This window comes from Dethiosulfatibacter aminovorans DSM 17477 (assembly GCF_900142005.1).
Classification (GTDB): Bacteria; Bacillota; Clostridia; order Tissierellales; family Dethiosulfatibacteraceae; genus Dethiosulfatibacter; species Dethiosulfatibacter aminovorans.
The window spans coordinates 1-57,671 of record NZ_FQZL01000018.1 but is presented as its reverse complement, the minus strand read 5'-3'; the positions used below and the strand labels follow the sequence as shown (position 1 = coordinate 57,671).

The following is a 57,671-nucleotide window of genomic DNA, read 5'->3' as shown; positions in this document are numbered from 1 at the left end:
AAATCATTATACCTTCCTATTCTCACTTCACTCATAAGATCACCTCTTCGTATTTTCTTTCTGAACACATGTTACAACCGTGTCCAAAATTCCTCAATCACAATCTTTTTATCAGCATCAATTGGCTATTGAAACGTTCATTTTGCAAGGCAAACGGTTTCCAGTTGCATACAGAAAAATCCCTATGCCGTTCACCTTCGATATTCAACCGTTCACACCTGGAATACGGACAATCAACGGTTTTATTTTGCAATCCCCATTCATTCTAGTATAATATTAATAAGGCATAATTTTAACAATCGTTGAACGATAGCAAAGTTATATTTAAACTATGGTTGAACGATGAATAAATAATAGTGAAGCAAAACAATCGTTTAGCTATCGTTAATAAAGGAATGATTAAATGAAATATCTGAAACTCAACTATGAACTTATTTTCATATATATTCTTGTTCTCCACGTTACACTCTTCGGAGGACTCTTCGCAATAGATCCAAATCACTGGAACTACTATCTGATACTTATGGTGTTTAGTTTCACGTTAAATTCACTGATACTATATTCATACAACCACCTTCACAACAAGAAGGTGGAACAAAGCATGGACGAATTCAAAACCCTTGAAGACACCATAAGGATAGCAGATAAGACCATGCCTCTTTTCAGCCAGGGGCTGAACGAGGAGACAGCATACAAGATAGCCAACACGGTGAAGATAATGACAAATGCACCTTCCGTTGCCATTACCGACAAGAAAAACGTTCTGGCCTTCATCGGCGCAGGTTGTGAGAAGCATCCTGTTGGATATCCAATAAAGACACAGGCCACCTTGGATGCACTGAAATCCGGAGAGATAAAGATAATAAGGAGCAAGGAAGAATTCAACTGCACAGTCAACAACTGCAACTGTCCCCTTGAATCAGCCATAATAGTCCCTCTTTCAAACCAGCATGAAGTCATAGGAAGCCTGAAAATATATGAAACACATAAGGGAGAAGTACAGGAAGACAAGATAAGACTTGCATCAGGCATGGGAAAACTCCTCAACATGCAGATAGAACTTGCCGAGCTTGACAGACAAAGACAGCTTGCAACATCTGCAAAGCTTGACGCCCTTCAGGCACAGGTAAATCCACACTTCCTCTTCAACGCCCTGAATGCAGTAAGCATGTATATTACGAAGGATCCAAAATATGCAAAGAAACTTATCGTGAAACTTTCTCAGCTGCTGAGGTACATGCTTAAAAATACAGGACGATTCATAACACTTAAAGAGGAAATTTCCCATATAGAAAACTATGTGGCACTGGAAAACGCAAGATTCCAGGACAAGATAGAAATACTCTATGACATCGACAAGGATCTTGGCAAGCTTAAGATTCCCGTTCTTTCCATACAACCACTGGTACAGAATTCCATTCTCCACGGACTTATACCAAAAGAAGGAAAGGGAACGGTAACAATATCCGCCCACAAGGTTGATGACAAGGTTCTAATAAGCGTCACAGACAACGGAGTCGGAATAATGGAAGGGGACGTGGAAAAGGTGTTCACCTCCGGCTACGGCAAGGGCTGCGGCGTTGGCGTACCCAATGTGAACGAAAGACTCAAGATGCTTTACGGCAAGGATTACAGCCTGGAAATAAGGAGCAAATTCGGAGCAGGTACCAAAGCCTACTTTTCGGTACCTTTCAACAAGGAGGGTTGATTTGAATGATTTTGAGAGCACTCATAGTTGACGATGAATATCCGGCAAGAGAAGAGCTGAGATACCATCTGAAGGAATATGACAACATAAAGATAGTGGGAGAAGCTGGAAGGGTATCCGAAGCGATGGAACTCATAGATGCATTACATTACGACGTTGTCTTTCTGGATGTGAACATGCCGTCGGAAAGCGGCATTGACCTTGGAAAGAAGCTCCTTGAAAGGGAAAATCCTCCCTGCATAATATATGTTACGGCATACGAGGAATACGCAATTGAAGCCATTGATGTAAATGCCGTCGGCTATGTCCTGAAGCCAATAGACGAGGACAAGCTGAAAAGGGCCATAGAAAAGGTTACAAGACTTCTTGAAAGGAAGGATTCAACCGAAACACTGCCTTCCAAAACGGAAGAGCAGCCAGCCAGGGAACTAAAACCCGTAGTCCCCATAAATTCAGGAGTTTCAGGTAAGATCTCCGCCTTTGAAAACGACAAGACCGTTCTTATCGATACGGATGAAATCTACTATGCCTATGTGGATACAAACTATGTATTCATAAAAAAATTCCACAGCAAGCTCATAACAAAATACACACTTTCAAGACTTGAAGAGAAGCTGTCGGGTGAAAACTTCATGCGCATAAGCAGAAGCCATCTTGTCAATGTAGGCAAGATAAGGGAAATCTCCCCATTCTTCAACGGAAGGTGCACCATCACACTGTCCGACAAGGAGGGGACCAAACTCCAGGTAAGCAGAAGACAGTCATCAGAGCTCAAAAAGCTCTTCGACATATAGCCTAAGGAACACACCCAGTTCTGTGGCGAGAAAAAATTTTCCTTAATGATATGTAAACAGTTGCAGAAATACAGCTGTCGGCCCAGTCGATTAGCTGTATTTTTGCGTGCAGATGTTTCCGAAAGGAATATGCTAAGCTTAAGCATGCGGTTTATGGAAACGAACGGTATTTCCCGGGAAATGATTGCTCCATTCGCATTTTCTTGCCGCTGACAAGACGCCATTCCGTACTTCAGCACCCAATAGTCCCCATACAAAAGTTATTCGTTGAGGATTTCCTTCGTGTTGCAGTAAACTTGACTCATAAAGAAAAGGGAGGAATCATAATGAATGCAATCAATACGAAAGAACAAAACGAAATGCAAAGAATCACAAGAAAATTCTGGGAGAAGAACCTGAAACTCATTACTGCATCAATGGTCATATGGTTTGCTTCGTCATACGGCATAGTGATACTGCTTGGGGATGTTCTAACAGATGTCAAATTTCTTGGATGCACCCTTCCCTTCTGGTTTGGTCAGCAGGGATCAATAATGGTATTTTTTCTGCTGGTACTGAACTATGCAGTGAGGATGGACAGGATTACAAAAAGCCTGAAGAGGGAGTATGAAAGCAGTACAATAACAGACATAAACGAGAAAGGAGCTTAATGACATGGTAGAAAGATATACACTTATACTCATAGCAATAACATTCGGAATATACATTCTCATAGGAATAAGATCCCGTGCAAAGGACACCAAAACCTTCTTCATAGCCGGAAACGAGATTCCCACCATAGTAAACGGAGCTGCGATAGCGGCTGACTGGATGTCTGCGGCATCATTCATATCCATGGCAGGACTTATATCCTTCCTTGGATACGACGGAGCGATATATCTCATGGGATGGACTGGAGGATATGTCCTTCTGACCCTAATGATAGCTCCATATCTGAGAAAATTCGGGAAATACACAGTTCCCGATTTCATAGGCGACCGCTTCAACTCTTCAACTGCGAGGCTCATAGCTGCAATCTCCACCATATTCGTATCAATAACCTACGTTGCAGGACAGATGAGAGGTGTCGGGATAGTGTTCAGCAGGTACCTGCAGATAGACATTACCTACGGAATATTCATAGGAATGGCCATAGTCGCCTTTTTTGCAGTAATAGGAGGAATGAAGGGTATCACCTGGACCCAGGCAATGCAGTATGTGGTTCTGATAACGGCCTTTCTCATACCTGCAATTGCAATAGCCATGAAGCTTACGGGAATGCCTGTTCCACAGCTTGCATTTGCTTTTTCCGACATAACGGAAAAGCTCAGCAAAATACAGGTGGACCTGGGTATGAAAGAGTACCTGCAACCCTTCCAGAACTACTCCAAGCTCAACATGTTCATGATGACCTTGGCTCTCATGGCGGGAACTGCCGGTCTTCCCCACGTAATCGTAAGATTTTATACAGTTAAGACGGTAAAGGCTGCCCGATGGTCGGGAGTATGGGCTCTTCTTTTCATCATGCTCCTCTACACCACCGCACCTGCCTTGGCGTCATTTGCAAAATACAATATAATAGACAGCATAAACGACAAGCCTGCGGAAGTAGTTGACAATATAGAATGGGTTGACAAGTGGAAGAGTACAGGTCTTCTGGCTCTTGAAGACGCTGACGGAAACGGCGAGTATGACATGGGCTCGGAAGGCGAAGTTGCCATCGATAAGGACATCATTGTGCTCTCCACTCCCGAAGTTGCAAACCTGAGCCCAATGGTAATAGCCCTTGTTGCAGCAGGGGCCCTGGCAGCGGCACTTTCCACGGCATCTGGACTGCTTCTTGCAATGTCAAGCGCTGTATCCCACGACATCTACTACCGGATCTTCAACAAGGATGCAACGGAAAAACAGCGGCTAAAGATTGCACGGATAACAATCCTACTTGCCGTATGTGTTGCAGGATGGCTTGGAGTCAATCCTCCGGGCTTCGTTGGAGAGGTTGTTGCCCTTGCCTTCGGACTTGCTGCAGCAAGTATCTTCCCAGCAATACTTCTTGGGATATTCGACAGGGAGATGAACAATTCGGGAATAATAGCAGGCATGCTGACAGGACTTTTATTCACTGTATCAATGATAGGAATGATGTGTTCCACCAAGATATTCGGCACGACCCAGCCGCTCCTGAAAGATTTCTTCGGCATCAATGCACAGGGCGTCGGAATAGTCGGTATGGTACTTAACTTCTCGGTATCACTGGTGGTTTCAAGGCTTACCGCAAGCCCCTCTGAGGACATGAAGTCAATAGTTGACAATATAAGGGTACCTGAGGGGATTTTTCAGGAAAATTAGTAAAAGCAAGTCTTTTACTACACCATAATTTACTAAATTACGATGTAGTAAATTATGATTAATTAAAAATATACACTTAATATTCAATTTCTAGTCTTATTTTATCTAAAATTAAAAATTGCTGCACGGTCTAACCGTTCAGCAATTTTCTTTACAAAGCCCTGTCTTTCCTGCATTCATCCTCAATAATATCGCAGAGATCCTCCCATTTCGAGAAAAACGGGGAGTGACCGCTGTCGATGGACCTTACGCATTCAAATTTCATCCTCTTCATGTAGTATCTTTGGAGCTTGGGAGTCAACATCCTGTCCCTCAATGTTTCAACATAGACCTTTGGTATGTTTCCTAGTCTTTTATCTGTCCACTTTATCTTGGAAAACATGGGCCTGATTGGTTCATTGGTAACGAAAGTATTTCTGAAAGCACTCTTTTTATCATCCATTTTCTCATAATTCTCGCCGTCCATTAGAACATCAATAGTAGCGTATCCCTTGATAATCAGCTTCCAGCTTTTTGAAAGCTTCCTTCCTAGGGCAAAGCTTAAAAGTCCGAATCTGCTTGTTATCATTCTGTATCTTCTTTTGGGAATAACGGCACAAACATATATGACCTTTTCAAACAGTTCCGGTCGCATTTCTCCTGCAACCGTAACAGCACATCCTCCAAGGGAATGGCCTATGAGCACAGATGGACCGTCCATCTTTTCAGCTTCCTTTATTATATCCTCACCATACTTTTTCATGGTTACATCGAAGGCATTGCCGTAGTCATCGGTATGTCCGCTAAGGGTTACTGCCACCACATTGTTTCCTCTGTCCCTCAAGCATTCCGTCACCCTTGACCAGCAATTGCCGTCGCTGTAGGCACCATGGACCAGGATTATATTCATGTCTTTCATCACTTCCTATCAGTCAATGGATTAATATATCCATTATATACCCTTGGTGTACCCTGTCAAGAACAACAATTACATCATGCCTTCCAATTCTTTTATTGTGTTTTCAAAACCATTTTATTTGCCACAGCTGCAGCCGTTTCCTCCCGTCTGTCCATAGGGGCAGCCTATGCATTTGTTGCCTTTTTTCTTTTCATGCACTATCTTAAGTACTGCACCTGCAAACATCGCTGCCAATACAATTATCAATACAGCATTTACCATTTATCTCATCCCCTCGCATTCACTGCAAACTTGAGTCTTTCTTTCTCTTTTCCTTTGTTCATCAGGTAGATAACATATCCTGTCATGGCAGCCACGGCTATCAATCCGGGTACAAATCCTGTTCCCTTAGTCCCTTCAGTTACTAGAGTACCTACATGATAAGTTACGAAGGCAACCACATATCCCATTCCAAACTGGAATCCGATAGCTCCCCAAAGCCATTTTTTCGACTCCAGCTCTGCGTTCATTGCTCCAATTGCCGCAAAGCAAGGAGGCGTAAACAGGTTGAACATCAAATATGCCAGCGCTGCCGCTGAAGTAAGTCCCATTATCTGCGCCACATCAGTACCGCCTTGAACAAGGGCAAGTTCCTCAGTATCAATGAAGTTGGTAATGCCGTAAACTACAGCAAGTGTTCCAACGACATTTTCCTTTGCAATAAAGCCGGTAATTGCCGCTGCAGCCAACTGCCATGCTCCAAACCCAAGAGGTATGAGCAGGTAGGCAAAAGGGGAAGCTATGCTGGCGAGGATACTTGTACTTTCAGCCCCTTCAGCAACAACTTCAAAGTTCCAGTTGAATGTCTGCATTATCTGTACCGCCGCATTACAGAGGAGTATGATGGTTCCCGCCTTGATGATGAATGCCTTACCCTGGGACCACATTGATATAGCAGCTCTTTTTATGCTTGGGATCCTGTACTCGGGAAGTTCCATAATGAAGAATGATTTCGCATTCTTTTCTCCTGTTATCCTTATTACTACCATGGCACCCAGAATTATAATTCCAATTCCAAGGAAATACATCGATGTTCCAACAAGGGCCGAATCATTGAAGAACACTCCTGCAAACAACGCTATTACCGGAAGCTTTGCTCCACAAGGCATAAAAGGTGTCAGCATTGCAGTAGTCCTTCTCTGTCTTTCATTTTTGATTGTTCTTGTAGCCATTACACCGGGAATTGCACAACCTGTACCTATTATCATAGGAATGATTGATTTACCGGACAATCCAACCTTTTTGAAAAATCTGTCCATAACCACGGCAACTCTTGCCATGTATCCACAATCCTCAAGTAAAGCAAGCAGGAAGAACAATACCATAATCAATGGAAGGAATCCAACAACCGCTCCAACCCCTCCGATTATTCCATCAAGAAGCAGGGCTTTAAGTACAGGAGAAGCCGCCTCTCCAAGCATGCCTTCAACTGCGGCGTACAATCCGTCAATCCAGCCAACGAACATGTCGGCAAGAACCGGCCCTAAATGCGCCTGAGATATGGAGAACACACACCACATAATCAGGGCGAATATGGGTATACCGAGCCATCTATGGGCAACCACCCTGTCAAAGGCATCCTGTCTTGTCTGCCTGGCGCTGTCAATTTTCTTTTCTTCTACCTTGTCAACGATCTTCTTTACAAATTCATATCTTTTCTTGTCCGAATCCTCTACCTGGCTTCTTGCGGACATATCCACGCCTTTAGCGTCAAATGGAGCAACCTGTTTCTTACCGCTGGCTTCAACCGCCGTTGATATCAGTTTTTCAAGACCGTTGTCTCCGCCCTTTGTTGATACCGTATTTACAACATCACAACCTAAAAAGGATGATAAAAGCTTGATATCGATTTTCGTATCCTTTTTCTCAACCAGATCGCTCTTGTTTAGGGCAACCACAACAGGTATTTCCAATTCCAGAAGCTGGGTGGTAAAAAACAAGCTTCTGCTCAAATTAGTTGAATCAACTATGTTGATAATTACGTCAGGATTCTCGTTTTTCACAAAGGTGCTTGTAATGCTTTCCTCTGATGTAAACGGCGACATGGAATAAGCTCCCGGCAAGTCAACCGCCACTATATCCATATCTTTCTTGTTCAGCGATTTCTTGATGTCGCCTTCTTTCTTTTCAATTGTAACCCCCGCCCAGTTCCCGACACGCTCTATCTTGCCTGTAATGGCATTAAATAGGGTAGTCTTTCCACTATTAGGATTACCCGTCAGTGCAATTTTCATAATATCCTCCAAATAATTTAGCATTTAATATTGCATTTTTATTTTTATTCCAACCTCATTTCTTTGACAATGCAGGTCAGTTGATAAACAAACTCATTGTTGCCCCAAGTTAACTTCGTGGTCAAAAACCAATCCGGCAAAAACCGGATTTAAAAACTATACTATAATAGCTTCCGCCAATTCTCTGTCGATACTGTACCTGGCATCCTTTATGGAAACGACATAGTTGTCCGCAAGAATCGAGATAATAGTTATACTCTCGCCTTCATAGCATCCCAATGTGAAGAGGAAGTCTTTCATCTCGTCATCATCAGTGTCAATACGCTTGACAGAATACCCCCTGTTGACTCTCGCCTTGGTCAAATTTCTGTCTCCGCCTCTGTTCCTTCTTTTATTGGCAAATCCATCATTAAATATTGATCTCATAGAACTCACACTCACTGCCATATAAACCTCCCCTGGCAATGGCCAGATTGCCATCATGCCAAATATCCATATTACAAAATATAGATGTTAATTATTAAACAAACCACAAGTTAACCTTGCCTAACAATAACATAGTATAATATTTGAGAATGGTTGTCAACAAGAAGAGTTATGGTTTATTCCCCATAACTCTTCCCGATCAACCTTTCTTTATGCATTCATTATTTTTAATCAGGTACTCCTCTATGGCTTCTATCATTTTTTCACTTACCACATGTTCAATGCGACATGCATCCTTGTCTGCATCCTCGGGTTTCATATTCAACGAGTGCTCCAGAAACCTCATAATGAGACCATGATTCCTGTAGATTCTTTCGGCTACTTCCCTTCCTTTTTCAGTAAGTACTATTGATCCATAGGGTTCCTTGTCTACATATCCTTGTTCCCTCAAATATTTAGTTGCCTTGGTGACACTTGGCTTTGAAACGTTCAGTTCCTTGGCTATATCCGTAACATGGGCATGCCCGTATCTCTTTTCAAAGATTAAAATTGTCTCAAGATACATTTCCATCGATTCGTTGTTTACCATTTTATCCTCCCGAGATCATCATTACTCTGGTCTTCCATCCTTGCCGAATCCCATATAATCGTAGTATTCCTTCTTCATATCATCAAACTTCTCCCTGTCAAGTCGCCTGCCCTTTAGAGCTCCTCCCTCAAGGGGTTGGTACAACCTTTTCGGAAGTTTTTCATGACTCTCGTCTACGCCGTGGTCATAATTTATCCTTCTCGCTATCCTTATGCCCATTTCTCCGGCTTCAAGGGCCTCCTCCACAGTGAATTCCCATCCCGTTGCAGCATTGAGTAACTCTATCAACCTGTCTATCGGCATTGACCCTCTAGGAGCCGGTATGAAGTCGCATACCCCTGCCATGTTCAGGAAACTCCACCACTTTTCAGCCTGTGCATAGTATGCGGCCTTGTCCCTTCCGTATTCCATCGGGTCAAGTGGCTTGTCCCAGCCTAGTAGCTTCACCTGGTCAAGGACGGGCCCTTCTTCCTTTATCATTGTATCGTGTGCCGCCTGCATATGGTCACTCCCTGTAGGAGACAAGGCATATGCCAGTCCAACCCCAACTTTTCCTCTGGGCTCGTGCATTGGCAGTTCCTGCCCCTTCACCTGCATGGCAAATTCTTCCGACCCCTCTCCGAATATCTTCGAAGCCCTTCTTGTTCCCTTGGAAAGGATTTTCCCGAATCCCCTCACGTGGGCAATATCCTCGATGAGCTTAAGGAGCGCCTCACTGTTTCCGAAGTTCAGCTCAATCCCTTGGGTGATTTCATCGTCTATTATTCCTCTCTCATAGCATTCCATGGCAAAGGCTATGGTAACACCTGCTGATATGGTATCCAGACCCAGATCATTGCAAAGCTCGTGGGACTTTGATATTACCTCTAGGCTTCCTATGCCGCACATGGAACCCATGGCACCGATCGTCTCATATTCAGGCCCTCCGAATTTGGGATCGACCTTCATGTCTTCCCTGTCAACCTTGACAACCCGCTTGCACCTTACTGGACATGCAAAGCATCCTTCCCTCTTTATGAGGATTGTATCAGCCATATTCTGGCCGGATATATCTTCAGCCTTCTCGAAGGACCCCTCCCTGAAATTCCTCGTAGGCAGCATTCCACCGTCACTAGTCCTTAGCGTACCTCCTGCCGTACCATACATATAGAATCCCATTGTCAATGGATTCTCCTTGAAATATGAGGAATACCACCGGCTTGTCTCAAGTATCTTTTCCTTGTCCTTGAACCTGATTTCTCCGGTGCCTTTTACCGCCACTGCCTTCAGGTTCTTGCTTCCCATGACTGCACCAATTCCGCTTCTGCCGCAGGCATGCTTAAGGTCGTTTATGACACAGGAATACTGTACCAAGTTTTCTCCGGCAGGACCTATCTGGGCAAGCCTCACCCTTTCGTCCCCTAGTTCCTTCTTTATCGCTTCGTTGACCTCGCCTATGCTGCGCCCCCAAAAACCAGCTGCATCCCTTATCTCAACCTTGTCGTCGTTTATATACAGATAGACTGGCCTTTTTGATTTTCCTTCAATAATGATGCCGTCCCAACCAGCCTTTTTCATCTCTGTAGCTATGAATCCTCCCGACTCCGCCATTCCAAAGCCTCCAGTGACAGGCGACTTGCATCCCATAATTATCCTTGAAGTACCTGCAGCAGGTATCCCCGACATTATCCCTGTAAAAAAGTAGAGTATGTTATCCTTTGAAAGAGGCTCGACCTCGGGACCTATCTCCCTTTCAAAATACAGGGACAGCAGTCCTTTACCTCCCAGATATTTCCTCATTATATCTTCAGTGATCTTTTCCGATACAAAGGTTCCCTTTTCAAGATTCACCCTCAATATCTTACCTGCATATCCGTATTTCATATATCCTCCAAAATATCCTAAACCGCATAGCTCACATTCATATTTAACCGCATCATACGTCAAGCCCATTATACCTTCACCGGGCTGCAACATCAAGGGACTTTATTGTCATTAATCATCCTCCGCCAAACATGGGAAGTATCTTAAGTTTGTCCTCATTCCCTACAATATGGTTCTTTTTTACTTCCTTCCCGTTTACAAAAAAAACGGCATATCCCATATGATCAAGGCCAATGATCTCTGTCAGCCTATCTATGGAACATGGCTCATCAATATACATTTCAACTTTTTCTTCAATGTTTTTATTGTGCAAAAACACCTTGCTGATTTCAATAACCATCCAGGCTGTACTCTCCCTTTCTGTCTATTTTGATTTCATCGGCAGAAACCTTTGAGTTGTAGACCAATATGTCAACACCAGCCTCCTCAACTGTCTTCAAGGCATCTGCAAACCTGGGATCCATTTCACTGTTCGGCGTGAATTTCTGTATGTCATTAATCTGAATGAGAAAGAACACTGCGCATTCATATCCTTTCTTCCTTGCATCAACAAGCTCAAGAAGATGTTTTCTGCCCCTTTCAGTAGGTGCATCTGGAAACATGGAAATTCCGTCCTTTTCAAGTGTAACACCCTTTACTTCCACAAATCCCCTTCTACCGTCTTCCCTTTCATAATATAGATCGAACCTTGAGTTTCCATAGGTCTTTTCCCTCTTCAGGATGACTATGTCCTCGTAGCCTTCAATCTGCTTGTTTTTAAAGGCATCATAAACAACCTTGTTGGGCACCTGTGAATCTATGTTAATAAGCATGTCTCCCTTGCAGGCGCTTATGAGGGAAAATCTTGTCTTCCTCTTGGGGTTGTCCGATTCCTGAAGATACACCTTTGTACCCTTAATGAGAATTTCCCTGCATCTGCCGGTATTTTTAACATGGACAGTGTGCTGCTTTCCCTCCACGATGACTTCGGCTATGAATCTGTTTGGTCGCCCAAGGAATATCCCCTGGACCATATCCTGGTATTTCATCTACTTGATTCTCCATTCAAATTTGTAGGACCCTTTTGCCTCCTGTCCCACTACCGATATATAATATCTGTCTCCCTTTTGCACGTCAAATACCACTATTTCCCTGGCATTTCCCGGAAAGTTGTACATAATATTGTTGTCATCGTCCTTGAGGACAGCATAAACGATGCCTTCCTTGGACACCAGTTCGAATTCTATTTCCAGAACACCATTCCTGTCCACATCTATGGTCTTCTCCTTGGTGCCGTCCCAGTATGAATACTTGCTGCTTATGACGGAACTTGTATTCTGGTCCTCTCCCCTGAATATTTCATACTTGAAGGTATCTATTACCTCCTCGATGTTCATATATCTGAATGGTGTCAACGCTATGAAGGCAAAGAAAAGCATACCAACCGCAAGAAGTATTGCAAGGACAGCAATTATGCTTTTTCTCGCTGCATTGGCCTGTGCCATTCCATCATCAAACATTTCATTGTAGACCTCGGCTCCGCAATAGGGACACTTGTAGGGATTCCCTGTCAGGGTCCTTCCGCAGGTCTGGCATCTCCGCTCTTCAGCAGATCTACTAGATACTGACACCCTGTCGTAATCCTTGCCATATCCTTTGTCGGTGTCGACTCTCCTGCTGTAGTCCGGGCTTTGTCTTCCACTTGGCTTGTTGGCCTGAATCCACTGGGATGACTGGCTCCTTACTACCAGATATATTATAAATCCAATTAAATTGGGCATGAGTATGGTTATTAGCACCCACAGCACTGGATTCATTCCCCTTTTCTTGCTGTCGTTGTACACAAATATTGCCAGGAATAATTGGAATATGAAAATCATCATGAACGGTATAAAGGCAAATCCTATCATTATATGCCACCTCTGTTTTCTCAGTATAGTTGTCAGTCAATTCATTATAACATTTTTACAAATCCAATTATATGTTTTTATCGTAAAAACCTCCCTACCCTATGGTAGAGAGGTTTTAAATCATCATTGATCATCTGTTACCTGTTCAATTCAATATTCATTAGCCTGTTGTCGGAAGCGAAGAGGACAGCCTGATAATACATGTTGAATTTCATGATGTCTCCAATCGCATATTCCCTTCCGGCTTCCTCTATATCCACTATGAGATGGTCCGAGCTTGCTCCCACAAGTTCAACACCCTCGTCTATTGGCTCCAGTGACGAATAGTCCCCTACATCTCTGTTTCCAACAGCCAGAAGGGCTCTCAGCCTTATGCCCCTGTCTTCATATTCAGGAGTCTCTCCAAAGGCATTGACGCATTTTTCCCCTATGGGATAGGATGGCTTTCTCCTTATTTCTATAATCTGGGCATCCATGGTGAACACCCCCTTTTCAAGCCCTTCAATATCTGTATCCCAGTACAAGGGGAGGTCCATGGCGCAGATTATCGATTCTCCCAGCCTGAGATGGTTTATCCCCTTTGGCAGCTTGTTCCTGTAGAAAAGAGGCAGGGTTGTAGTTGCTCCACCAGAAACATACCTTAACTTCCTGTCTATGAGCTTCTCGATTTCCTCTGCATCTTCAACCAGCATTGAGAGATTTTTTTCAGTCGGGGCTACGGAACCGTAGCAGCTGAGGTTTGTTCCTATTCCTTCAAGAACAAGACCTTTAAGGCTGTTTTCTATGAAGCAGGCCGTTTCTATGAATTCGTCCCTGTCGAATATGCCTTCCCTGAGATCGCCAAGATCCCTCATTAGGATGACCCTGTGTTTCGTATTGTTTTCAACGGCCATTCTGTCCAGTTCAACAAGGGTTTCCCTCTGGGAGTTCAGGCTTATGTCGGCATATCTTATGACTTCTTCAAGCTCGGACATCATGGGTATCCTCAGAAGAAGGGTATCCATCGCCATTCCTCTCAGTTTGACATCCTTGAGCTGGTCGATCCTTGAGCTTGCAACCTGGCTGCATCCGCACTTGGCCATTTCTTCCGCAACTTCAGGTATACCGTTATATCCCTTGATCACACAGGCTGTGTCTATTCCATTCTCATTGCATTTTTCAGTTATTATCCTCGCATTGTTCACAAGCTTTTTTATATCAATATTCAAAACAGGATATCTTTTGCCCATTTTCCACCTCTTAAATTCTTTTATTTACAACTATCGATTTTTTGCCTTATTTTACGTACCTATTGATTATATCACTTTTCTCTTTCATAGTGAACTCATTCAATATGGAAATGGGGCTTAAATCATCTCAGGCAGAAATAAATCCACCAGCTGTTCCATCGAGTATCTCACCGTCCCTTAATACCATCCTCCCGTTTACGAATACATATTCTATGCCTTCAGGAGGTTCAATGGGATTGTTGAAGTCTGCCCTGTCAATTATGCTTCCTTCACTAAACATCGTAATATCGGCATGAAAGCCTTCTCTTATCTGTCCCTTCCTGGTCAACCCCAGCCTGTCTGCAGGCATTTTTGTCATCTTGTTAAGGGCTTCCACCAGACTCATGATTTTCTCTTCTCTTACATATTTCCCCAGGACCCTCGGAAAGCTGCCTGCACCTCTTGGGTGCCCCTTGCTTCCGTTGTATATCTCGTCGCTTCCTATCATGACGCAAGGGTGCTTCATGGCATCAATTATCTCCTTCTCCTTCATGACGAAAGCAACTGCAAGCATGTCTGGATAGTTTGTTCTCGCATCATTAAAAATTTCTTTTGTGCAGTGCATATTCCTATAGGGTTCTTCCGTCATCATTATGCTGTCGTATCCCACGTCCCACTTTTCAATGCATCCATCTTCAAATACCGTGGAACCTATATAGGTGCAGAATGCATTATAGGGATAGCAATCGGCCATGACATCGATGCCGTCACCATTAGCCTTGTCTATCATCTCCAGAGATTTTTCCATGAAGCCATACCCGCTGCAGCTTCCTATATGTGAAATCTGCATTGGAACATTTGACTCCCTTGACAGTCCTATCATCTCTTCCACTGATGTCATGCTGTCAGCTCCATCCTTTCTGTAGTGGGCAGATACCATATGTCTTTCAGGGTCCAGCAATTTTGACACCTCCAGCATTTCCTCGTAACTGATGCCTGGTGAATACTCGATGCCGAATGATATTCCCTTTACTCCCGTTTCCAGAGTCCTGACAATTTCCCTTTTTATTTGTTCAAGAACTTCCGGACTCATAGGATCGAAGGGAGAATCAAGGCCTGCATTCTTCCTGAAGGTATTGTAGCCGATCTTCAGCATGTAGTTTATAGGTGATCCATGTTTTCCTACAGCTTCTATGAACTCCTCCGGAGGCTGGTAGTTGATTCCGCAGTTGCCTCCCAGCGCCGTAGTTACTCCCATTTTAAGCATCCTTTCAGCCACATAGAATCTGCTGAGATCAGGATACCTGTCAAGCTCCTCCTCGTGCATGTGGATGTCGATAAATCCGGGAGAGGTTACAAGCCCCTTACCGTCTATTTCCACCTTTGCTCCCTCAGAGGTTTTTCCTATATATTCAATTTTTCCATCCTTGATGCATATGTCGTCAACCTTTAATTCATTAGTATCGTAATCAGGGTATCTGGCATTTATTATCTTGATATCATACATTTCCTCAAATGCCTCCTAAAAAATATCTTATCTTAGCCTAAATCATAAGGCAGCCACCAGGACCGCCTTATGTTTGACTTTTCTTTAATTTGTTTATATACTCTAGTTAAGGGTCTTTATCTTTGGTTTTATTTAGCGATTTTTCCTTTGATTTTAGATCCTTGTTTTTGTTTTAATGACTGTAATTTAAAATGGTCCATAGTTGATGCTGTGTGCTATGAATACGAGTATTCCTGCCGTCAGATACTGCAAAAGTATCAATGGAAGTATCCACCTTGCCCATTTCTGCCAAGGTATCTTAGCCAGTGCAAGACCTGCCATGAAATATCCCGATGTAGGTGTGAATATGTTTGATATTCCGTCACCGAACTGGTATGCAAGCACTGCAGTCTGTCTCGTTACACCTACCAGGTCCGAAAGAGGTGCAAGTATGGGTATTGACACTGCAGCCTGTCCGCTTCCCGACGGCACTATGAAATTAAGTAGACACTGGAAAACATACATTCCCACTGCCGATACGGCCGATGGAAGTTGAAGAAGCAGATTGGATGATGAATAAAGTATTGTGTCAAGAATATGCCCTTTTGTAAGAACCACAAGTATAGCCCTTGCAAAACCTACAACCAGAGCCCCTCCTGCAAGGTTTGCAAATCCATTCAAAAGATTTTCAGCAAATCCGTTAAAGCCAAGCCTGCCTGCCAAAGCTGCAACTATTGCCATTCCCATGAAGAGAGCAGCTATTTCCTGGATATACCAGCCATAATTTATTACTCCGAAAATCAACAGACATATTGTTCCCACTACAGTCATTAAAACAAGTTTTCTGCTTGTTGTGAGTTCCTTCAGTGAATCAAGATCAAGTACGTCATCTCTGTTGATATCCACTTCATACATTGAACTCAATTGTGGATTTGCCTTTACCCTGCCTGCATATCTATACAGGAAAACAGTTACCAGCGTCACCATTGTTACATAACCTACAATCCTGTATCCCATTCCTGAAAATAGTGGAAGTTCAGCTATTCCCTGGGCAACTCCTACTGTAAATGGATTCATGAATGCTCCTGCGAATCCTGCTCCGGCTCCCGCCAGAACCATTCCTATTCCAGTAAGGGAATCAAAGCCAAGGGCGATTGCAAGTGTTACCATTATCGGAATGAAGGGAAGTGTCTCCTCCGCCATACCGAATACTGCTCCGCCAAGGGAAAATACGATGACAATTATAGGAATTATTGTTCTTTCCTTGCCTCTCATCTTCATGGTAATCTTTCCTATACCCGCTTCAATGGCTCCTGTAGCTTCAACCACCGCAAAGGCTCCTCCAACCATGAAAATGAAGAAAATGATTGATGCCGTCTCCACCATTCCGTCAGGTACTGCCTTTAGAAAATCCATTAGTCCAACTGGCGTATTCTCGATATACTGGAATGAATCCGGATTGACAACTGTCCTTCCACTGGCACTTTCCATCATTTCATACTGTCCTGCAGGTACGATATAGGTTAGAATTGCACAAATTGCCACCACCGTAAGCAAAATCACATAGACGTGTGGAACCTTAAGTCGTTTCTTCAGAGTGTCGGTACTGCTTTTTTCTTTAATGTTACTCATATTATCCTCCTATTCTATTTTAGTGAAACTAAGATATCCTCCCTTCTTTATAGTAATAAAGCGACCGTATCGCATTATCCTCTTCACTGGAACCAAAGACGTTCATATTTCTCCTAGCGTAAAAGCCTGCTGATTTCAGCCGCTCCCTTTAGCACCTCTTTGATGTATTCCGGTTTATTCTTGATGAAGGTTTCCGTACCGATTCCCGAAAGACCTATGCATCCGTGGACTTTTCCATTTGAACTGAATGTAGGTGCGCCTATACCTATGGTTCCTTCGATATATTCGCCGTAGCTTTCAGAATATCCCATTTTCCTGATCTTTCTGTACTCCTCAAGAAGTTTTGCAGGATCAGTAAATGCCTTGGGAGTTACAGGTTTCAGCTCTATTTCATAGACAAGCTTTTCAAGCTCTTCAATAGAATGTGAATAGGCCATGAGAACCTTTCCGTATACTCCGCAGTTAACGGTGTATATCTCACCGGGCATGTAGTTTATTGTCTTGTTGTAGAACTCCGACTCATAAATACTTATGACCTTCTCGCCCTCAAGCACTGTATATCCAACCTGCTGTCCCGTAGCTTTTGAAACCTCGTCGACAATTCTCCTTATGTCAGCATAGGTGTTCTGTCTCTTGGCATACTGCATGCCAATGATATAGCTCTTGTGTCCAACAGTATATTTTGTCAAATCAGCCGTTCTTTTAACGAAATCCCCCTTCTCCAGAAGATTCAGTATCCTGTGGATGGTAGGCTTGCTGATATTAAGCTTGTCGCTTAGTTCCTTTGCAGTATATTCAAAAGGCTCCTCTATGAAAGCCTCCATTATCATGAGTGTTTTCTCTATTGCATTTGGGTTGCTCGACATTTCGCCCTCCTTTCGAAGTCCATATTATGGACTCTATTATCATTATATGGACTTGCTTATATGTTACAACGTTTTCACTATTTTGTCAAGTTGCTAAATAACTGCGAAATCAACAAAAACGCCCCATAAAGGCGTTTTATGTTGAGCTATTCATCTTATCAACATCATCTATCAACAATACGACAATATTTCCTTGGAGTTTTCCACAACTAATGGACAGAACAAAACGGCACTGGAATTTCAATATTCCAATGCCGTTTTAAACATCCTGCAAGACAGGTTATTCACATTATCCATAGATTGTATACAATGTTCATAATACAGTATCTACTGAAAATCACCATGTTATCCCCAGATTTAGGGGCTTATCCCCAGAGTTGTCCACAAAATCGTGGATATCTTGTGTTGCTGCTTATTTATCAAGAACCTTTTTGATTCTTTCCATCGCCCAGTCGATTTCCTCTTTAGTGATAATCAAAGGAGGCGCAAATCTGATTACAGTCTCATGAGTTTCATGGGCAAGAACTCCAAGTTCCTTAAGCTCGTCACAGTACGGCTCAGCCTTATGGTCGAACTCGACACCTATGAAAAGACCCTTTCCTCTTATATCCACTATATGAGGATTGTTGATTTCCTTAAGTCTTTCAAGGAAATATGCGCCTAATTCGCTTGATCTTCCGCAATAGTCATCTTCCACCATTACCTTCATTGCTTCAATTGCTATGGCACATCCCAGAGGATTTCCACCGAATGTGGATCCGTGTGAACCGGGATTGAATACACCGAGGATAGACTTGTCCGCTGCAACTGCAGATACGGGGAATACTCCTCCGCCAAGGGCCTTACCCATTACATACATGTCTGGCTCTACATCTTCCCACATGCTGGCAAACATCTTTCCTGTTCTGCAGAATCCTGTTTGAACCTCGTCTGCAATAAGAAGCACGTTGTTCTCTTCACAAAGCTTCTTTGCTTCCTTCATGAATCCTAGAGCAGGTACTATTATTCCGCCTTCTCCCTGGATAGGTTCCATTATGAATGCAGCAGTGTTTGGAGTGATGGCCTCCCTGAGCTGGTCTATGTCCCCATACTCTATAACCTTGAATCCAGGAGTCAATGGACCGTATCCTCTCTGGTATGCCTTTTCGGAACTCATGGAGATTATTGATATTGTCCTTCCGTGGAAGTTGCCCTTGCATGCTATTATTTCCTGCTTGCCTTCTTCCACACCCTTAACGTCAACAGCCCATCTTCGTGCACACTTAAGTGCAGTCTCTACAGCTTCTGCTCCTGTGTTCATTGGAAGGATCATGTTCTTGTTTGTAAGCTCTGAAAGAAGCTCGTAGAAGTCACAGAGTACATCATTGTGAAAAGCTCTTGAAGTAAGAGTAACCTTTTCCATCTGCTTCTTTGCAGCCTCGATTATCCTTGGATGTCTGTGTCCGTGGCTCACTGCAGAATATGCACTCAGAAAGTCTATATACTTATTGCCCTCGGGATCAGTTACCCATACGCCTTCAGCTTCACTGAACACAACCTCTGTCGGGCAATAGTTGTTGGCACCGTATTTTTGGGTTTTTTCAATAATTTCTCTGGTACTTCTCATCACTTTACTTTTCATTCCATCCTCCTGTTTATATTTTATTTTTATAAATGTTTTTAATAAATATTTTGTTTATAATATTCACCTAATTAATATTTTATACCATACTTCAACAATAATCAAGGATTTTTAAAACGGCGTTTCAAGATTTAACTGCTGTTTTCGTGTGTTTTCTGGCCTATATTGAATTTTTATTAGCTATTTTTGTTCCAAATGTTGATATGTCAACATATTCTATACATGTTTTTTTTAAAATAATTCATCTTTTCTTCTTATTAGCACTTGACTTGCCAACGCACCTTTACTATTATGTAATAAATCTGTTACAAATACGAAACAGGCTGCATAGTGTATAATATTCATAAATAGTAATATTTAACAACAATGGTACTTTCCAATTTTTTGTTTTTCCGCCTTGATTGGTTCTACCATACAGGGGTGGGCCACCAGCAATATATGTTGATCTGCACGATTTTTTACCTTGACTGGTTCTACCCTATAAGCGAGACCGCCTTGCTGCATCATCTGCAAAACAGTCTTGTTCCCCCAGAAAGTTGCCTTATCCCCATAACACCAACATAGCAAGGTGTTATGAATATGTTGGCTTTCTTAAGATGTCAAGAAAGCTTCTTTGGAAGCTTTTTTATAGCAATAATAAAATAATAAGGATGCTTTAATCAAAGGCAGGTTTTTGCTTTTGCTGCACATTAAAAAACAAAGGATGTTTTAAGCAAAAGCAAGTTTCGTACTTATTCATTCAACAAGCCGTATCGCATTGATACATTGCGATACACTTGTTTCATGAATAAACTCAATTATGCTTTTGCTTAAAACCAGGAGGTAGTAATGAACTTACAATTAATCATCGTAACAGTGTATATTGTCGCTTTGTTTGCAATAAGCGCATATGCAAAGAAACTTACGCAGAAAGGAAATGCCGAAAGCTTTATTTTGGCTGGAAGACAGCTTACTGCACCTTTGGTTGCCGTAACTGTAACGGGGCTTGCAATAGGAGGCGCTTCAACAATCGGGGTTGCCGAAAACGCATACAAGCATGGATTGGCTGCAGGATGGTACAATGTAGCCTGGGGAATCGGAGCAATCTGCGTCGGCCTCATATCTGCGAAAAAATACAGAAGCCTTAACGTATCTACAATGCCGGAACTTTTCGAGAAATACTACGGCAGCACAGCAAGGGTACTCACAGTAATAAGCCAGATAGTTGTAATGGTTGCCATAGCTTCCCTTCAGTATCTTGCAGGAGGAGCCATACTTGCATCACTTCTTCCCGACATCTTCTCGATGAAAACGGGCATGATAATGAGTGCAGTGGTATTCGTAGGAATCACCTTCATAGGCGGAATGTGGTCTGCTGGTCTTTCAAATGTACTGAACGTTACATTGATCTATATTGGAATAATAATGGCAAGCATAGTGTCTGTAAATTCCCTTGGAGGAATCGATGCAATAACAATGAACCTTCCCACAGAAGTGCCATATATGCACATTGTAGACGGTCTCGGATGGGCGACGATAATAGCATGGATAGTGGTTATGGCTACCCAGTCCCAGTCGCTTCAGGCAGTTGTTCAAATCTCATTCAGCGCCAAGGATGAGAATCATGCGAAGAGAGGTTTCATTCTGGGCGGACTTCTTATGCTTCCCGTAGGTTTCCTGTCGGCAATCATGGGTATAGCTGCAAAGGTTGCCTACCCAGACATCAACGCAACCATGGCACTGCCTCAGATGATAATGTCCCTCAACCCGCTTCTTTCAGGCGTTACACTTGCTGCACTGTGGGCTGCAGACGTATCCACGGCATGCAACCTGCTTCTTGGAACATCGACGCTTTTCTCGCAGGACATATACAAGAAATACATCAATCCACAGGTTGATGACAACAAGTTTGCAAAAGTTACAAAGATGACAGTAATTGTAATAGGAATACTTACATTCTTCCTTTCACTTACTGTAGTGGGAATCCTTAAAACACTTACAATAGCACTCAGTCTTATGACTGCATTCACGTTGACATTCTTCTTCACCATCTACAAGCCTTCAATGTGCAGGAAGAGTTCGGCTTCAAATACGATAATTGCAGGTATTATAGTACTTGTTTTGTGGAACATCGCACCTGCAACCCATGTTGTATCACATCCTATCTATCTTGAATGGATCGTATGCCCTGTAGTATTCCTGTTGACAGCTCTAATAGACCAGCGTACTATTGATATCAGCGAAACTGTCAATGAAGGAGCTAAAAACAATGCAATACTTTAAATTCAAACTGGGGAAAGAAAAGGTGGATTTTTCCATTGAAGATAAAAACTTTATGGGAACTATAACCCGCGAAAATGAAGCTTCAAACCTTACCGAAGAGGAAATCGTAAGAAACAGCATCAACAACCCAATAGGGTCCGGAAAGCTTGATTCCATCATCAATGAAAATGACAGCATATGCATAGTACTATCCGATGTTACCAGGGCATACCAGAAACCCCAAGTATTCCTTCCCATACTTGTTGATGAAATTCTGCAGGCCGGAGGAAAGGAAGAGAACATCTTCTTTATCTCCTCTCTTGGGTCACACAGGAAGCACTCTGCCGAAGAGCACAAAAAACTTCTCGGCGAAGACCTGTACAGCAGATTTCCCATAGAAGACCATGATTGCGACGACTACGGCAACCTGGTGGAAATCGGCACAACGTCAAGAGGCACTGTCCTTGAGCTCAACAAGAAGGCTGTGGAGGCGGACAAGCTCATTATGACCGGTGCAGTGGTCTACCATGTCATGGCAGGATGGGGAGGCGGAAGGAAATCTGTCGTTCCTGGAATTGCTTCAAGAAAAACAATTATGCAGAATCATGCCATATCAATGATGAACGAAGGAGGTACGGGATCAGGGCCAAACCCCGAGTGCGACTGCGCCCTCTATGAAAACAACCCTCTGAACCTTGACATGGTAGAGGCAGCTGAGATTCTGAAACCCGACTTCATGTTCAACGTAATCCTGGGAGGCGGCAAAATCATCGAAGCAGTAAGCGGAGACATAGTGCAGGCTCACAAGAAAGGGTGCGAACTTGTATCGGAACTGAACGATGTCGAGATATACGAAAAAGCCGATATGATAATAGCATCAGCCGGTGGATATCCAAAAGATATAAACTACTATCAGTCAACCAAGGTCATCTACAATGCCATGAGGGCAATAAATGAAGACGGAGTGCTCATAGTACTTGCAAGCTGCAGCGAAGGATTCGGGAATCCCGAGGTACAGCATATAATAGAAAACTTCCCCGACAATCTTGCCAGGGAGGAAGAGCTTCACAGCAACTACACCATAGCAAAATACATCGGATTTCTTTCCTGTTGGTATGCCACAAAATACAATATCATCTATGTGGCGGACATAGACCCCGACCTTATCAAGCCCGCAAACATAACTGTTGTGAAGACAGTCCAGGAGGCACTTGAAAAAGCTGAAGATATAAAAGACACCAGGGACCTGAAAACCTATGTAATGCCGGACGGAAGTTTTTATCCTGTGTTGAACGTCAAATCATAACCTTCGTACAAAAGGGATAGCAACAATACTGAACATAGCAGGACATATACGAACACAGGTATATGTCCTTTTTCATTACTCTGATAATAAATTATCATTCCTTGTTAGCAGGAAATTGTTGTCATATAATATAAGTAGGAGCGGTTGGACCGTAAAAACAGCATCGTTTGTGATTTTTAAACCAAAAACGGCAAAGGTCGTACCATTATACCAAAGGAGGAGTTTATGAATATTATCATCCCAATTAAACAAGTTCCTGAAACGAGCAACGTAAAGATGGACCCCGAAACAGGAACTATGATTCGTGAAGGTGTAGAAAGTATAATCAACCCATTGGACCTGTATGCAATAGAAACAGGCATTCAGCTAAAAGAAGAGCACGGTGGAAAAGTTACCGTTGTTTCCATGGGGCCTCCCAAAGCGGAAAAAGCCTTGAGGGAAGCCATAGCAATGGGCTGTGACGAAGGCATTCTAATATCCGACAGGAAATTTGCAGGATCGGATACATGGTCTACTGCCTACGTCCTGGCTGAGGCCATAAAAAAACTGGGAAACTATGATCTCATACTTGCCGGAGAGAGAGCAACAGATGGTGATACCGGCCAGGTAGGTCCCAACATTGCAGCCTATCTGGATTTGACCCTGGGAACATATATCAGCAGGATAGATGAAATAACTTCAGATGGCATAATTGTGGAAAGGCTTCTGGAGGAAGGCTATGAGAAGCTTAAACTGCCACTTCCTTCCCTTCTAACGGTTGTCAAGGAAATAAGCTATCCCAGATTGCCTACCCTGAGAGGGAAGCAAAAGGCGAGGATGACAGAAATTCCTGTGCTGACAACATCCGAAATGGATTTGGACGATGAGCTTCTTGGACTGAATGGATCCCCTACGAGGGTTGTAAAGATCGAGACCCCTAAAGTTACGCGAGGAGGCACAATCATTACGGTGAAGGACGAAGACATGCTAGAAGAATCAGTGGACAAGCTTATTGAATTCTTGAAAGCCAAAGAAATGGTATAGGAGGCAGTTATGGAATATAGAAATATTTGGACGATGGCTGAAACTCACGACGGAAAACTCAAGGATGTATCATATGAACTTTTGTCCAGGGGAAGGGTGCTGGCAGACAAGCTTGAGGAGCATCTTGTTTCAGTTGTAATAGGAAATAATGTAGACAGAGACCAGATAAACGAACTTATCCAGAGAGGAGCAGACAAGGTCATCGTTGTCGAGAACGAGAACATCAACGACTTTATTGTTGAAAACTACAGCAACCTGGTTGTGAACTTGATAAAAAAGAGAAAGCCGAATATCATACTTGCAGCTGCTACAGCAAACGGAAGGACTCTCATGCCTCACGTAGCAATGAGGATCCACACGGGCTTGACCGCAGACTGCACGGAGCTTGATATTGAGAAGGAAACCAAGAATCTCCTTCAGACAAGGCCTGCAATAGGGGGAAATATCCTGGCAACCATAAAAACTCCTAACCACAGACCCCAGATGGCAACTGTAAGGCCAAAATCCTCTAAGCCCCTTGAAATAGACGAAAGCAGGACTGGCGAAGTTGAATTCATCGAATTTGACGAATCACTTATTGACGGAAGGGTTGTCAAACTGTCGTCAGAATACGGTCAGGACAGCGGACTTAACATTCAGGGAGCAGATGTTGTCGTGGCAGGCGGCAAGGGTATGAAGAGGATAGAAAACTTCAAGATGCTCAAGGAGCTTGCGGACAAACTCGGCGGAGTCGTAGGGGCTTCCAGGGATGCAGTTGACAGAGGATGGGCTGTTTATCCACAACAGGTGGGCCTCAGCGGAAAGACAGTCACTCCAAAGCTGTACATTGCCATAGGCATATCTGGAGCAATACAACATCTGGCCGGCATGAAGACTGCCGAGATAATAGTATCTATAAATATTGACCCTGAAGCCGCAATATTCAAGGTTTCAGATTTCGGTATTGTAGGAGATTTATTTGAAGTTTTACCTTTGCTGAACAAAAAGTTGCAGGAGGAGGGAAAATAGATGAATTACAATCCAATAACCAAAGAAATACTGGAAGAACTGACCGGCATCCTGGGGGCAAAGAATGTTATAGTCGACAAAGAAAAAATGGAGAATTATTCCCATGATGAAACCCCCAAGGAATATGCACATATGCCCGACGTTGTAATCACTCCCAGAACGGCTGAAGAAATATCCGAAGTTGTCAAGCTGGCAAACAGGCATCTGATACCAATAACTCCAAGAGGTGCAGGCAGCGGTCTTTCAGGCGGCGCAATACCGACTTTCGGAGGAATACTGCTCTCAATCGAGAAAATGAACAAGGTTATTGAAGTCGATTATGACAATATGATGATAGTGGTGGAGCCGGGACTCGTCACCAATGAAATAAATGCCATTGTTGATGAAAGGGGTCTCTTTTATGCGGGATACCCCATGAGCCTTCTGACCTGCTATATAGGGGGAAACATTGCTGAGAACGCAGGTGGCGGCAAGGCCATCAAATATGGTGTGACAGGACGCTATGTCATGGGACTTGAAGTTGTAACCCCCACGGGTGAAATTGTCCAGATGGGAGGAAAGAACGTAAAGGATGTTACAGGATACGATCTCAAGAGGCTTATGATAGGATCCGAGGGAACACTCGGAATAATTACCAAGGCCATACTGAAGCTTTCCCCAAAACCGAAATTCGCCACCGATCTGCTGGTGCTTTTCGAGGATGCTGATTCCGCAATAAAAATGGTCCCCAAGATCATTTCGGAATCAAGGATAATACCTACATCAGTTGAATTCATGGACAAACTTTCAGTCCACACAACGTGCGACTACCTGAACGAGCAACTCCCCTACCAGAAGGCAGGGTCCATGCTTCTGATCGAAGTGGACGGTACTGTTGAAGAGAACGTCAATCAGGATGCCGAGACTATCGGGGAGCTATGTCTGGAAAACAATGCCATAGAAGTATATGTTGCAGACAATTACACCACTCAGGAAAGGGTCTGGAGTGTAAGGCGCAATATCGCCGAGGCATTTATGGTCTACAGCCCTGAACAGAGTCTGGAAGATATAGTGGTTCCAATAGCAAACATAGCAAAACTGATGCCTGAAATCGAGAAGATATCTGAAAGATACGATATCAAGATGCCGTCATACGGTCACGCCGGAGACGGGAACCTGCACACAACACTGGTCAAAAATCCGGATACTACAATGGAAGAGTGGTTCGAGATAGAAGAGAAAGCCTTGCAGGAACTTTACACTGCAGTCTATGCCCTGGGTGGAAAACTCAGCGGCGAACACGGTATAGGAATTAAAAGAAAGAAATATATGAAGGAACACGAAGGGGAAGCGGAGCTAATGCTTATGAAAAAAATAAAAATGGCATTTGACCCCAACAACATAATGAATCCGGGTAAAATAATCGATTAGAAAGGAGATGATTTATTTGAGAATAAGCCTGCCATATGGAAAGGGTAGCAAAGATCTGGAAATATCAGAAGAGAGAATTGAGGGACTTCTCTATTCAAGAACACATGAATACAAATCACAAAAGTCGGAATCCGAGATTGTAAGAGACGCTTTGAGGAATCCCATAGGTTCTGAATCTCTTGAAATTTTGTCAAAAGGAAAGAAAAAGATAGTCATCATATCAAGTGATCATACAAGGCCTGTTCCTTCACATGTAATAATGCCGGAGGTTCTCGCCACCATAAGGAAGGCCAATAGCGATGCCGAGATTACAATACTGGTGGCGACGGGAGCTCACAGGGCATCTACAGATGAAGAATTGCGGGACAAGTATGGTGATGAAATAGTTGACAATGTGAGAATTGTAATGCACGACAGCAAGAATGAGGCCGACATGGCAGACCTTGGCACTCTTCCATCAGGGGGTTCACTGATGATCAACAGAACTGCAGTAGAAGCGGATCTGTTGATAGCCGAAGGTTTCATAGAGCCACATTTCTTTGCAGGATTTTCAGGAGGAAGAAAGTCCATCCTGCCCGGCATTGCAAGTTACAAGACAGTACTTGCCAACCACTGCGCCGAATTCATAGATTCAAGATATGCAAGAACGGGTATTCTCGAAAACAACCCTTTGCATATCGACATGCTGTATGCAGCAGAAAAGTCAAATCTCAAATTCATCATAAATGTAGTGATAGATCAGGACAAGAAAGTTATCGCAGCATTTGCAGGAGACAGGGAAAAGGCCCATTACGAAGGATGCAGGTTTTTAAAGGGCCTTGCAGGAGCTGAAGGTAAAAAAGCGGATGTAGTCGTGACCACCAACGGAGGGTATCCTCTTGACCAGAATATATATCAGTCTGTAAAGGGAATGACTGCTGCAGAGGCAAGCATAAACGACGGAGGAATCATAATAATGGCGAGCGAATGCAGCGACGGACATGGTGGAGAAGAATTTTACAAAACTTTCAAGGATGGAGCTTCACCGGAAAAGATAATGAAGGATATTCTTGAAAGAGAAAGGAACGAGACAGTGCCTGACCAGTGGGAATCCCAGGTCTTGGCCAGACTACTTATGAAGCATGAGATCGTCATGGTCACAGATGCGCCCAAACAGATGATAGAGGATATGCACATGCATTATGCAAAAAGTATGGAGGAAGCCTTTTCAATAGCCGAAGAGCTCCTGGGAAGGGATGACTACAGGGTGACTGTAATCCCCGACGGAGTTTCGGTCATAGTGGAATAATCAGCTTGGATATAAATGACATTGAATTGTTTTAAAAGAATATAAGGAGGAATAGTTTATGTATGCACTTTTGGCTTTCACCCCTATCTTGGTTACCATCATACTGATGACTGTACTTAACTGGGGAGCCAAGAAAGCACTGCCCGTATCATGGGCAACGGCTGCAGTAATCGCCCTTACAGGATGGAAAATGGAATTTGGAAGTGTAATAGGCTTTTCAGTCTACGGAGTATTAAAATCTTTTGATGTCCTGGTAATAATTTTCGGCGCGATACTCATACTCAACACACTGAAGCAGTCAGGAGCCATGTCGACAATAAACAACGGCTTCAGCGGAATAACAAAGGACAGAAGAATACAAGTATTGATAATTGCATGGATGTTCGAGGCATTCATTGAAGGTGCAGCTGGATTTGGAACACCGGCCGCCCTGGCCGGTCCTCTTCTCGTAGGACTGGGATTTCCACCTCTGGCTGCCGCCATGGTTGCCCTAATAATGAACAGCACACCGGTTGCATTTGGAGCAGTGGGGACTCCGGTATTTGGAGCCATGAGCACTCTATCATACAACCTTACTGCAATTGGTGCAGACACGGCGACATACCAGATGGCTATTACCAAATGGTCTGCCTTAGGGCATTCAGTAGCGGGGACCTTTCTGCCCCTTCTGGCACTGGGACTCATGACTAAATTTTTCGGTGAAAACAGGTCTTTTAAAGACGGTCTTAAAGCTGCACCATTTGCCATCTTCGCTGGACTTGCTTTTACGGTTCCCTACTTTTTAACAGCAACTTTCTTTGGTCCCGAGCTCCCATCACTTGTCGGCGCATTCGTGGGACTGGCTTTAGTGATACCTGCAGCTCAAAAGGGATTCCTTATTCCAAAGGAAACATGGACTTTCCCTTCCGAAGAGAACTGGGATGAAGATTGGAAATCAATGGCTGATCTAGGCAAGACGACGGAATCAAACATGTCGCTAATGAAGGCATGGACACCATACATGCTTATTGCTGTCATACTCGTAGTTACAAGAATTCCAAGTCTGGGACTCAAGGCCTTCCTGTCATCGCAGACAATCACCATATCAAATGTAATGGGAACAGGACTGGACTACAGCCTTAAATGGGCATATCTTCCAGGAACAATACCTTTCATGCTTGTTGCTGTTTTAACTCACTTCATCCATGGAATGAAGGCGGAAGAAATTAAATTTGCATGGAAGAACACCTTTAAACAGATAACGAGTGCGGCAATAGCCCTGTTTGCAGGAATAGCCATGGTTCAACTGATGCTGAACTCGGGAGTCAACGGAGCTGGACTGGAAAGCATGCTAACTGAAATGGCTGAAGCACTTGCAGGTCTCGCAGGGAGCGCATTTGTTTTTGTATCTCCTTTCATAGGAGTTCTTGGTGCTTTCATGTCAGGTTCCAACACCGTATCCAATATCCTTTTCTCATCCCTTCAGTTTGAAACTGCCACCATACTTGAAATGCCTCCGGTCCTCATCACTGCAATGCAGGTTATTGGAGGAGGAATCGGCAATATGGTATGCGTCAACAATGTAGTGGCTGTATGTGCAACCGTGGGTGTAATAGGTATGGAAGGAAAGCTCATAAAGAGAAATGCAATACCGATGTTTATCTATTCCATAGTGATAGCAGTATTTTTCGCAATACTCATATACTCTGGATTCGATCCCCTGCCTCTTTAGGCTTTCATACCCATCTAATTGATCAATAATATTTAAGGCTGCAATATCTCAAAACTGAGAAATTGCAGCCTTTTATTTTGACTTTTCCTGCAATTGATATATAATTAAAATTATTATCAATTTAGCGAGGTGAAATATTTGAGCAGACTGTCAGAAATAAGGGATGTTGTACAGAAATTTGCAGAAGTGTCGAAATCAGCCCTTAAGCTTGACGTGGAAGTAGTGGACAATGAGATGACATGGGTGGCCGGAACGGGACGCATAAAGAAACTCATCGGACAAAAAATTCTCGAGCAGGGAGTCATAAGAAAATGCATGCTTGAAAACAAAAAGGACATAATACTGGACTCGCCCGGAAACCAGCCCGAATGCATGAACTGCCCCCATTACCGTAACTGCAACTACGGAAAGGCCGTATATACGGTTATTGAACTTGAAGATGAAGTTGTGGGAATAATAGGTTTTGTAGCAATGACCACGGTACAGGAAGGTCTCCTGACTAACAACAAGGAGCCCATGCTGGAATTTTTGAAAAAAATTGCAAACCTAATAAGCACCAAAGTCATGGAGCATGAAATAATTTCCAGAATAACCATCAACTCCAAGCTTGTTAATACTGTAATAGATACACTGGATAAGGGCATAGTCATCGTCAACAAGGATGGCGTAGTTGCAGATGTGAACAACTTCATGCTTAAAAGGCTTGATATGGACAAGGATGATGTCACAGGCATGAAAATTTCGGACCTTTTGCCCGGAATCTCAACAGATCCCGAGGAGGACCATCAGGACAGGGTGAAGTACAAGGAGATAAACTTTAAATCCGAGAACAAATCAACAGACTTCATATATTCATGGAAAAATGTAACCGTTGAAGACTATATAAGCGCTGCAGTCTATATGTTTGAGGATATCAAAGATACAACCCGACTTGCATACGAACTTTCCGAAAAAAACAGCCAGATAGGTTTCAACGAAATAATCGGAGAAGATCCCTCCTTCATTGAATTCAAGAATAAAGTGTCAAGTATAGCCGTAAATGATTCCACTGTTATGCTTATAGGAGAAACAGGCACGGGAAAGGAACTCTTCGCAAGAGCTATCCATTCCCTCAGCAATAGAAAGGACAAGCCCTTTGTTGCAATAAACTGCGGCGCAATACCCGAGACACTAATAGAAAGCGAGCTTTTCGGTTACGAGAAAGGGTCCTTTACTGGAGCCAGCACCACAGGAAAGAAAGGTAAATTCTACATAGCCGACAAGGGAACCATATTCCTTGACGAAATCGAGAACATGCCCCTCTACCTTCAGATTAAGCTTCTCCGCGTACTGGAAACCAGGGAAATAGAAAGGGTGGGATCCAGCAGAAGCATCCCGGTTGACATAAGGATAATTGCAGCCACCAACATGAGGATAGACGAAATGGTCGAGACGGGACAATTCAGGGAAGACCTGTTCCACAGGCTCAATGTTGTAAGCCTCTTCATCCCTCCCTTAAGGGAAAGGGGCAACGACATACTCGTTCTGTCTGATTACTTCATTGACAAGTTCAAGAAAAAGTTCAATAAAAATATCGAAGGGCTTTCAAATGAAGTCAGGGAAACATTTATGGAGTATTCTTGGAAAGGCAATATAAGAGAACTTCAAAATGCCATAGAATACGCAGTAAATATGGAAAACTCCCTGTACATACAAAAGGAAAACCTGCCGTTTCAGATGAAAAAGGTTGAAGAATCGGGAGAATTCAAGACATTGGATGAAATGGAAAAGGAACATATAAAAAAAGCTCTCGACAGGTACGGCTGGTCGGAAAACGGACGTATAAAGGCAGCAAAAATGCTCGGAATAAGCAGGGCCACAATATACAGGCGCCTCAGCAAATACGAGTTGCAGTAATTTTATTCTGGAACTTTCATACTATTAATAAAAGACATATCAGGTTGAGATTTAACATCTCAACCTGATATGTCTTTCTTTTTAACCCTGTAAAGCCAACGAAATCGTTGTCATAAAACAACTCACCTCCATTTCTGTCTCACACTGAGATGTCCCTGTGAAAAATCCATTTCAATATATACTTCAATTCGCCTCCTCAACCGTTGAAAATACAAAATCAAATGAATTTTCTTGAAAAAATCTTGCATTTTCTTTTTTTGGCACGGTCCTTGCTCTAATTATTTGCATAAAATATTTTAAAGGAGTTAGGTTATGAATAACATGTATGAGCAAATTACCGAAAGCCTTATCAAAGGCCGATACACTGAGGTTGCGGAGCTTACCCAAAAAGCACTGGATGAAGGCTATGAGCCTAAGGAGATAATAAATGAAGCGCTTCTAACTGGCATGAACGAGGTTGGAGAACTTTTCAGCGACGGAGAAATGTTCGTTCCTGAAGTTCTTGTTGCTGCCAAAGCAATGGCTTCCGGAATGGATCTTCTCAAACCTCTATTAAAAGAAGGCGATGTAACATCAGCAGGCAAATGTATTTTCTGCACAGTCAAGGGAGACCTTCACGATATAGGAAAGAAGCTTGTTGCCATGATGCTGGAAGGAGCAGGCTACGAAATTGTAGACTTGGGTGTAGACGTAGGTCCAGAGGCTATAATAGAAGCGGTCAAAGAACACCAGCCTGACATCATAGGAATGTCTGCAATGCTTACCACAACAATGATGTCCATGAAGGAAACTGTTGAAGCGTTGAAGGAAAACGGAATGTACGACAAGCTGCAGGTCATGATCGGTGGAGCGCCGGTGTCGACAAACTATGCCGATCAGATAGGTGCATCATTCTCAGCCGATGCCGCTGCTGCAGTTGACCTGGCAAACAGACTGATGGCTTAATGGGACAAGAAATCAATATTAATAATTTTAAAGGAGAATATAATGTTTAAAGCTGCTGAAGGCGGACAGTTGCGTCTGCTAAGTGATACTGATATTAAAAAGATTCACGAAACATCAATGAAAATCCTGGAAGATACAGGTATGAAAATAAAGAATGCAGATGCCAGAAAGATTTTCGCAGAAAACGGAGCGGAAGTTGATGAAGAAACTCATATAGTGAAAATCCCCCGGGAAATGGTAATGAAAGCTGTTGAATCAGCTCCTTCAAAAGTGATTCTCTACGGCAAGGAAGAGAAGAACGACCTCCACCTGGAAAAGACTCGTACCCACCTCGGTACAGGAGGTACTGTACTTTACGCTCTTGACCTTGAAACAGGCAAAAAAAGGCCTACTGAAACAAAGGATGTAAGGGACATAGCAAGGATGGTTGACTACTGCAACAACACGTCATTCTACGTAATAAACACATATCCACAGGACGTGCCGGATTCTGCTTCCGATGTCAACAGGTTCTACTGGGGTCTAACAAACACAAACAAGCACGTAATGGGTGGAATGTATACTATGGAAGGCCTGAAAGGAGCAATCGACATTGCAGAACAGGTTGCCGGAGGAGCTGATGAGCTCAGGAAAAGACCTATAGCTTCATTCATAGTTCTAATGATCAGCCCTCTAATAATGGACGACCTATATTCCGACTTCCTTATAGAAATAGCAAAAAAGGGACTTCCTGTCGTTGTTTCATCCGAGCCTCTCGCAGGCGCGACGTCTCCCGTTACTATAGCTGGAACAATAGCCATAAACAATGCCGAAACTCTTGCCGGGATTACACTCACTCAGCTTGTGAATCCTGGAACTCCAATACTTTATGGATCAACTTCAAGCATAATGGACATGAGAGAAGGAACATACATGGCAGGAGCAGTTGAATCAGCCATGATAAATGCAGGAATTTCACAAATGACCCAGTTCTACGATCTTCCCATGTATGGTACTGCAGGAATGTCCGATTCAAAGACCATAGATACTCAGGCAGGATATGAAAGTGCAATAACCGCCATGACAGTTGCGCTGTCAGGAAGCAACTACATCCATGATTCAGTGGGACTTCTTGAAATGTGCCAGGTGTTCTCTTACGACAAGATGGTCATAGACAACGAGATATTGGGAAATGTACTTAGAGTAATGGATGGAATAACAGTTAACGACGATACCCTTGCCCTTGACGTAATCCAGAGGGTTGGGCCAGGAGGTCACTATCTCTCAGATGACCACACCGTGGCTCATGTAAGAAACGAATTCTTCATGCCGAAAATTGCAGACAGGCAGACAAGAATCAGATGGGAAGAAGGCGGTTCAAAGACAACCGAGGAAAGAGCAAGAAAGGTTGTAGACAGAATTCTCAAGAAACATGTTCCCAAGCCTGTTCATCCTGAATTAAAGGCTAAAATACGATCTCAATATCCTGGAATAATGGGAGACGAACTTTATTAATAATAGCTGGCAGTAAAAAACCTTCTAAAAAAATCAAGTGGATTTTGAAGATTCTTCAAAAACTTCCACTTGATTTTTACATTTCGAATGAACCAGCTAACCTGGCAACTTTCTATTCAAGGTTTATTCTACTACCTTTCTGTATTTATAGGAAACATGCTTCACAGAATCATCATTGGACAGGGATATAACCTTTCCTCCTTCATTGGCGAATCCAGATATTTCCTGTCCGGTTATTATGCAGTTTACAGCCGGTATGCTCATTCTTGCATCTTCTCCATCGCTTAGAGAACTCCCCAGACTGCCTCCTCCAACCTTGCTTGCAGTAATTTTAACTACCTTTCCCGGCAAGGACTTGCCATTTTCATCTTCAAAATGTATATGAACAATGAGTTCTATATTTTTCACTTCTGCAACCGGCTCTGGTTCCGGTCTGTATACCGGTTTCTCGACTTCATATTCCTCTTCAACTTCCTTTGCAGCTGCAGCTTCGGCCGCCTCTGCTGCTGCCTTCGCCTCAGCTTCACGAGCTGCCCTCTCAGCCATAACTTCCTTCATGGCTTCTATTTCTTCCTTGGTTATTATTGCATTATTTGAATCCGCTTCTGTTTCAGCTGTAATTTCAGTTCCCCTTTCTGCTTCATGTCCGGGCATACCGTTGTCTTCAGTCAAATAAATATTGTATCCCTGTTCATTCCTTGCCATCTCACTGTTTTCTTCCGCAGTTATATCAGTATCATCCTTGTCAGAAGAGACAATATCATTTGAAAACAATTCGCTCCTGGCCTCGTTCGATTCACTGCCCATATTCCTCAAGCTGAAATCCTCATATATATCCATACCTACATATATGACAACCAGCATTACAAGCAAAAAAAGCAAACTGAATCGCTTGTTGTTCCTTACATATTCAGACAGGTTCCAAAATTTCAACTTCATAGACGTCTCTCCTAATAACTACAGAATATTGTTATCCAATCCCTTGAAATCCCTGACTAGAAACATTCAACAACTAAATTAAATCCATCATCCGGAGGAAAAGGCAGATTATTTCTTTACAAAATTCAAGCTTACTATTATTATACTATCCATGGACTGAATCGTAAATTATTAATGCACAATTTGTCAACAAAACATGTAAATTCTAAGGTCACATTTGTTAAGTTATGACAAAATTGAAACAAAATCATTGACATCATATCTCATTGTGTTATAATCAGTTTAATAATATTTTGGAGAAAATCATGGATAATCAATCGAATTTAACTAACTGCACATATTATTCTTATTATTATCCTGGCTATTGGTCAGGACAATTTGTAGTGCAATTAAATAAGATGTGATTGAATAATGAGAGATGCCCAAAGTATATAATTCCGAAATCAAAGGACTCATTATGAGTCCTTTTTTTAATTTAAATGATGTTATTCAACTTTACAAAAGCGGCAAAAGGGACTCAATAATCACTTGGTCTTATGGACAGGCGGAGTACTAAAAAGAAAAATCAAAAATCGAGGAGGATACAAATGATAGTAGTTTTTAAAAAGGATGCAAAAGTAACCGAAATTGAAGAAATGAAGAAATCCCTTGAGGATAAAGGCTTTCATATTCACGAGTCACAAGGAGAAAACCACTATTTGATAGGTCTTGTAGGCGATACTACGATAATTGATCCGGATGTATTGAAAGCACACAGAATAGTAGAGAAAGTAATCTATGTTCAGGAACCATACAAAAAAGCCAACAGAAGATTCAATCCGCTTGATCTGGTAGTAGATGTAGGTGGACACAAGATAGGAGGTGGCTACTTCTCTGTAATTGCAGGTCCATGCTCCGTTGAAAGCAAAGAGCAGGTTCTTGAAATAGCGACCAAGATCAAGGCTTCAAATGCCGGATTGCTAAGAGGCGGTGCCTTCAAACCAAGAACTTCTCCATACAGCTTCCAGGGAATGGGAAAAGACGGTCTTGACATCCTTATAGAAGCAAAAAAAGAAACAGGACTGCCAATAGTAACCGAAATAATGTCAATCAAGCAACTTGAAAAATACCATGAAATAATAGATGTAGTTCAAATAGGCGCCAGAAACATGCAAAACTTCGACCTTCTCAAGGAAGCAGGAAAAATCAACAAACCTGTCCTCATCAAAAGAGGAATGTCGGCTACCATCCAGGAATTGCTGATGTCTGCCGAATACGTCCTTGCAGGCGGAAACAACAATGTTATCCTATGCGAGAGAGGAATAAGGTCCTTCCAGAAGGAAGTAAGAAATGTACTGGACCTGAGTGCAGTTCCAATCCTCAAGGCAAAGACGCATCTTCCTGTAATTGTGGACCCAAGCCACGCAACTGGAAGCTGGCAGCTTGTTGAGCCAATGGCCAAGGCTGCAGTTGCAGCAGGCGCCGACGGACTCATGATAGAGGTTCACAACGATCCCGACAATGCACTTTGTGATGGAGCTCAGTCTGTAAAGCCTGAAAAATTCGATTCAATTATGAAAAAGATTGCGGCATACATAGAGCTGGAAGATAAAATACTGAATTAGGTGAGGATATGAATTTTAATGATAAGAACATTACAATAGTTGGACTTGGAATGGAAGGAGGTTCCTTCGCCATAGCCATTAAGGAGTTTATTAAGCCTAGAAACCTTTTTGCCGTCGACATAGACGAAAACATACTGATTGCTGCTGAAAAGCTTGGCGTGATCTCAAAAGGCTTCAAAAACCCTGCTGACATTTTGGGGAAATCCGATATTGTGATAATGTGCATATATCCAAGTCTGGTAATAGAATTCATGAAGGAACATATGGAGGATTTCAAAAGCGGCTGTATTGTTACAGACGTTGCAGGAGTCAAGAGAAATATTGTAAACGAGCTCGACGGCATTGTAAGGGACGACATAGATTTCATACCGGGCCACCCAATGGCCGGAAACGAGTTCAGGGGATTTCTCTATGCGGACAAGAAGATATTCGAAGGCTGCAGCTATCTGTTGACCCCAACTGAACAGAACAAGGAAGAAAACCTTGTCGTTATCGAAACCCTTGCCAGGAAGATAGGCGCTTCAATTGTATTTAGGACCGATATAGATACCCACGATACAATGATAGCCTATGCCAGTCAACTGATACATGTCATAGCATCGTCAATAGTCAACAGCGATTATTATTCAGACGACATAACCTTGTTCTCAGGCGGATCCTTCAAGAGCGCTACAAGGGTTGCAAATATCAACCCTGACCTTTGGACGGATGCCTTCCTTGAAAACAAGGATAATCTGATAAAGCAGATCGATGCTTTCAGCAGCAATATACAAAAATTAAAAGATGCACTGATAGAAGAAGATGCAGACCTTATACACGGCTTCCTCAAGGAGAGCTTCACCAGGTCAAACAGGCATACAAACAAATTTAAGTAAAAAACATTGACATACCCCCTAGGGGTATGTTATTCTTTTATAAAGATAATCCATGGATTCGAATATATGGATTTATCGATGAATAGGTGGTGAAATAATGAAAAAAATCATTATGTTGTTGGCGCTTGCTTTCCTGCTGATATTCACGGCATCCTGCGGAAATCCCTCCGATACCGCTGTAGAGACACCTGTTGAAGGTTCCGGAAGCACCGAAGAAACACAAGAAGTCGAATCGGAAAAAATAATATATGCACCCGATTTCGAACTCATGGATCTTGACGGAAACATAGTGACTCTCTCGGATTTGAAAGGCAAAAACCTTATCATCAACTTCTGGGCAACCTGGTGTCCTTACTGTATAGAAGAGATGCCCGACCTTCAGAAGCTTCACGACAAGTACAAGGATGGCGACTTCATGGTACTGGCAGTGAATGTAAGGGAAAAAGGAAGCAAGGCAAGATCATATCTTGAAGAGAATAATATTGAAATACCTGTCCTTCTTGATATAGAAGGTACTGCAAGCTATGAGTATGGCGCAAATTCAATTCCTCTATCCGTTGCAGTCAACAAAAATGGTATAATAGTAACAGGTAAACTTGGCATGATGACTTATGACGAAATGGAGTCAATGTATAAATTTATTTTAGCAAACCAATAATGAAAGGAGACCGGCATGAAATTAAAAGTGTCACAGGAAGCTATTGAGGCTTTGAAGGATGTTCTAAAAAAGAAGAACGAAGATACGGCGAAGGCAATAAGAATAAGTATGGCAGGCTTTGGCTGAGGCGGCCCAAGAATGGGTCTTGTTCTGGATGAACAAAAAGAAAATGATGAAGTATTCGAAGAAGGCGGACTAAAATTCGTAGTAGGCGAAGATCTCGATCAATTCGAAGGATTCGACGTAGATTACGCAAATTCATTCCTTAGAAAAGGGTTCACAGTTAGCATCATGGGCTTTACTGGCGGAACCTGCTAGAAAATGAAATAGTGATTTCAAGAGGCTTGTCTCAATAGGGGCAGGTCTTTTATTGCTATAATCCAATATCTAAGTCCGTTCATGAAAATCACATGACTGTGTAGTACAAAAAACGATGTATAAATCAGTGAGGTCTCGCATTCGAAGTGCTGGAATCAACATTATCAATTGTAGATTCCAGCACTGAGTGAGTAGGGAACTGATTTGTACATCGTTTTATCATTCACATCTATTTAAGTTTCTTAAGAGCCTCTTCCATCCTGTTCATTCCCTCTTCAATGTTTTCAATTGAATTGGAATATGAGATCCTCAGATTGTCAGGTGCCTCGAAGGCAACTCCGGGAACCACCGCTATCTTCGATTCTTCAAGGAGGTAGTTTGCCATGTCAACGGAATCATTTATTACAACGTCTCCATTGCTTTTGCCGTAGAAGCTTGTAATGTTAGGCATTACATAAAATGCCCCCTTTGGCATGTTGCATTTTATTCCTTCCATGTTGTTGAGTCTTTCAACTATGTATTTTCTTCTTCTGTCAAATTCAAGTCTCATCATTTCAACCGAATCAGCCGAATTAGAAAGAGCTTCCAGGGATGCATGCTGAGCAGGTGAATTTGCACCTGAAGTGGTGTGTCCCTGATAGTCGGTCATTGCCTTTATTATTTCCTGCGGTCCCACTGCATAACCTATTCTCCATCCAGTCATAGCATAGGATTTGGATACTCCGTTTATTGTAATTGTCTTTTCCTTTATTTCAGGGGACAATGCAGCCATGCATACATTTGCTCCACCTTCATATATAAGCTTTTCATAGATTTCATCGGACAGTATCATGATATCCTTCTCTACAGCAAGCTTTCCAAGCTTCAAGAGATCTTCCCTGCTGTAAACAGCTCCAGTGGGATTGTTTGGCGAATTGATCATGATTGCCTTGGTCTTTTCCGTTATTGTTTCCGCAATCTTGTCAACATCAAGGGCAAACCCATTTTTCTCTTCCATCTGAACTATTACTGGAATACCGTCTGCAAGCTTTATCATTTCAACATAGCTTACCCAGCAAGGTGCAGGCACTATTACTTCTTCCCCGGGATCAACAATTGCCATAAGAGCATTAATCAAAGACTGTTTTGCTCCATTTGACACTATTACTTCCTTTGGATTGTAATCAAGACCATAGTCATCCTTGAATTTCCTGCAGATTTCCTTTCTAAGCTCCAATGTACCTGGCGCCGGAGTATATCTGGTCATTCCAAGGCGGTATGCTTCTTCGCCCTTCTTTATGATGTTGTCTGGAGTATTGAAATCCGGCTCTCCAACATTGAATCCAATAATTTCGATTCCCTGGCTTTTCAGGTCTGCAATCTTGCCCGATAATGCAACAGTTGCTGAAGGAGTCATTTCCTTAATTCTTTTACTAATCATTTCACACCTCAACTAATTAAGTATATTATATTCACAGTATTATTATAACATCTTTTCTGTCAATTTCAACTTATTTAGTTATTAATTCGTCCTATTTCGCCGTTTTTTATATGCTTGTTTTTCGTTTTTTGCTTACTTATGTTATGCCAAAACCTTCCGGCAAGTTCACCGGGATTATCGCATGTCATTGCCTCGTTCATAATGCACACACCAGCCGCACCTGCATTCATGATGTCTGCAACCCTTTCTACCTTCACCCCTCCTATAGCATAGACAGGAATGCTTACAGCGCGGCATACCTCTCTTAGAAACCCTGTTCCCCTGGGAGGCACTCCTTCCTTGCATCCGGTAGCATATATGTGTCCAGCCACAAGATATTCAGCCCCCAATGATTCCGCCTCAACTGCTTCCTCTACTGAATGCACCGAAGCGCCTATTCCCTTGCAGCTTTCAGTATGGGCACCCATTTCCCTTAGGGAATCAATTGAAAGGTGCAGGCTGCAATCCCTTATTTTTTCTGCAGCCTCCTTGTTGTTGTTTAAGATGAGGAATACCCCCTTGGCTCTGCACAATTTTTCCAATTCATGTGCCAGGTCCTCATAAGCATCCTGGTCCATGTCCTTTTCCCTGAGCATTACTGCATAAGGTCTTCCATTTATCAGCTTCTCCATCCTCTCAATGAAAGGTTCCCTGCACAGCTTTCTACTGGTAACAAATATAACCATGCTATACCCTGATATAGTCCCTGTAGACGGGCTGCAATCCTCTGGATACTATCATGCGGTGTACCTCATCCACACTTCTTTCATCGGATATCTCGAACTGCTCGTCGCCCTTTTCGTCCTCTCCATGTCCTCCTACTCCCGTACTCACACCGGCGGAAATCTTGGTGGCAACCAGACCCACTACATTGTCCCTGAACCTGGCATTTTCCCTTGTGGATATTGTGATTCCGGCATAAGGCATGAAAAGTCGGTATGACAGCATAACCTGCAGCAGTTCCCTCTCATATACATCGCTGGGTCTTTTTTCACTGTTATTTATGAATGGTCTTATTCTTGGAGTTGAAAATGATATCTCTCCATGTGGATATTTTTTCTGAACAAGATATGCATGGATACCGGCTGCAAACACATCCTTCCTGAAATCATCAAGTCCTAAAAGAGCGCCGAATGCAACCCCCCTCATTCCTCCCTTGAGAGCCCTCTCCTGGGAATTGAACCTGTAGGGGAACACCCTCTTGGGTCCTTTGAGGTGCACTTCTCCGTACTTGTCGGTGTTGTATGTCTCCTGATATACCGATACAAAATCTGCTCCCTGATCCTTGAGATAACCGTATTCCTCCGAATTGAGCGGATAAATTTCAATTCCAACAGTCGAAAAATGCCTGGTTGCAGTCTTTACAGCAGCTCCTATATACTCGAGATCCGACTTGATTCTGGATTCCCCTGTAAGTATAAGTATCTCCTTCAATCCCGTTTCGGCTATTGCCCTCATCTCAGAATCTATTTCATCAAGACTCAGCCTGCCCCTTTTTATCCTGTTCATGCAATTGAATCCACAATATACACAATGGTTTTCACAGTAATTTGCAATATAGAGCGGTGTAAACATGGACACGGAGTTGCCAAAATACCTTTCGGTCAGGCCCTTGGCTTTTCTTGCCATTTTTTCAAGGAAGGGAACAGCTGCCGTTGACAGCACTGCACCGAAATCATCTATTGTCATATTTTCCTTCTCAAGGGCCCTCATGACATCCTCTTTCGTATAGGAATCATAATCGTAGGATGCAGCAAGGTCAAGAACCCTTTCCATTATTTCCGAATCAGTCCTTTCCATGTTGTCCATATATTCCATATGATTTGTCAAAGTTCCAGCCATATCAATCCTCCAGGAATCCTGTCAACGGACTTGAAGCTTCTGCCTTGCCTGCAAGAACCCTTCCCATGCCAGCCAGGTACGCAGCTCTTCCAGACTCTATGGCCAGCTTGAATGCCCTGGCCATGAGGGATACATCCCTTGATGTTGCAACAGCCGTATTGCACATTATGGCGTCAACTCCCATTTCCATTGCCTCACAGGCCTGTGAAGGACGTCCTATGCCCGCATCAACTATTATGGGAAGGTCTATCTCGTCTACCAGTATCTTTATGAAATCCCTTGTTGCAAGTCCCTTGTTGCTCCCTATGGGCGCCGCAAGTGGCATTACTGCCGAAGCTCCTGCATTTACAAGATCCCTTGCCACATTGAGGTCGGGATACATGTAGGGCAGCACTACGAATCCTTCCTTTGCAAGAATCTCCGTAGCCTTCACTGTTTCGTGATTGTCGGGAAAAAGATACTTGGAATCCCTTATGACCTCAACCTTTACAAAGTCTCCGCAATTCATTTCCCTTGCAATTCTTGCAATCCTTACTGCCTCTTCAGCATTTCTTGCTCCGGAAGTATTGGGAATCAGCGATATGTTTTCCGGTATATAATCAAGTATGTTCTCCTCTCCTCCTTCGTTTGCCCGTCTAAGGGCAAGAGTTATCATTTCTGCTCCACCCATTTTAACAACTGCATTTATTATCTCCAGTGAAAACTTCCCAGACCCCAGTATGAATCTTGAATCGAATTCATGTCCTCCAATTATCAGCTTATCGTCCAAATCTATCTCCTCCAATTAATTATTTCAGGAACATTCATATTCCCATTTCTATCCTATTAATCTTATACGGTACCTGATTTCTTATACAGCCAGTGATAAATCAGCCTCCTCCTACGAAGTTCATCACTTCAATGCTGTCACTGCCGCCGGGTACAACATTGCAATAGTCGGCTTTCGGCACTATCCTGCCGTTCACTACAGCAACCGTCCTTTCCAGGTTGAACTCCCGGGAAACCAAGATCTCTTTCAGAGTCATTCCTTCCCTTGACTCAACCTCCATTCCGTTAATTCTCATCCTTTCCTCCTCATATCAAAAAACAAAAAAACACAAAACGGCTAACACCCTTTCGGTGGTGTTCCCCATTTTGTGCTTTACACTCGTATATTCTACACTGTCTTATCAGATATGTCAATAATGTTTATTTTTTCTTTCTATTCATTAATCGATATAAGCAACATTCTTCTTCATGATACAAATCATTACAGTCTGCCTATTATGCTGAATAGAAGATCCTCTATTCCGTAAACCGGCGGTCCAATTATCCTTCCTATATTTCCAGTTATAAGAAGGAGTATGAGTCCAAGGCGTATATACTGGCTGTACTGGTGGTAGAAATTGTATACCCTTCTCCCTCCGATATCCTGAAGGATGTGGTGGCCGTCCAGTGGTGGAAGAGGTATGAGGTTGAATACCATAAGTACAATATTTATCCTTACTACATAGAAAAGCATGACTCTTAATATCTGTCCTATTTCAGTGTAAAGGAATCCAGTAAAATTCTCTACATAGATCTTGTAAATAAGAATAAACACTATAGCCGTAATGAGATTCATCACAACTCCTGCAAGGGATACGATTATATCGTCCCTCTTTGGATTCTTGAAGTTTCTCGGATTAATGACAACCGGCTTTGCCCACCCGAAGTGAACAGTCAAGAGACATATGAATCCTAAGGGATCCAAATGTTTGAATGGGTTTAGTGTAAGTCTTCCCTGATATCTCGGCGTATCATCCCCTAAAGCTACAGCAGCCAGCGCATGGCCGTATTCGTGAATTGAAATGCCTATGAGAATCGCCGGAAGTGTAATCAACATAGACAGTATGCTATCTAACATTTTTTCCTCCTAGTTGTTGCTGAATTTGTTCCGGCATTTCATTTTACTGCCGAAACCCTTTGTTCTTTCATCTATATTCAACGTATTAAGATTGTTTTCAAATATTTTAAGTTCCTCAATGAACCGAATTGCATTAATACCTACTATATCATTTATCTTGATTAAATCAAGTATAATGTCAAAAACTTAATTAAAGATTAAGTTTCTATAAATACATCACTTTTTTACTGTTCTTTTTTAAACGTACATACCGTGAATTCGATTTATTTTTCTGCAAAATAAATTTTCAGGCTACTATTTGGCTGCTATTGAATTAAAAGGAACCAACTCTTTACAGTCGGTTCCTAACCATACTACCAGGCGCCATAATATCCTATAGTCAAACTGCTGCTATGTGCTCCTTTTCTCATGCACTCCAGGATAGATTCCCCTTCAAGCACTCCCATGAGAAATCCGGCTATATAGCTGTCTCCCGCACCCATGCTGTCTACTACTTCGCAATCCATTATTCCAAACTTGGTGAACTCGATGCCATCGTATGCCATACTTCCCTTTTCACCCCTGGTTACAACAACCACCCCAGGTCCTTTGGTTTTGATGCATTTCATGAATTCATGCAGTTCTTCATCGTTTTTGCTGTCATCGGAAAAAAATGCATAGTCCACATATGGCAAAGCCTCATGTGTTATCTCATGATCAGGCTTATCTGCAAAATCAAAGGCAACAGGTACGCCTCTGTCTTTAATTTTATGAAGCTCGGATTCCACCATTCCCCATATCCCTGTCACAACCAGGTCATGGCTGCATAAAAAATCAATATCTTCCTCAGTCAGCTTAAAATCAGCCATGACTCCTTCTTCATATTCACCTAGGATTCTGTCGCCATTTTTTATTTCAACATGTGTAACGGCAGTCCTGCCGTCCATCACTTTAACATGAGATACATCCACACCCTTTGCCGATATGGCTTCAACCATGAATTTGCCGTAATCATCCGTTCCCACAACGCCGGTATATGACGACTCGCCATTCATCCTTTTGACATACACTGCTACGTTTACCGGATTGCCACCTGGAAAAGCCTCTCCCGTATTGTCATAAACATCCATGCAGTTGTCACCGACGGCTGCTATTCTAATCTTTTTCTCCATAATATCCTCAACATTCCGTTAATTTTTTTAACCTGTCAATTGCCTGTTTTGCATAAATAGACGGTTCGTTTATATATGCTGTGACAAGCTCTATAGTCGCTCCACCATCATACCCGACATCATGTATCTCCTCAACAAGCTCCTTGAGGGGCATGTTCCCCTCTCCCGGAACAAGGTGGGTATCGCTTGCTCCATCACTGTCAATTATGTGCAGATGTTTGAGGTTCTTTCCCAGCTTCCTGAAATAGCTCATTATACTTTCATTTTGCACATATGGAGGAACCACATCACACATGGCTCCCAGATATGGCGAATCAATGTATTCAATTATATCACACAGGTCATTTGCACTTGTGCATACATTGGATTCATACGGAGTGAGAGCCTCAATAAGAATCATCTGATCCTTGTCCTGTGCATGATCCACCAGTTCCCTTATGCTTTTTTGCAGCCTGTCCCATATTTCCTTCCTGGTGGCATTGTATCCTGCATGACCGGCTGAAATCACAGTATACTCTGCTCCGAGGGCCTTTCCCATTTCAATTGCTGTTTTGAGATACTCAATCGATTCTTTTCTTTGATATTCATCACCGATCATATAATTGTATGGATATTCATTTTGCTCCGGTGTATATACCCTTATTGGCATTTCATACTTGTCCCATAGGGACAGCAAGCTGTCAAGCTGCCCTCTCTTAAGATCCCATGGATAGGCATGGGGCCTGCCTCCCCACAGCTCAATGTAGTCATATCCGAACCTTTTGGCATCTCTAAAGATATCCTCCACATCACTTCGCCTATATCCTGATGTAAACATTCCAATCTTCATAAAATCCCCCTTTCCGAATTCAAAAGACAGACTGCCTCAGAATCAAGAAACAGTCTGCCTTTAAAGTCAGTCGCGCTAACAGCCATCAATAATCAAGCTGTCTGTAGTATCTTCTTATCTCCATAGGATGGCAGTTCAGTTTTTCCAGGTGAACATCTATCCTTGCCGTTATAACTCTCATCAGTAGATGGGAAAGGTGCCCTCTGAATTTTTCGCTTATGCCTCTAAGCTCATAATCCTTTGTATCAATGATATTGTAGTTTGAGCATATCCTCGGCAGAAATTTTGCCACCCTTTCACTGAGTTTCCTCTGCGAATCCTCTCCGATGAATACCGTAACTGCCGTATCTCTGTCTACAATTTCAAACATGCCGTGGAAAAACTCTGCACTGTGTATGGATTTTGTCCTTATCCAATGCTGTTCTTCCCAGTAGCACATGGCGTAGGAATAGGTCGCTCCATACTGATTTCCTGCTCCAACAAAATAATGTATGCTGTCATTCATATGCTTTCTTGCGAAGTTTTCTCCAAATTCATCTGCAGCTTTTTCAACCTCTACGAGACCTCTTGCAAGATGTTCATCAAGCTCGGCATAGAGTTCAGGGTACTCTTCGAATTCTCCGGCATTGTACATGAATCTGTCAGCCACCATAAAGAATTTAAGCTGCTCATTCATTGGATATGAAATCAAATAATCCGACATCTCAGCCAGTTTCGTATCAGGATAATCGACAAAGCCTATAACTTCAGCACCCGCCTCCCTGGCCTTGGTCACTCCATCGATCATTTCCGTAGTTCTGCCTGTAACAGAAGAAATGACAACAATCGTGCCTTCTCCCACCTTCTTGTTTCCAGTACAGATGTATTCTGCTGCATTTTCCACAAAAAAGTCTATTGAAGACCTTTCCTTCATGTGTACCTCAGCCTGCAGGCATGATGCATATGTTCCGCCTATGCCAAGCCAACAGATGTTCTTATATCCTTTTTTGCATATTCCGTCTACAACAGCCTCCAATTCCCCTCTGATTGCCAAGGCTCCGTTTACGCTGTCCAACTGGTTCTGTTCGTCAAATTTCAACATTATCATGTTCTCCTAGGTATCTATTTATTCTCCAACTTTTAATTTTTGGTAGTAGTCATTGTATATTGTTATAGCTTCTCCAACATCCTTTTGGAAAAATACGTTCTGCTTGTAGTCAAAGTCTCTTGCAGGGTCATTTTTGTAAGTATCTGAAGCTGCTTCAACTGCTGCATCGTTAGGGCATGAATATGGATATTCCACAAGGTTTTCAGCCATAACCTGAGGATCAGCTATGTAATTCAGGAATTTTTCTGCAAGGTCAACATGCTTGGCTCCTTTAGGTATTACATAAAGGTCAAAACCAAGCTGTACCGGATCTTTTTCAAAATCGGCTATTACAATGCTGTTGTCCTCTCCCATCTCCGACATTGCCCACGAAGCATTTCCATCATAAGTGAATGCCACAGATGCAGTTCCGTTTGTAAGGTTTTGTTCAGCATTTCCATATGCTACAACATTTTCGTTGTATTTTACCAGCCACTCATATGCTTCTGCTATTTCACCTTCGTTTGTTGAGTTTGGATCATATCCAAGTGCGACAAGGGCTATTGGAAACAGGTTTCTTGCTCCGTCAATAGAAGCTATCTGACCTTTCAACGATGGGTCTATAAGATCGTTGTAGCTCTTGATTTCAACCGGACATGTATCCTCGTCGTAGATTATGTAGATATAATTCATGAGATATGGAACACAGTATTCCTTTGCAGTCCAGTATGATTCATTTATATTGGATGCATTTGGTATGTTTTCAAAGTTTATCTTCTCAACATAATCGCCTTCTATAAGTGATTCCATATAGGCATCACAAGTCATTATAAGGTCATAATCCTGTCCACCGCCTGCTGTAAGTTTTGTTATGGCATCTGCGTTGTCACTCATGTATGACAGATTAATCTTTGCATTGTTTGCTTCTTCAAATTCTGCAATCAAATCATCCGATATGTATTGTTGCCACATGTAGATGTTAAGTTCAGTGCTTGCAGCAGCTTCGTCGCTTTCACCGTTTGAACCGACACTGGTGCCCGAACATCCTGCGAAAATACTCATGATCAAGATCACAGTCAAAATAATAGATATTGCTTTTTTCATTCTAACTCCTCCATTTTTCTGCGCTTTAACGCATTTTTAATTTTATTATTCAAAATCATTGCAATAACAATGACTAGAATCATAATTGTGGTCAGTGCATTGATATCCGGCGTAATACCCGACTTGTTCATCGAAAGAATCAAGACAGGCAATGTTGAATTCTTTGCACCGGCAAGCATATTGCTCATTACTACATCATCTATTGAAAGGGTAAAGGACAGAAATGCCGCACTCATTACACCAGGCATGATGCTAGGGAGAGTCACATTCAAAAATGTCTGTATTCTGTCGGCTCCAAGATCCATGGATGCCTCTTCAAGACTGTATCCGTCGCCGATTATACGACCTTTTATTGTAACTACAGCATAGGGTATGCAGAAAGTGCAATGGCCTATCAATATGCTACCCATTCCAAGAGAAAATCCGATTTTCATGAATATTATAAGCAGTGCAACTGCCATGACGATTTCAGGAACTATTATAGGTATGTAAAGCATGTTGTTGATGAATTTCTTACCCTTGAATTCATATTTCTTCAGCCCGAGAGCTCCGATTGTGGCTATCGCAACCGAAATCACAGTCGCCAGCACTGCTATTATCACCGAATACCAGAGACTTCCTATCACAGCGGAATTGGTGAATAACTTCGAATACCACCGGGTCGTAAATCCGTTCCAGTAATAGTTGTATCTCTGATCATTGAATGAAAATACCATCATTACCACTACGGGAATATACAATACTGTATATATTGCAATGGAGTAGATTGTTCCAACAAGCTCTCTCAATATTTTTCTTTTTTGTGTTTTCGAAACACTCAACTACACCACCTCCATGTCTTCAATCTTGGCAAATCTGGTGTAAATGAAAATGAGCAGTCCTGTTATGACTATCAGCAGAACTGAAAGGGCCGCACCCAGAGGCCAGTTTCTTATCGCCCCAAACTGGTTTTTTATTATATTACCTATGTACAGGACTTTTCCTCCACCGAGCATATCCGTTACGGTATATATTCCAAGGGAAGGAATAAACACCAGTATTATGGAAGAAAAGATTCCCGGAAAGGTAAGGGGCAGTGTTATCCTGAAAAAGGTAGTGGTCTTTGAGGCTCCAAGATCCTCCGATGCCTCCAAAAGAGATTTGCTCAATTTTTCAATGGAGCTGTACATAGGAAGAACTGCAAAGGGAAGCATGTTTGTTATAAGCCCCAGCAGTACAAGCCCATCCGTATATACGAAGCTCACAGGCGCATCTACAATACCTGAGTATTGGAGGAACTTGTTCACAGGTCCGCTTGTCTGAAAAAGAAGCAGCCAGCTGTTGAGCCTCATTAGGGAGTTTGTCCAAAAGGGAATCATAATGAGCATGATAAGCTTTGAAGCAACTTCCTTTGGTTTTTTTGCAATATAATATGCAAAGGGATATCCAACCAAAAGGCACAGCACCGTTGTTACTGATGCAGCTTTCAAGGATTTGACTATGACCTTGAAATATGTGGTGTCCAACAAGGTTTTATAGCTGTCCGGTGAAAAATCATAAACTACTTCGCCGAAAACCCCTCTGGACATGAAGCTGATATAAACGATATAAAGCATAGGCAATGCCACAAACAGAATCATCCACAATGAAACCGGTCCTGCCATGGCCAGTGTTGGGAGTGTTGTCCTTTTAAAAGTGTTTTTCTGATTCATACTGCCCTCCGCACTAGTTCTTGACCTTAATGGCAACTGCTCTTTCAGGGTTCCAGGATATTTGTACTGAATCTCCCTCTTCAAAGTCATCATCCTTCTCAAAGCGTGAATACTTCAATTCGGAATTGTCTTTCATGTCTACGGCCGTCTTGACAACAGTTCCCATATATATGAAATCCTTGATCCTGCCCTTGAGACTGAACCCTTCGACAGGATTGATAGATACATTTATGTACTCCGGTCTTATTGACACATGTATGCTTTCCCCTATTCTGAATCCGTTTCCCTTTACCCTCAATGTACCTGCTGGTGTTTCAACATCCAGTATTTCATCATTGACAGCGGTTACTTTGCCATCTAGAATATTTGATTCTCCAATGAATCCTGCAACAAATTTAGTTACCGGTCTGTCGTAAATCTCTCTGGGAGTATCCAGTTGTTCTATTATGCCTTCATTCATTATTGCTATCCTGTCACTCATCGTGAGAGCCTCTTCCTGGTCATGAGTTACATAGATAAAAGTAATTCCAAGCTTCTTCTGAAGTCTCTTCAACTCCACCTGCATCTGCTTTCTAAGCTTGAGATCCAGGGCGCCTAGTGGTTCATCAAGAAGCAAGACCTTTGGATTGTTTATAAGAGCCCTTGCAATTGCAACTCTTTGCTTCTGGCCGCCCGATAGAGCTTCCGGCTTCCTTTTTTCATATCCCTTGAGCTGTACAAGGTTCAGCATTTCATTGACCCTTGCAGCAATTTCATCCTTTGGTCTTTTTCTTATTTTCAAGGCATAGGCTATATTGTCAAACACACTCATATGGGGGAAAAGAGCGTAATTCTGAAAGACTGTATTGACATCTCTTTCAAAAGGTTCCTTGTCCTCTATACTCTCTCCCTGAACCTTGATAATTCCTGATGAAGCTTCTTCAAATCCCGCAATCATTCTTAGGGTGGTGGTTTTTCCGCATCCCGAAGGTCCAAGCAGAGTAAGGAATTCTCCCTGTTTCACTTCAATGTTCATTTTTTTTACAACCTGGTTTTTCCCAAAACTTTTCTCAACATCAATTAAAGTTACTATTGAATCAGTCATTCTTCACCTCTTGAAATAAATGTAAATTTTTATACTCCGGAACCGGGCCATAATTCCGTATAGAAAGTGGTCCTGTCTCCAATGTTCAACGACCTTGTAGCTTCCACAACTCTATCATCCATGTCATAGGAAATTGATTCCAGCAGGAATGCAGGTGTATTCTCAGCTACATCTAGCATTTTAGCTTCATTCTCATCCAAAGTTGTTATCTTTATCCACTGCTTGGAAAATTTCAATTTATGATTGTAAATATTTTCAATTATTTCATACAGGGAATCTTTTTCGAAATCATATTGAAGCAGGTCGTCAAAGAGGCTTACCGGCAAATATGAGTATTCCAGCGCAAGGGGTATGTTGTCTCCATATCTTACACGGACTATCTCATAGGCTTTGGCACCAATTGTCGTTTCCAGCAGCGAAGCGATTTTCTTGTCCACTTCAATTATTCCTGTTTTTACAACCCTGTTGCTCGGCTTGATGCCTCTGGATATCAACATTTGCGAAAATCCACTGAGTTTTACGAAGTCTCTTTCAAAATTCGGTATCCTCACAAAGGTACCCTTGCCTTTAACCCGGTAGGCATATCCCAGATCCACAAGTTGTGTCAATGCACTCCTTGCCGTCATTCTGCTTATTTGATAAGTTTCGCTTATTTCCCTTTCAGACGGCAGCTGGCTGCCGCTCTCAAGCTCACCTGAATTTATTTTTTCAATGAGAATGTCCTTTATTTGAATATATAACGGGGGAATATATGGTTTTTTTGTCATATTATCTCATCCTTTCATATTGGTATAGTTGTATATACCAGTACTGTAATGATATCACGACTGGATGATATTGGCAAATATTTTTTCTTATCTTTTGTTTAATATTAATTCTCTCAAAATATGCTATAATTATATTGTCACAAGTTGACCAGATGAATTAGAATTCAACAAGTCTAATTCAGATGAAACCAAAAATATCAACAAGTTATTATAAAAAACCATGCAAAAAACAAAAAGAACCGGACCTTTTGTTTTTTGGAGGAGGAGAAAATGTACAAGGTTGGAATAATTACGGCCAGCGACAGCGGCTCGGAAGGAAAAAGAGAAGATTTAAGCGGTCAGGTAATAAGGGAAATGGTTGAAAAGGCAGGATATTTAGTAGTTGACTACAAGATGGTACCTGACGACCTTGAAATGATCAAGGAAACAATAATATACATGTGCGACGGCATAGGCGTAGACCTTGTCCTCACTACAGGTGGTACGGGGTTTTCAAAACGGGACAACACGCCAGAAGCAACCCTTGCTGCGATACAGAGAAGGGTTCCCGGCATTCCCGAGGCCATGAGGTATCTGAGCCTTCAGATAACACCAAAGGCAATGCTTTCAAGAGCCGAGGCTGGAATAAGGAACAACTCCCTGATAGTAAACCTCCCCGGAAGCCCCAAGGCAGTAAGGGAATGTCTCGAATATATCATGAACCCGATGGAGCACGGTCTTGATATTCTCAAGGGTTCTGCAACCAACTGCGCCGAGAAAGAATAACAAACCGATTTGATAATGGGATAAATTAAAGACCTACTGAAATTTGATGTGTTTCAGTAGGTCTTTTAATTCCAATCCAAGGACTGAATATTTTCCATCAAGTAAACTTACACCACAACCATATGGCACCCGAATGTGCTGTTAAAGATATTTTCAAAGAATTTGAGATATGCCTTTTCCAAAGTGATGTCCTCATCCGAGAATGTCTTTATGATAACCGCATCATTGTGCTTCTCGCATTTTATATCCTTTATCCTCATGCTGTTGCTTCTGTCAAGGCCTTCAGCCATCATGAGGAGGACACTGAGCTTTTCAATATTATCCTGCTCTTCCTTGTTCAATAATTTGTAGTAGTCTTCAAGATTTTCCTTAAGCTTGTGGGTTGTATGCCTTCCCGCCACTACTGCAGATATGAGCTGTCTCTTGTTGTTCATGCCCTTCAGCATGGAGTTCAGCATTATATAGAAGGAATGCTTGTGATGATTCTTGTAGTCAAGAAGCTTCCCTACATCATGGAGCATGCTCGAAGCATACATTATGTCCTTCATGTCGTCCTTCATTCCATGGATGTCCTTAAGTTCTTCGAAAAGTCTTGTCATGAGGAAATGCACGTGAACCGCATGGTCCACATCAACATCGTATACAAGCATCATGTTTTCAACTGAAAGCCTGAGAGGATTCTTCTTGATATTGTTGATTCCAAATCCGCATTTCTCGAACATGAGACCTTCCCTCAGTCCGTCCCTGCTTATTACCAGATGGCTTGAACCGCAGTGGTCCAGAAGATACTTGACGGCACCGCATGCACCTACAAATATGTCTGACCTGTCACCGCTGAGACCCCCGATGTTTTCCCTTTTCTTCCTGCTTATTGAAGACACCTGTTCATAGAGGCTGTTAACGGCACTTCTTTCTATATAGTAGTTGTGTATGGCACTGAGAGGATAGTCGTCCTTTTTCTTCTGTATCTTTCCTATTGTCCTTATGGTACCGCCTATTCCTATAAGAGGAAGGTCCTTCCCTTCCTTAAGCCACTCAACTTCCTCGTATTTGTCTGTCACATATTCCTCAAGTCTTTTCAGGTCATCATTCTTGGGTTTGTCCCTGAGGCTGAATTCGTTGGCAAGGTCCACTGCCCCGAAAGGAAGACTTATTGAATTCTTCAGCTTCCTGTCCTTTACCAGACCGATTTCAGTGGAACCGCCTCCGATGTCCATAAATACATAGTCTCTCTTGCTCAATGAATTTATGGATCCTATATAGTCATACATGGCCTCCGATTCACCTGGAAGAAGCTCAACATTAACGCCCAACTCCTTTTTTGCATAGCTGATGAACTCGTCCCTGTTCCTTGCCTTTCTGAGGGCCGCCGTGGCAACTATCCTTATCTCTTCACACTTGCTGGCACGGCAATAGTCCACAAGCATCCTCAGTGTCTTCTTGCCGTATTCCAACTTTTCTTCATTCAGAAAGCTGTCCTTGTCAAGGCCTTCGGAAAGCCTTACATTCTCCTTGAATCCGTCAATTACAAAATAGCTTTTCTCAGTTATTTCAGCTATTATGAGCCTGAAGGTGTTTGACCCTATATCGATTATTCCATATCTCATATCATACTCCCATCATTTCTTCTTTTGCCCTTCTGAAATTTTCAACTGCATTTTCATGAAGCCTCATCTGTACGTTAACAGATTCCTTGCCCCTTTTGTCAACCCTTCTGTAGCTTCCGTCCTCAAGCTGAAACCTGCTCTTCTCAGTATCGGCAAGGCTCAGTTCAAGCATCTCAACAACCCTTTCCTTAAGAATTCCGTTTTCAACGGGAAAGAGAACCTCTATCCTTCTGTCCAGGTTTCTTTCCATCCAGTCAGCACTGGATAGAAAAATGTCGGAATACCCTTCATTGTAGAAATAGTATATCCTGCTGTGCTCAAGGAAGGTTCCTATTATGCTCCTGACCCTTATGTTTTCACTAAGGCCTGGAACTCCGGCCCTGAGACAGCATACCCCCCTTATTATAAGATCTATTTCAACCCCCTCACGGGAAGCTTCGTAAAGCTTGTTGATTATCTTTTTATCCACAAGTGAGTTGAACTTGGCAATTATCCTTCCATAGCCGCCGTTTTTTACATTCCATATTTCCCTGTCTATATAATGCTCGAAACCCTTTCTCATTCCATGAGGCGCCACGAATATCTTCTTGTATTCCCGATGCTTGGTATATCCCGTAATGGTATTGAACATGTTGGATATGTCGCTGCATATGTCCTCCCTGCAGGTGAACATTCCTATATCCTCATAGAGCTTTGCCGTTGAATCGTTGTAGTTGCCCGTAGCCATGTGGACATATCTGTTTATGCCCTCGTCTTCCCTTCTGACCACCAGCAGTGCCTTGCAGTGTATCTTCAGTCCAGGAAGTCCGTATACTACGTGGCATCCTGCCCTTTCAAGCTTCTTCGCCCATACGATGTTGTTCTCCTCGTCAAACCTTGCCTTCAACTCGACAACCACCGTAACCTGCTTTCCGTTCTCCGCCGCACGGATGAGCTTGTCTATGATGGGTGAGTTCTTGCTTACCCTGTAGAGTGTCTGTTTTATGGCAAGTACATCCGGATCGTCAACAGCCCGGTCTATGAATTCAAGTACCTTGTCAAAGGATTCATAGGGAAGATGTATCATTCTGTCTCTTTCCCTTATGGCAGAAAAGATATCCTCTTCTCCATAAAAATCCATTGCCCTTTGCGGTTTAGGATCTTCGTCTATGAGATGGGAAAATCTGCTGTTTCCTATGAAGGAGAACCAGCTTGCAAGGTCCAGGGGAGCTGTAAGCTCGTATATTTCATCGGAGGACACCCCGTAGTTTTTCTTCATGAATTTCATGAGTCCCTTGTCTCCCTTTTTCTGAAGCTCTAGCCTGACTGCAGATCCCCACTTCCTCTTCTTTACATACTTCTCGATTTCCAGAAGAAGGTCTTCCGCCTCGTCTTCGTCTATCGCAAGGTCGGCATCCCTCGTTATCCTGAATATTACCGTTCCCGAAATTTCATACCCCTTGAAAAGCTTGTCCAGATTGTTCTCTATTATGTCCTCAAGATAGACGAAAACCGTTTCATCACCATCCGCATCCACTTCAACAAACCTTGTCAGAACGGAGGGAACCTGAACCACGGCATAGAGCTTGTCGTCATCTTCGAAATCCAGTTCCACTGCAATGTTTAGACTTTTGTTTCCAAGATGGGGGAAAGGTCTTCCCGAGTCAACTGCTAGAGGAGTTAGTACTGGAAGACAAAACTCCTCGAAGAATTCATCTGCATATTCCTTCTGGGAAGGGTTCAAGTCTGAATATTTTTTCATGAATATTCCCTCTTGTTCCAGCTTTGGAAGTATGGACTTGTTGAGACAGTTATACATCTTCTTCATCATTTTCTGGGTTTCTTCATAGATTGCTTCAAGCTGCTCCTTGGGAGTCATTCCAGCTATGTCACGCTTGTTGTATTTTGCAGCCAACTGCTGCTTGATACCGGCAACCCTTACCATGAAGAATTCATCAAGATTGGATGCAGTTATTGCAAGGAACTTGAGCCTTGTGAATATTCTGCTTTTTTTGTCATAGGCTTCCTCAAGAACCCTGTTGTTGAACATGAGCCAGCTTAACTCCCTGTTGACATATTGTTCATTCATATTTTCAGCCATTTATATCCCCCTTTTGATAACAAGCTTAATGTCCATTCCGTAGACTTCCTTGAAAAATTCCTTGTATTCGTTAAACTTTATCTGTTCTATATATGTATTTTTTTTGCTTTCAACCTGTATAACCAGGTCGCCTTTCTGCATCCTGACAGCAATATTCTTGAATTTCTGCTTGTAGTTCTTGTCAAGTGAATCCGCCATCCTCATAATAGCCGAAAGCTTTGAAACACAGATTTGTTCCGCCGGGCTCAATGCCATGTACTCATTGTCGTTCTCCCCGGGAAGGAGGAAGGACTGATATTTGACCAGAAGGGATATGATCTCCCTGTCCTTTTCAGTAAGTCCTATGATATCCGTATTCCTGATTATATAGCTGGAATTGAGATAATGCTTGTCGGAGTTTATAAACTTGCCTATATTGTGAAGAATCACCGCAATTTTCAGATAGAGAAACTCCTTATCCTTGAAATTGTTTGTCCTCGTCAGTTTCTTCATTATCTTTTCCGAAAGGAAATCCACATATTGTATGTGGCTGTCATATGCCTTGTACATTTCCGCAAGCTTCAGGGAAGACGATACGGCATATTGCTTAATGTCGTTTTTCATGGCTCTGTACTTGCCGGGGAACAACATTTCGTTGAACATTGTATTGAAAAAGAAGATATCCGGCAGGATGATTCCCTCTACGCCTGAAATGTCCACCAGGTTTTCAATAATTGTGGTGGCTATGATTATCTCGTTGGCGAATTCCTTTCTCACATTGTACTTGATTGATATCTTATCTGCATTCATTCCGGTTATTTCCTTGAAAAACCGGTGGAATTCCTCCTTGCCTATCATCCCCGTTTCTTCTTCAACACTGCACAGTGCTGCTATTGTTTCAGTGGCCCTGCCGGCCACCAACAGGAATTTCATCTCATTTTTGGGAAGAAATTTGGGTAGAAAATTTAAATATGTATGGAGCTGCTCCTTGACAAGGTAATTCATCTTGTCGGAGTACTTCTCGGCACTCTTGGCTATTTCATAAAGCTTCAGTGTTCCTATCAGAATGTTTTGAAGGTAGTTGATTGAATTATTCTCATAAAATGCTATTCCAAGGTTTCCGCTTCCAATGAAAGCCAGCATTCCGTTGTCTTCGAGCTGTCCCTTGTTTTTAAGGCCTTCTATATTGGACATGAATATGTGGTTCTTGAGCTCTGCATCCGTCAGTATCTCAAGATTGATTCCCGTTTCCTGGAATATCCTGTCTCTTATGTAATACCTGTTTTCTGATTCCCTCAATGCTGTAGAAGCAAGAAGTCTTATCCGTTCGCAACCGTATTCCTTAGAAAGCTTTTTGTAATTCCTGATTATTTCGACAATCGCATCGACCTTCTCGACAGGTATTCTCCTGTTCTCAAATACATCCTTCCCAATTGACAGCCTTGACTTTGCCTGATCAATAATATTAAGCTTGTTCTTTCTGTTCTGTCCTATCCTTATTCCAATATATGTTGAGCCGATATAGATAATTGATGCAATTCTAGTATTCTCCATTCCATTCCCTCTCATAACAATATTCATACAAAACGACTTTGTCGCATTGCAGGCATAAGCATCGTTGCTGTGCAAACCTTTTAGTCTTAATTATATCACGAATACGGCTTCCTTGTCATGTAAAGCACCTGTAAATTTAACCCTTAAAAACTTCTTCAACCGCATAACACCAACATTTCAATGTCTATGCATTTTTTCTTTCCTGGGATAAAACAAAAGCATGCTATCCCTCTTGATTGATATGCTCCCTTAGTAATAGACAGTTTAAATAATAAAACTGTTATCACTAGGAGGGCATATTTTTTATGGGAAGAAAAGGAAAAGTATCTTTTGAGGAAAAGACTCGTATAGTAGAAATGTATTTGAATGGTATTTGTTCACAAGAGGATTGTGCAAGGATAGCTGGAGTTACAAAAACATCAGTCCAGCAATGGATCAGAAAATACGAAACCTTTGGTATTGAAGGTTTAAATACAAAAATAAAGCATAAGAAATATACTAGGGATTTAAA

Annotated in this window: 53 protein-coding genes (1 of these 53 running past the window's edge); 20 read left to right on the top strand and 33 right to left on the bottom strand. The window is 42.4% G+C overall.

Annotated features, from left to right (window positions below):
• Positions 1 to 35, bottom strand: the 5' portion of a protein-coding gene (gene acs / locus BUB05_RS11905) for an acetate--CoA ligase (protein WP_073049839.1). Its footprint begins 1,900 nt before the window's first position; only the first 35 of its 1,935 coding nucleotides appear in the window; the start codon lies at positions 33 to 35; the stop codon falls past the left edge of the window.
• Positions 36 to 403: 368 nt separating this feature from the next.
• Between acs and BUB05_RS11900 the strand changes: the two genes are divergently transcribed.
• The 4 genes from BUB05_RS11900 (at position 404) to BUB05_RS11885 (ending at position 4,830) form a co-directional block, all read left to right on the top strand.
• Complete coding sequence (locus BUB05_RS11900) at positions 404 to 1,708, top strand: histidine kinase (RefSeq protein WP_073049838.1); 1,305 nt, start codon at positions 404 to 406, stop codon at positions 1,706 to 1,708.
• Between the two features lie 5 nt (positions 1,709 to 1,713).
• The gene (locus BUB05_RS11895) at positions 1,714 to 2,502 is read left to right on the top strand and encodes a LytR/AlgR family response regulator transcription factor (protein WP_073049837.1); all 789 of its coding nucleotides are present in this window, start codon (positions 1,714 to 1,716) and stop codon (positions 2,500 to 2,502) included.
• Between the two features lie 326 nt (positions 2,503 to 2,828).
• A complete protein-coding gene (locus BUB05_RS11890) occupies positions 2,829 to 3,152 on the top strand; it encodes a DUF4212 domain-containing protein (RefSeq protein WP_245819874.1) in 324 nt (107 codons plus the stop codon).
• A gap of 4 nt (positions 3,153 to 3,156) precedes the next feature.
• On the top strand, positions 3,157 to 4,830 hold the full coding sequence (locus tag BUB05_RS11885; RefSeq protein ID WP_073049836.1) for a sodium:solute symporter family protein: 1,674 nt from the start codon (positions 3,157 to 3,159) through the stop codon (positions 4,828 to 4,830).
• 151 nt (positions 4,831 to 4,981) lie between these two features.
• Here BUB05_RS11885 and BUB05_RS11880 read toward each other — a convergent pair whose 3' ends face one another.
• The 14 genes from BUB05_RS11880 to BUB05_RS11820 form a co-directional block, all read right to left on the bottom strand.
• Entirely contained in the window at positions 4,982 to 5,719 is a 738-nt protein-coding gene (locus BUB05_RS11880) for an alpha/beta fold hydrolase (RefSeq protein WP_175548559.1), read from the bottom strand.
• A gap of 123 nt (positions 5,720 to 5,842) precedes the next feature.
• Positions 5,843 to 5,989, bottom strand: a complete 147-nt coding sequence (locus BUB05_RS18565) for a FeoB-associated Cys-rich membrane protein (RefSeq protein ID WP_139258005.1) — start codon at positions 5,987 to 5,989, stop codon at positions 5,843 to 5,845.
• A 5-nt stretch (positions 5,990 to 5,994) separates the two neighbouring features.
• Positions 5,995 to 8,001 (bottom strand): ferrous iron transporter B, encoded by a 2,007-nt coding sequence (gene feoB, locus BUB05_RS11875; protein WP_073049834.1) that lies wholly within the window; start codon positions 7,999 to 8,001, stop codon positions 5,995 to 5,997.
• Between the two features lie 156 nt (positions 8,002 to 8,157).
• Positions 8,158 to 8,448, bottom strand: coding sequence for a FeoA family protein (locus BUB05_RS11870; RefSeq protein ID WP_342747107.1), 291 nt, complete (start codon positions 8,446 to 8,448; stop codon positions 8,158 to 8,160).
• Between the two features lie 178 nt (positions 8,449 to 8,626).
• Entirely contained in the window at positions 8,627 to 9,016 is a 390-nt protein-coding gene (locus tag BUB05_RS11865) for a metal-dependent transcriptional regulator (RefSeq protein WP_073049833.1), read from the bottom strand.
• 21 nt (positions 9,017 to 9,037) lie between these two features.
• On the bottom strand, positions 9,038 to 10,879 hold the full coding sequence (locus BUB05_RS11860) for an aldehyde ferredoxin oxidoreductase family protein (RefSeq protein ID WP_073049851.1): 1,842 nt from the start codon (positions 10,877 to 10,879) through the stop codon (positions 9,038 to 9,040).
• A gap of 115 nt (positions 10,880 to 10,994) precedes the next feature.
• The gene (locus BUB05_RS11855; protein WP_073049832.1) at positions 10,995 to 11,219 is read right to left on the bottom strand and encodes a ubiquitin family protein; all 225 of its coding nucleotides are present in this window, start codon (positions 11,217 to 11,219) and stop codon (positions 10,995 to 10,997) included.
• Positions 11,209 to 11,907 (bottom strand): DNA/RNA nuclease SfsA, encoded by a 699-nt coding sequence (sfsA, locus tag BUB05_RS11850; RefSeq protein ID WP_073049831.1) that lies wholly within the window; start codon positions 11,905 to 11,907, stop codon positions 11,209 to 11,211. The genes BUB05_RS11855 and sfsA overlap by 11 nt, the downstream gene beginning before the upstream one ends.
• Positions 11,908 to 12,768: a PLDc N-terminal domain-containing protein gene (locus BUB05_RS11845; RefSeq protein WP_073049830.1), complete on the bottom strand. Its 861-nt coding sequence runs from the start codon at positions 12,766 to 12,768 to the stop codon at positions 11,908 to 11,910. It abuts the gene before it with no gap.
• 137 nt (positions 12,769 to 12,905) lie between these two features.
• Positions 12,906 to 13,997 carry an alanine racemase gene (locus BUB05_RS11840; protein ID WP_073049829.1) on the bottom strand — a complete coding sequence of 364 codons (1,092 nt, stop codon included), beginning with the start codon at positions 13,995 to 13,997 and terminating at the stop codon, positions 12,906 to 12,908.
• A gap of 127 nt (positions 13,998 to 14,124) precedes the next feature.
• Positions 14,125 to 15,483, bottom strand: coding sequence for an amidohydrolase family protein (locus BUB05_RS11835; RefSeq protein ID WP_073049828.1), 1,359 nt, complete (start codon positions 15,481 to 15,483; stop codon positions 14,125 to 14,127).
• 186 nt (positions 15,484 to 15,669) lie between these two features.
• Complete coding sequence (locus tag BUB05_RS11830; RefSeq protein WP_073049827.1) at positions 15,670 to 17,094, bottom strand: YfcC family protein; 1,425 nt, start codon at positions 17,092 to 17,094, stop codon at positions 15,670 to 15,672.
• Between the two features lie 113 nt (positions 17,095 to 17,207).
• Positions 17,208 to 17,960, bottom strand: a complete 753-nt coding sequence (locus tag BUB05_RS11825) for an IclR family transcriptional regulator (RefSeq protein WP_073049826.1) — start codon at positions 17,958 to 17,960, stop codon at positions 17,208 to 17,210.
• Positions 17,961 to 18,372: 412 nt separating this feature from the next.
• Positions 18,373 to 19,566, bottom strand: a complete 1,194-nt coding sequence (locus tag BUB05_RS11820) for an ornithine--oxo-acid transaminase (RefSeq protein ID WP_073049850.1) — start codon at positions 19,564 to 19,566, stop codon at positions 18,373 to 18,375.
• 843 nt (positions 19,567 to 20,409) lie between these two features.
• Here BUB05_RS11820 and BUB05_RS11815 point away from each other — a divergent pair.
• The 10 genes from BUB05_RS11815 (at position 20,410) to BUB05_RS11770 (ending at position 33,903) form a co-directional block, all read left to right on the top strand.
• The gene (locus BUB05_RS11815; protein ID WP_073049825.1) at positions 20,410 to 21,843 is read left to right on the top strand and encodes a sodium:solute symporter family protein; all 1,434 of its coding nucleotides are present in this window, start codon (positions 20,410 to 20,412) and stop codon (positions 21,841 to 21,843) included.
• The gene (locus BUB05_RS11810; RefSeq protein WP_073049824.1) at positions 21,830 to 23,128 is read left to right on the top strand and encodes a lactate racemase domain-containing protein; all 1,299 of its coding nucleotides are present in this window, start codon (positions 21,830 to 21,832) and stop codon (positions 23,126 to 23,128) included. The genes BUB05_RS11815 and BUB05_RS11810 overlap by 14 nt, the downstream gene beginning before the upstream one ends.
• Positions 23,129 to 23,353: 225 nt before the next feature.
• Positions 23,354 to 24,151, top strand: coding sequence for an electron transfer flavoprotein subunit beta/FixA family protein (locus BUB05_RS11805; protein ID WP_073049823.1), 798 nt, complete (start codon positions 23,354 to 23,356; stop codon positions 24,149 to 24,151).
• 9 nt (positions 24,152 to 24,160) lie between these two features.
• Positions 24,161 to 25,159, top strand: coding sequence for an electron transfer flavoprotein subunit alpha/FixB family protein (locus BUB05_RS11800; protein ID WP_073049822.1), 999 nt, complete (start codon positions 24,161 to 24,163; stop codon positions 25,157 to 25,159).
• Positions 25,160 to 26,569 carry an FAD-binding oxidoreductase gene (locus tag BUB05_RS11795; RefSeq protein ID WP_073049821.1) on the top strand — a complete coding sequence of 470 codons (1,410 nt, stop codon included), beginning with the start codon at positions 25,160 to 25,162 and terminating at the stop codon, positions 26,567 to 26,569.
• Between the two features lie 7 nt (positions 26,570 to 26,576).
• Positions 26,577 to 27,857, top strand: a complete 1,281-nt coding sequence (gene larA, locus BUB05_RS11790; RefSeq protein ID WP_073049820.1) for a nickel-dependent lactate racemase — start codon at positions 26,577 to 26,579, stop codon at positions 27,855 to 27,857.
• Positions 27,858 to 27,915: 58 nt separating this feature from the next.
• Positions 27,916 to 29,568: an L-lactate permease gene (locus BUB05_RS11785; protein WP_073049819.1), complete on the top strand. Its 1,653-nt coding sequence runs from the start codon at positions 27,916 to 27,918 to the stop codon at positions 29,566 to 29,568.
• Positions 29,569 to 29,706: 138 nt separating this feature from the next.
• Positions 29,707 to 31,464, top strand: a complete 1,758-nt coding sequence (locus BUB05_RS11780; protein ID WP_073049818.1) for a sigma-54 interaction domain-containing protein — start codon at positions 29,707 to 29,709, stop codon at positions 31,462 to 31,464.
• A 312-nt stretch (positions 31,465 to 31,776) separates the two neighbouring features.
• A complete protein-coding gene (locus tag BUB05_RS11775) occupies positions 31,777 to 32,409 on the top strand; it encodes a corrinoid protein (RefSeq protein WP_073049817.1) in 633 nt (210 codons plus the stop codon).
• 42 nt (positions 32,410 to 32,451) lie between these two features.
• The gene (locus tag BUB05_RS11770) at positions 32,452 to 33,903 is read left to right on the top strand and encodes a trimethylamine methyltransferase family protein (RefSeq protein WP_073049816.1); all 1,452 of its coding nucleotides are present in this window, start codon (positions 32,452 to 32,454) and stop codon (positions 33,901 to 33,903) included.
• Positions 33,904 to 34,026: 123 nt separating this feature from the next.
• Here BUB05_RS11770 and BUB05_RS11765 read toward each other — a convergent pair whose 3' ends face one another.
• The gene (locus BUB05_RS11765; RefSeq protein WP_073049815.1) at positions 34,027 to 34,842 is read right to left on the bottom strand and encodes a hypothetical protein; all 816 of its coding nucleotides are present in this window, start codon (positions 34,840 to 34,842) and stop codon (positions 34,027 to 34,029) included.
• 587 nt (positions 34,843 to 35,429) lie between these two features.
• On the opposite strand from BUB05_RS11765, the gene aroF reads away from it, so the two are divergent.
• From aroF to BUB05_RS19005, 4 genes are all read left to right on the top strand, one after another.
• A complete protein-coding gene (gene aroF, locus BUB05_RS11760; RefSeq protein ID WP_073049814.1) occupies positions 35,430 to 36,446 on the top strand; it encodes a 3-deoxy-7-phosphoheptulonate synthase in 1,017 nt (338 codons plus the stop codon).
• A gap of 8 nt (positions 36,447 to 36,454) precedes the next feature.
• The gene (locus BUB05_RS11755) at positions 36,455 to 37,321 is read left to right on the top strand and encodes a prephenate dehydrogenase (RefSeq protein ID WP_073049813.1); all 867 of its coding nucleotides are present in this window, start codon (positions 36,455 to 36,457) and stop codon (positions 37,319 to 37,321) included.
• Positions 37,322 to 37,418: 97 nt separating this feature from the next.
• Positions 37,419 to 37,979 (top strand): TlpA family protein disulfide reductase, encoded by a 561-nt coding sequence (locus BUB05_RS11750; protein ID WP_073049812.1) that lies wholly within the window; start codon positions 37,419 to 37,421, stop codon positions 37,977 to 37,979.
• Between the two features lie 138 nt (positions 37,980 to 38,117).
• Positions 38,118 to 38,297: a hypothetical protein gene (locus tag BUB05_RS19005; RefSeq protein WP_073049811.1), complete on the top strand. Its 180-nt coding sequence runs from the start codon at positions 38,118 to 38,120 to the stop codon at positions 38,295 to 38,297.
• A 229-nt stretch (positions 38,298 to 38,526) separates the two neighbouring features.
• On the opposite strand, the gene BUB05_RS11740 is transcribed toward BUB05_RS19005, so the two are convergent.
• The 14 genes from BUB05_RS11740 to BUB05_RS11675 all read right to left on the bottom strand — a co-directional run bounded on the left by BUB05_RS11740 (position 38,527) and on the right by BUB05_RS11675 (position 51,175).
• Entirely contained in the window at positions 38,527 to 39,717 is a 1,191-nt protein-coding gene (locus tag BUB05_RS11740; RefSeq protein ID WP_073049810.1) for a pyridoxal phosphate-dependent aminotransferase, read from the bottom strand.
• A gap of 74 nt (positions 39,718 to 39,791) precedes the next feature.
• A complete protein-coding gene (locus tag BUB05_RS11735) occupies positions 39,792 to 40,442 on the bottom strand; it encodes a thiamine phosphate synthase (protein WP_073049809.1) in 651 nt (216 codons plus the stop codon).
• A gap of 1 nt (position 40,443) precedes the next feature.
• Complete coding sequence (gene thiH / locus BUB05_RS11730; RefSeq protein ID WP_073049808.1) at positions 40,444 to 41,598, bottom strand: 2-iminoacetate synthase ThiH; 1,155 nt, start codon at positions 41,596 to 41,598, stop codon at positions 40,444 to 40,446.
• A gap of 1 nt (position 41,599) precedes the next feature.
• Positions 41,600 to 42,367, bottom strand: coding sequence for a thiazole synthase (locus BUB05_RS11725; RefSeq protein ID WP_073049807.1), 768 nt, complete (start codon positions 42,365 to 42,367; stop codon positions 41,600 to 41,602).
• Between the two features lie 100 nt (positions 42,368 to 42,467).
• Complete coding sequence (gene thiS, locus BUB05_RS11720) at positions 42,468 to 42,662, bottom strand: sulfur carrier protein ThiS (protein ID WP_073049806.1); 195 nt, start codon at positions 42,660 to 42,662, stop codon at positions 42,468 to 42,470.
• Between the two features lie 185 nt (positions 42,663 to 42,847).
• Positions 42,848 to 43,483: a site-2 protease family protein gene (locus tag BUB05_RS11715; RefSeq protein WP_073049805.1), complete on the bottom strand. Its 636-nt coding sequence runs from the start codon at positions 43,481 to 43,483 to the stop codon at positions 42,848 to 42,850.
• A 353-nt stretch (positions 43,484 to 43,836) separates the two neighbouring features.
• On the bottom strand, positions 43,837 to 44,634 hold the full coding sequence (frlD, locus tag BUB05_RS11710) for a fructoselysine 6-kinase (protein ID WP_073049804.1): 798 nt from the start codon (positions 44,632 to 44,634) through the stop codon (positions 43,837 to 43,839).
• Positions 44,635 to 44,641: 7 nt separating this feature from the next.
• Positions 44,642 to 45,463, bottom strand: coding sequence for a fructoselysine 3-epimerase (gene frlC / locus BUB05_RS11705; protein ID WP_073049803.1), 822 nt, complete (start codon positions 45,461 to 45,463; stop codon positions 44,642 to 44,644).
• 85 nt (positions 45,464 to 45,548) lie between these two features.
• Positions 45,549 to 46,544: an SIS domain-containing protein gene (locus BUB05_RS11700; protein ID WP_073049802.1), complete on the bottom strand. Its 996-nt coding sequence runs from the start codon at positions 46,542 to 46,544 to the stop codon at positions 45,549 to 45,551.
• Between the two features lie 24 nt (positions 46,545 to 46,568).
• Positions 46,569 to 47,633: a polyamine ABC transporter substrate-binding protein gene (locus tag BUB05_RS11695; protein WP_073049801.1), complete on the bottom strand. Its 1,065-nt coding sequence runs from the start codon at positions 47,631 to 47,633 to the stop codon at positions 46,569 to 46,571.
• Complete coding sequence (locus BUB05_RS11690; RefSeq protein WP_073049800.1) at positions 47,630 to 48,454, bottom strand: ABC transporter permease; 825 nt, start codon at positions 48,452 to 48,454, stop codon at positions 47,630 to 47,632. The genes BUB05_RS11695 and BUB05_RS11690 overlap by 4 nt, the downstream gene beginning before the upstream one ends.
• Positions 48,455 to 49,324 carry an ABC transporter permease gene (locus BUB05_RS11685; protein WP_073049799.1) on the bottom strand — a complete coding sequence of 290 codons (870 nt, stop codon included), beginning with the start codon at positions 49,322 to 49,324 and terminating at the stop codon, positions 48,455 to 48,457.
• Between the two features lie 13 nt (positions 49,325 to 49,337).
• Complete coding sequence (locus BUB05_RS11680) at positions 49,338 to 50,408, bottom strand: ABC transporter ATP-binding protein (RefSeq protein ID WP_073049798.1); 1,071 nt, start codon at positions 50,406 to 50,408, stop codon at positions 49,338 to 49,340.
• A gap of 29 nt (positions 50,409 to 50,437) precedes the next feature.
• Positions 50,438 to 51,175: a GntR family transcriptional regulator gene (locus BUB05_RS11675; protein WP_073049797.1), complete on the bottom strand. Its 738-nt coding sequence runs from the start codon at positions 51,173 to 51,175 to the stop codon at positions 50,438 to 50,440.
• Positions 51,176 to 51,445: 270 nt separating this feature from the next.
• Here BUB05_RS11675 and BUB05_RS11670 point away from each other — a divergent pair, with 270 nt between their 5' ends.
• Positions 51,446 to 51,940, top strand: a complete 495-nt coding sequence (locus BUB05_RS11670; RefSeq protein ID WP_073049796.1) for a MogA/MoaB family molybdenum cofactor biosynthesis protein — start codon at positions 51,446 to 51,448, stop codon at positions 51,938 to 51,940.
• A gap of 107 nt (positions 51,941 to 52,047) precedes the next feature.
• Here BUB05_RS11670 and BUB05_RS11665 read toward each other — a convergent pair whose 3' ends face one another.
• Genes BUB05_RS11665 through BUB05_RS11655 form a run of 3 tightly spaced genes read right to left on the bottom strand, consistent with a single transcriptional unit; the run spans position 52,048 to position 57,160 of the window.
• Complete coding sequence (locus BUB05_RS11665) at positions 52,048 to 53,547, bottom strand: Ppx/GppA phosphatase family protein (protein ID WP_073049795.1); 1,500 nt, start codon at positions 53,545 to 53,547, stop codon at positions 52,048 to 52,050.
• Between the two features lies 1 nt (position 53,548).
• Positions 53,549 to 55,627: an RNA degradosome polyphosphate kinase gene (locus BUB05_RS11660; protein ID WP_073049794.1), complete on the bottom strand. Its 2,079-nt coding sequence runs from the start codon at positions 55,625 to 55,627 to the stop codon at positions 53,549 to 53,551.
• Entirely contained in the window at positions 55,628 to 57,160 is a 1,533-nt protein-coding gene (locus BUB05_RS11655) for a Ppx/GppA phosphatase family protein (RefSeq protein ID WP_073049793.1), read from the bottom strand.
• A gap of 305 nt (positions 57,161 to 57,465) precedes the next feature.
• Between BUB05_RS11655 and BUB05_RS11650 the strand changes: the two genes are divergently transcribed.
• A partial coding sequence (locus BUB05_RS11650; protein WP_139257990.1) for a helix-turn-helix domain-containing protein occupies positions 57,466 to 57,671 on the top strand: 206 nt, incomplete at its 3' end.

What these genes read in the sequence shown, in the direction of transcription:
- thiS (WP_073049806.1), bottom strand. Translation starts at nt 42,662, where the DNA reads ATGAGAATTAACGGAATGGAGGTTGAGTCAAGGGAAGGAATGACTCTG.
- BUB05_RS11700 (WP_073049802.1), bottom strand. Translation starts at nt 46,544, where the DNA reads ATGTTGAAATTTGACGAACAGAACCAGTTGGACAGCGTAAACGGAGCC.
- BUB05_RS11820 (WP_073049850.1), bottom strand. Translation starts at nt 19,566, where the DNA reads ATGAGAAGTACCAGAGAAATTATTGAAAAAACCCAAAAATACGGTGCC.
- BUB05_RS11885 (WP_073049836.1), top strand. Translation starts at nt 3,157, where the DNA reads ATGGTAGAAAGATATACACTTATACTCATAGCAATAACATTCGGAATA.
- BUB05_RS11865 (WP_073049833.1), bottom strand. Translation starts at nt 9,016, where the DNA reads ATGGTAAACAACGAATCGATGGAAATGTATCTTGAGACAATTTTAATC.
- BUB05_RS11795 (WP_073049821.1), top strand. Translation starts at nt 25,160, where the DNA reads ATGAATTACAATCCAATAACCAAAGAAATACTGGAAGAACTGACCGGC.
- BUB05_RS11675 (WP_073049797.1), bottom strand. Translation starts at nt 51,175, where the DNA reads ATGACAAAAAAACCATATATTCCCCCGTTATATATTCAAATAAAGGAC.
- BUB05_RS11755 (WP_073049813.1), top strand. Translation starts at nt 36,455, where the DNA reads ATGAATTTTAATGATAAGAACATTACAATAGTTGGACTTGGAATGGAA.
- BUB05_RS11775 (WP_073049817.1), top strand. Translation starts at nt 31,777, where the DNA reads ATGAATAACATGTATGAGCAAATTACCGAAAGCCTTATCAAAGGCCGA.
- BUB05_RS11665 (WP_073049795.1), bottom strand. Translation starts at nt 53,547, where the DNA reads ATGAGATATGGAATAATCGATATAGGGTCAAACACCTTCAGGCTCATA.
- BUB05_RS11880 (WP_175548559.1), bottom strand. Translation starts at nt 5,719, where the DNA reads ATGAATATAATCCTGGTCCATGGTGCCTACAGCGACGGCAATTGCTGG.
- BUB05_RS11680 (WP_073049798.1), bottom strand. Translation starts at nt 50,408, where the DNA reads ATGACTGATTCAATAGTAACTTTAATTGATGTTGAGAAAAGTTTTGGG.
- BUB05_RS11660 (WP_073049794.1), bottom strand. Translation starts at nt 55,627, where the DNA reads ATGGCTGAAAATATGAATGAACAATATGTCAACAGGGAGTTAAGCTGG.
- BUB05_RS11890 (WP_245819874.1), top strand. Translation starts at nt 2,829, where the DNA reads ATGAATGCAATCAATACGAAAGAACAAAACGAAATGCAAAGAATCACA.
- BUB05_RS11785 (WP_073049819.1), top strand. Translation starts at nt 27,916, where the DNA reads ATGTATGCACTTTTGGCTTTCACCCCTATCTTGGTTACCATCATACTG.
- BUB05_RS11895 (WP_073049837.1), top strand. Translation starts at nt 1,714, where the DNA reads ATGATTTTGAGAGCACTCATAGTTGACGATGAATATCCGGCAAGAGAA.
- BUB05_RS11855 (WP_073049832.1), bottom strand. Translation starts at nt 11,219, where the DNA reads ATGGTTATTGAAATCAGCAAGGTGTTTTTGCACAATAAAAACATTGAA.
- BUB05_RS11765 (WP_073049815.1), bottom strand. Translation starts at nt 34,842, where the DNA reads ATGAAGTTGAAATTTTGGAACCTGTCTGAATATGTAAGGAACAACAAG.
- BUB05_RS11735 (WP_073049809.1), bottom strand. Translation starts at nt 40,442, where the DNA reads ATGGTTATATTTGTTACCAGTAGAAAGCTGTGCAGGGAACCTTTCATT.
- frlD (WP_073049804.1), bottom strand. Translation starts at nt 44,634, where the DNA reads ATGGAGAAAAAGATTAGAATAGCAGCCGTCGGTGACAACTGCATGGAT.
- thiH (WP_073049808.1), bottom strand. Translation starts at nt 41,598, where the DNA reads ATGGCTGGAACTTTGACAAATCATATGGAATATATGGACAACATGGAA.
- BUB05_RS11770 (WP_073049816.1), top strand. Translation starts at nt 32,452, where the DNA reads ATGTTTAAAGCTGCTGAAGGCGGACAGTTGCGTCTGCTAAGTGATACT.
- BUB05_RS11670 (WP_073049796.1), top strand. Translation starts at nt 51,446, where the DNA reads ATGTACAAGGTTGGAATAATTACGGCCAGCGACAGCGGCTCGGAAGGA.
- larA (WP_073049820.1), top strand. Translation starts at nt 26,577, where the DNA reads ATGATTTATTTGAGAATAAGCCTGCCATATGGAAAGGGTAGCAAAGAT.
- BUB05_RS11800 (WP_073049822.1), top strand. Translation starts at nt 24,161, where the DNA reads ATGGAATATAGAAATATTTGGACGATGGCTGAAACTCACGACGGAAAA.
- BUB05_RS11825 (WP_073049826.1), bottom strand. Translation starts at nt 17,960, where the DNA reads ATGTCGAGCAACCCAAATGCAATAGAGAAAACACTCATGATAATGGAG.
- BUB05_RS11715 (WP_073049805.1), bottom strand. Translation starts at nt 43,483, where the DNA reads ATGTTAGATAGCATACTGTCTATGTTGATTACACTTCCGGCGATTCTC.
- BUB05_RS11815 (WP_073049825.1), top strand. Translation starts at nt 20,410, where the DNA reads ATGAACTTACAATTAATCATCGTAACAGTGTATATTGTCGCTTTGTTT.
- sfsA (WP_073049831.1), bottom strand. Translation starts at nt 11,907, where the DNA reads ATGAAATACCAGGATATGGTCCAGGGGATATTCCTTGGGCGACCAAAC.
- BUB05_RS11655 (WP_073049793.1), bottom strand. Translation starts at nt 57,160, where the DNA reads ATGGAGAATACTAGAATTGCATCAATTATCTATATCGGCTCAACATAT.
- BUB05_RS11695 (WP_073049801.1), bottom strand. Translation starts at nt 47,633, where the DNA reads ATGAAAAAAGCAATATCTATTATTTTGACTGTGATCTTGATCATGAGT.
- BUB05_RS11810 (WP_073049824.1), top strand. Translation starts at nt 21,830, where the DNA reads ATGCAATACTTTAAATTCAAACTGGGGAAAGAAAAGGTGGATTTTTCC.
- BUB05_RS11870 (WP_342747107.1), bottom strand. Translation starts at nt 8,448, where the DNA reads ATGGCAGTGAGTGTGAGTTCTATGAGATCAATATTTAATGATGGATTT.
- BUB05_RS11830 (WP_073049827.1), bottom strand. Translation starts at nt 17,094, where the DNA reads ATGAGTAACATTAAAGAAAAAAGCAGTACCGACACTCTGAAGAAACGA.
- BUB05_RS11840 (WP_073049829.1), bottom strand. Translation starts at nt 13,997, where the DNA reads ATGGGCAAAAGATATCCTGTTTTGAATATTGATATAAAAAAGCTTGTG.
- BUB05_RS11835 (WP_073049828.1), bottom strand. Translation starts at nt 15,483, where the DNA reads ATGTATGATATCAAGATAATAAATGCCAGATACCCTGATTACGATACT.
- BUB05_RS11750 (WP_073049812.1), top strand. Translation starts at nt 37,419, where the DNA reads ATGAAAAAAATCATTATGTTGTTGGCGCTTGCTTTCCTGCTGATATTC.
- BUB05_RS11860 (WP_073049851.1), bottom strand. Translation starts at nt 10,879, where the DNA reads ATGAAATACGGATATGCAGGTAAGATATTGAGGGTGAATCTTGAAAAG.
- BUB05_RS11900 (WP_073049838.1), top strand. Translation starts at nt 404, where the DNA reads ATGAAATATCTGAAACTCAACTATGAACTTATTTTCATATATATTCTT.
- BUB05_RS11805 (WP_073049823.1), top strand. Translation starts at nt 23,354, where the DNA reads ATGAATATTATCATCCCAATTAAACAAGTTCCTGAAACGAGCAACGTA.
- aroF (WP_073049814.1), top strand. Translation starts at nt 35,430, where the DNA reads ATGATAGTAGTTTTTAAAAAGGATGCAAAAGTAACCGAAATTGAAGAA.
- BUB05_RS11740 (WP_073049810.1), bottom strand. Translation starts at nt 39,717, where the DNA reads ATGATTAGTAAAAGAATTAAGGAAATGACTCCTTCAGCAACTGTTGCA.
- BUB05_RS11845 (WP_073049830.1), bottom strand. Translation starts at nt 12,768, where the DNA reads ATGATAGGATTTGCCTTTATACCGTTCATGATGATTTTCATATTCCAA.
- BUB05_RS19005 (WP_073049811.1), top strand. Translation starts at nt 38,118, where the DNA reads ATGGGTCTTGTTCTGGATGAACAAAAAGAAAATGATGAAGTATTCGAA.
- BUB05_RS18565 (WP_139258005.1), bottom strand. Translation starts at nt 5,989, where the DNA reads ATGGTAAATGCTGTATTGATAATTGTATTGGCAGCGATGTTTGCAGGT.
- BUB05_RS11685 (WP_073049799.1), bottom strand. Translation starts at nt 49,324, where the DNA reads ATGAATCAGAAAAACACTTTTAAAAGGACAACACTCCCAACACTGGCC.
- frlC (WP_073049803.1), bottom strand. Translation starts at nt 45,463, where the DNA reads ATGAAGATTGGAATGTTTACATCAGGATATAGGCGAAGTGATGTGGAG.
- feoB (WP_073049834.1), bottom strand. Translation starts at nt 8,001, where the DNA reads ATGAAAATTGCACTGACGGGTAATCCTAATAGTGGAAAGACTACCCTA.